At 45.0% G+C, this 57,586-nt stretch carries 60 protein-coding genes and 1 pseudogene; 23 read left to right on the top strand and 38 right to left on the bottom strand.

Features of this window, described 5'->3' with window-relative positions; translation table 11 throughout:
• A pseudogene (locus tag H5073_RS11780) lies at positions 1-258 on the top strand (porin family protein); the annotation flags it as partial.
• 249 nt (positions 259-507) lie between these two features.
• Here the strand turns inward: H5073_RS11780 and H5073_RS11775 are convergent.
• A complete protein-coding gene (locus H5073_RS11775) occupies positions 508-996 on the bottom strand; it encodes a TIGR00645 family protein (protein WP_182679768.1) in 489 nt (162 codons plus the stop codon).
• Positions 997-1,228: 232 nt separating this feature from the next.
• Here H5073_RS11775 and H5073_RS11770 point away from each other — a divergent pair, with 232 nt between their 5' ends.
• Positions 1,229-1,741 carry a hypothetical protein gene (locus H5073_RS11770; protein WP_182679767.1) on the top strand — a complete coding sequence of 171 codons (513 nt, stop codon included), beginning with the start codon at positions 1,229-1,231 and terminating at the stop codon, positions 1,739-1,741.
• Positions 1,742-1,921: 180 nt separating this feature from the next.
• On the opposite strand, the gene H5073_RS11765 is transcribed toward H5073_RS11770, so the two are convergent.
• From H5073_RS11765 to prmA, 5 genes are all read right to left on the bottom strand, one after another.
• Positions 1,922-2,200, bottom strand: a complete 279-nt coding sequence (locus H5073_RS11765) for a DNA polymerase III subunit epsilon (protein ID WP_182679766.1) — start codon at positions 2,198-2,200, stop codon at positions 1,922-1,924.
• A 174-nt stretch (positions 2,201-2,374) separates the two neighbouring features.
• Complete coding sequence (locus H5073_RS11760) at positions 2,375-3,076, bottom strand: excalibur calcium-binding domain-containing protein (RefSeq protein ID WP_310734249.1); 702 nt, start codon at positions 3,074-3,076, stop codon at positions 2,375-2,377.
• Positions 3,077-3,356: 280 nt separating this feature from the next.
• Positions 3,357-3,662, bottom strand: a complete 306-nt coding sequence (gene fis, locus H5073_RS11755; protein WP_011494902.1) for a DNA-binding transcriptional regulator Fis — start codon at positions 3,660-3,662, stop codon at positions 3,357-3,359.
• 16 nt (positions 3,663-3,678) lie between these two features.
• Entirely contained in the window at positions 3,679-4,647 is a 969-nt protein-coding gene (gene dusB / locus H5073_RS11750; RefSeq protein WP_182679773.1) for a tRNA dihydrouridine synthase DusB, read from the bottom strand.
• Between the two features lie 258 nt (positions 4,648-4,905).
• Complete coding sequence (gene prmA / locus H5073_RS11745; protein WP_182679765.1) at positions 4,906-5,790, bottom strand: 50S ribosomal protein L11 methyltransferase; 885 nt, start codon at positions 5,788-5,790, stop codon at positions 4,906-4,908.
• Between the two features lie 289 nt (positions 5,791-6,079).
• Between prmA and H5073_RS11740 the strand changes: the two genes are divergently transcribed.
• The 3 genes from H5073_RS11740 to H5073_RS11730 all read left to right on the top strand — a co-directional run bounded on the left by H5073_RS11740 (position 6,080) and on the right by H5073_RS11730 (position 9,595).
• The gene (locus H5073_RS11740; RefSeq protein WP_182679764.1) at positions 6,080-6,751 is read left to right on the top strand and encodes a fumarate reductase cytochrome b subunit; all 672 of its coding nucleotides are present in this window, start codon (positions 6,080-6,082) and stop codon (positions 6,749-6,751) included.
• A 25-nt stretch (positions 6,752-6,776) separates the two neighbouring features.
• Positions 6,777-8,780: a fumarate reductase flavoprotein subunit gene (locus H5073_RS11735; RefSeq protein ID WP_182679763.1), complete on the top strand. Its 2,004-nt coding sequence runs from the start codon at positions 6,777-6,779 to the stop codon at positions 8,778-8,780.
• A 65-nt stretch (positions 8,781-8,845) separates the two neighbouring features.
• A complete protein-coding gene (locus H5073_RS11730) occupies positions 8,846-9,595 on the top strand; it encodes a fumarate reductase iron-sulfur subunit (RefSeq protein WP_182679772.1) in 750 nt (249 codons plus the stop codon).
• A gap of 214 nt (positions 9,596-9,809) precedes the next feature.
• Here H5073_RS11730 and rho read toward each other — a convergent pair whose 3' ends face one another.
• A complete protein-coding gene (gene rho / locus H5073_RS11725) occupies positions 9,810-11,075 on the bottom strand; it encodes a transcription termination factor Rho (protein ID WP_182679762.1) in 1,266 nt (421 codons plus the stop codon).
• Positions 11,076-11,286: 211 nt separating this feature from the next.
• Positions 11,287-11,613, bottom strand: coding sequence for a thioredoxin TrxA (trxA, locus tag H5073_RS11720; protein ID WP_182679761.1), 327 nt, complete (start codon positions 11,611-11,613; stop codon positions 11,287-11,289).
• A gap of 152 nt (positions 11,614-11,765) precedes the next feature.
• Here trxA and rhlB point away from each other — a divergent pair, with 152 nt between their 5' ends.
• Both rhlB and H5073_RS11710 read left to right on the top strand, forming a co-directional pair.
• On the top strand, positions 11,766-13,064 hold the full coding sequence (gene rhlB / locus H5073_RS11715) for an ATP-dependent RNA helicase RhlB (RefSeq protein ID WP_182679760.1): 1,299 nt from the start codon (positions 11,766-11,768) through the stop codon (positions 13,062-13,064).
• A complete protein-coding gene (locus tag H5073_RS11710; protein WP_182679759.1) occupies positions 13,065-13,997 on the top strand; it encodes an exopolyphosphatase in 933 nt (310 codons plus the stop codon).
• A gap of 128 nt (positions 13,998-14,125) precedes the next feature.
• Here the strand turns inward: H5073_RS11710 and H5073_RS11705 are convergent, their stop codons facing one another.
• The 13 genes from H5073_RS11705 to rraA form a co-directional block, all read right to left on the bottom strand.
• The gene (locus H5073_RS11705; RefSeq protein ID WP_182679758.1) at positions 14,126-14,533 is read right to left on the bottom strand and encodes a thioredoxin family protein; all 408 of its coding nucleotides are present in this window, start codon (positions 14,531-14,533) and stop codon (positions 14,126-14,128) included.
• Positions 14,533-15,543, bottom strand: coding sequence for a porphobilinogen synthase (gene hemB, locus H5073_RS11700; RefSeq protein WP_182679757.1), 1,011 nt, complete (start codon positions 15,541-15,543; stop codon positions 14,533-14,535). Before hemB ends, H5073_RS11705 begins: the two co-directional genes overlap by 1 nt.
• An 18-nt stretch (positions 15,544-15,561) precedes the next feature.
• On the bottom strand, positions 15,562-17,493 hold the full coding sequence (locus H5073_RS11695) for a diguanylate cyclase (protein WP_182679756.1): 1,932 nt from the start codon (positions 17,491-17,493) through the stop codon (positions 15,562-15,564).
• Complete coding sequence (locus H5073_RS11690; protein WP_182679755.1) at positions 17,490-18,290, bottom strand: TatD family hydrolase; 801 nt, start codon at positions 18,288-18,290, stop codon at positions 17,490-17,492. Before H5073_RS11690 ends, H5073_RS11695 begins: the two co-directional genes overlap by 4 nt.
• On the bottom strand, positions 18,291-18,803 hold the full coding sequence (locus H5073_RS11685) for a hypothetical protein (protein ID WP_182679754.1): 513 nt from the start codon (positions 18,801-18,803) through the stop codon (positions 18,291-18,293).
• A gap of 114 nt (positions 18,804-18,917) precedes the next feature.
• Complete coding sequence (tatC, locus tag H5073_RS11680; protein ID WP_182679753.1) at positions 18,918-19,673, bottom strand: twin-arginine translocase subunit TatC; 756 nt, start codon at positions 19,671-19,673, stop codon at positions 18,918-18,920.
• Between the two features lie 3 nt (positions 19,674-19,676).
• Entirely contained in the window at positions 19,677-20,081 is a 405-nt protein-coding gene (gene tatB, locus H5073_RS11675; protein WP_182679752.1) for a Sec-independent protein translocase protein TatB, read from the bottom strand.
• Between the two features lie 6 nt (positions 20,082-20,087).
• Positions 20,088-20,327, bottom strand: a complete 240-nt coding sequence (tatA, locus tag H5073_RS11670) for a Sec-independent protein translocase subunit TatA (protein WP_182679751.1) — start codon at positions 20,325-20,327, stop codon at positions 20,088-20,090.
• A 103-nt stretch (positions 20,328-20,430) separates the two neighbouring features.
• Positions 20,431-22,080, bottom strand: coding sequence for a ubiquinone biosynthesis regulatory protein kinase UbiB (ubiB, locus tag H5073_RS11665; RefSeq protein WP_182679750.1), 1,650 nt, complete (start codon positions 22,078-22,080; stop codon positions 20,431-20,433).
• Complete coding sequence (locus H5073_RS11660) at positions 22,077-22,697, bottom strand: SCP2 domain-containing protein (protein WP_182679749.1); 621 nt, start codon at positions 22,695-22,697, stop codon at positions 22,077-22,079. Before H5073_RS11660 ends, ubiB begins: the two co-directional genes overlap by 4 nt.
• A complete protein-coding gene (ubiE, locus tag H5073_RS11655) occupies positions 22,697-23,452 on the bottom strand; it encodes a bifunctional demethylmenaquinone methyltransferase/2-methoxy-6-polyprenyl-1,4-benzoquinol methylase UbiE (RefSeq protein ID WP_011494919.1) in 756 nt (251 codons plus the stop codon). Before ubiE ends, H5073_RS11660 begins: the two co-directional genes overlap by 1 nt.
• Positions 23,453-23,554: 102 nt before the next feature.
• Positions 23,555-24,571, bottom strand: coding sequence for a formimidoylglutamase (locus tag H5073_RS11650; RefSeq protein WP_182679748.1), 1,017 nt, complete (start codon positions 24,569-24,571; stop codon positions 23,555-23,557).
• 144 nt (positions 24,572-24,715) lie between these two features.
• Positions 24,716-25,201, bottom strand: coding sequence for a ribonuclease E activity regulator RraA (gene rraA / locus H5073_RS11645; RefSeq protein WP_182679747.1), 486 nt, complete (start codon positions 25,199-25,201; stop codon positions 24,716-24,718).
• Positions 25,202-25,575: 374 nt separating this feature from the next.
• On the opposite strand from rraA, the gene H5073_RS11640 reads away from it, so the two are divergent.
• From H5073_RS11640 to H5073_RS11630, 3 genes are all read left to right on the top strand, one after another.
• On the top strand, positions 25,576-25,836 hold the full coding sequence (locus H5073_RS11640; RefSeq protein WP_182679746.1) for a YgjV family protein: 261 nt from the start codon (positions 25,576-25,578) through the stop codon (positions 25,834-25,836).
• 309 nt (positions 25,837-26,145) lie between these two features.
• The gene (locus tag H5073_RS11635) at positions 26,146-26,655 is read left to right on the top strand and encodes a phosphatase PAP2 family protein (protein ID WP_182679745.1); all 510 of its coding nucleotides are present in this window, start codon (positions 26,146-26,148) and stop codon (positions 26,653-26,655) included.
• 23 nt (positions 26,656-26,678) lie between these two features.
• On the top strand, positions 26,679-27,719 hold the full coding sequence (locus tag H5073_RS11630) for an MJ1255/VC2487 family glycosyltransferase (protein ID WP_182679744.1): 1,041 nt from the start codon (positions 26,679-26,681) through the stop codon (positions 27,717-27,719).
• Positions 27,720-27,803: 84 nt separating this feature from the next.
• On the opposite strand, the gene rsd is transcribed toward H5073_RS11630, so the two are convergent.
• Positions 27,804-28,271 (bottom strand): sigma D regulator, encoded by a 468-nt coding sequence (gene rsd / locus H5073_RS11625; protein ID WP_182679743.1) that lies wholly within the window; start codon positions 28,269-28,271, stop codon positions 27,804-27,806.
• A 544-nt stretch (positions 28,272-28,815) separates the two neighbouring features.
• Between rsd and hemE the strand changes: the two genes are divergently transcribed.
• From hemE to H5073_RS11610, 3 genes are all read left to right on the top strand, one after another.
• Complete coding sequence (gene hemE, locus H5073_RS11620; protein WP_182679742.1) at positions 28,816-29,880, top strand: uroporphyrinogen decarboxylase; 1,065 nt, start codon at positions 28,816-28,818, stop codon at positions 29,878-29,880.
• A 199-nt stretch (positions 29,881-30,079) separates the two neighbouring features.
• Positions 30,080-31,444: a glycerophosphodiester phosphodiesterase family protein gene (locus tag H5073_RS11615; protein ID WP_259394884.1), complete on the top strand. Its 1,365-nt coding sequence runs from the start codon at positions 30,080-30,082 to the stop codon at positions 31,442-31,444.
• Between the two features lie 342 nt (positions 31,445-31,786).
• The gene (locus H5073_RS11610; RefSeq protein ID WP_182679741.1) at positions 31,787-33,778 is read left to right on the top strand and encodes a TonB-dependent copper receptor; all 1,992 of its coding nucleotides are present in this window, start codon (positions 31,787-31,789) and stop codon (positions 33,776-33,778) included.
• 404 nt (positions 33,779-34,182) lie between these two features.
• On the opposite strand, the gene H5073_RS11605 is transcribed toward H5073_RS11610, so the two are convergent.
• From H5073_RS11605 to H5073_RS11595, 3 genes are all read right to left on the bottom strand, one after another.
• On the bottom strand, positions 34,183-35,103 hold the full coding sequence (locus tag H5073_RS11605) for a manganese-dependent inorganic pyrophosphatase (RefSeq protein WP_182679740.1): 921 nt from the start codon (positions 35,101-35,103) through the stop codon (positions 34,183-34,185).
• Positions 35,104-35,233: 130 nt separating this feature from the next.
• Positions 35,234-35,698 carry a YhcH/YjgK/YiaL family protein gene (locus H5073_RS11600; RefSeq protein WP_182679739.1) on the bottom strand — a complete coding sequence of 155 codons (465 nt, stop codon included), beginning with the start codon at positions 35,696-35,698 and terminating at the stop codon, positions 35,234-35,236.
• Between the two features lie 116 nt (positions 35,699-35,814).
• Positions 35,815-38,184: a TonB-dependent siderophore receptor gene (locus H5073_RS11595; protein WP_182679738.1), complete on the bottom strand. Its 2,370-nt coding sequence runs from the start codon at positions 38,182-38,184 to the stop codon at positions 35,815-35,817.
• Positions 38,185-38,473: 289 nt separating this feature from the next.
• On the opposite strand from H5073_RS11595, the gene H5073_RS11590 reads away from it, so the two are divergent.
• The 3 genes from H5073_RS11590 (at position 38,474) to H5073_RS11580 (ending at position 41,371) form a co-directional block, all read left to right on the top strand.
• The gene (locus H5073_RS11590) at positions 38,474-39,523 is read left to right on the top strand and encodes a patatin-like phospholipase family protein (RefSeq protein ID WP_182679737.1); all 1,050 of its coding nucleotides are present in this window, start codon (positions 38,474-38,476) and stop codon (positions 39,521-39,523) included.
• Between the two features lie 160 nt (positions 39,524-39,683).
• Positions 39,684-40,262, top strand: a complete 579-nt coding sequence (locus H5073_RS11585) for an LON peptidase substrate-binding domain-containing protein (RefSeq protein WP_182679736.1) — start codon at positions 39,684-39,686, stop codon at positions 40,260-40,262.
• A 185-nt stretch (positions 40,263-40,447) separates the two neighbouring features.
• Complete coding sequence (locus H5073_RS11580; protein WP_182679735.1) at positions 40,448-41,371, top strand: RluA family pseudouridine synthase; 924 nt, start codon at positions 40,448-40,450, stop codon at positions 41,369-41,371.
• On the opposite strand, the gene ubiA is transcribed toward H5073_RS11580, so the two are convergent.
• From ubiA to H5073_RS11515, 13 genes are all read right to left on the bottom strand, one after another.
• Complete coding sequence (gene ubiA, locus H5073_RS11575) at positions 41,368-42,258, bottom strand: 4-hydroxybenzoate octaprenyltransferase (protein ID WP_182679734.1); 891 nt, start codon at positions 42,256-42,258, stop codon at positions 41,368-41,370. The genes H5073_RS11580 and ubiA overlap by 4 nt on opposite strands.
• Positions 42,259-42,353: 95 nt before the next feature.
• On the bottom strand, positions 42,354-44,522 hold the full coding sequence (uvrD, locus tag H5073_RS11570; RefSeq protein WP_182679733.1) for a DNA helicase II: 2,169 nt from the start codon (positions 44,520-44,522) through the stop codon (positions 42,354-42,356).
• 57 nt (positions 44,523-44,579) lie between these two features.
• Entirely contained in the window at positions 44,580-44,855 is a 276-nt protein-coding gene (locus H5073_RS11565; protein ID WP_011494943.1) for an HPr family phosphocarrier protein, read from the bottom strand.
• A gap of 21 nt (positions 44,856-44,876) precedes the next feature.
• On the bottom strand, positions 44,877-45,731 hold the full coding sequence (gene rapZ, locus H5073_RS11560; protein ID WP_182679732.1) for an RNase adapter RapZ: 855 nt from the start codon (positions 45,729-45,731) through the stop codon (positions 44,877-44,879).
• On the bottom strand, positions 45,731-46,171 hold the full coding sequence (ptsN, locus tag H5073_RS11555) for a PTS IIA-like nitrogen regulatory protein PtsN (RefSeq protein ID WP_182679731.1): 441 nt from the start codon (positions 46,169-46,171) through the stop codon (positions 45,731-45,733). Before ptsN ends, rapZ begins: the two co-directional genes overlap by 1 nt.
• A 2-nt stretch (positions 46,172-46,173) precedes the next feature.
• On the bottom strand, positions 46,174-46,461 hold the full coding sequence (gene hpf, locus H5073_RS11550; protein ID WP_182679730.1) for a ribosome hibernation promoting factor: 288 nt from the start codon (positions 46,459-46,461) through the stop codon (positions 46,174-46,176).
• Positions 46,462-46,486: 25 nt separating this feature from the next.
• Positions 46,487-47,968: an RNA polymerase factor sigma-54 gene (locus H5073_RS11545; protein ID WP_182679729.1), complete on the bottom strand. Its 1,482-nt coding sequence runs from the start codon at positions 47,966-47,968 to the stop codon at positions 46,487-46,489.
• Between the two features lie 86 nt (positions 47,969-48,054).
• The gene (gene lptB / locus H5073_RS11540) at positions 48,055-48,786 is read right to left on the bottom strand and encodes an LPS export ABC transporter ATP-binding protein (protein WP_182679728.1); all 732 of its coding nucleotides are present in this window, start codon (positions 48,784-48,786) and stop codon (positions 48,055-48,057) included.
• Complete coding sequence (gene lptA / locus H5073_RS11535; protein ID WP_182679727.1) at positions 48,783-49,337, bottom strand: lipopolysaccharide transport periplasmic protein LptA; 555 nt, start codon at positions 49,335-49,337, stop codon at positions 48,783-48,785. Before lptA ends, lptB begins: the two co-directional genes overlap by 4 nt.
• Complete coding sequence (gene lptC / locus H5073_RS11530) at positions 49,324-49,884, bottom strand: LPS export ABC transporter periplasmic protein LptC (protein WP_182679726.1); 561 nt, start codon at positions 49,882-49,884, stop codon at positions 49,324-49,326. Before lptC ends, lptA begins: the two co-directional genes overlap by 14 nt.
• Complete coding sequence (gene kdsC / locus H5073_RS11525; RefSeq protein ID WP_182679725.1) at positions 49,881-50,432, bottom strand: 3-deoxy-manno-octulosonate-8-phosphatase KdsC; 552 nt, start codon at positions 50,430-50,432, stop codon at positions 49,881-49,883. The genes lptC and kdsC overlap by 4 nt, the downstream gene beginning before the upstream one ends.
• A gap of 1 nt (position 50,433) precedes the next feature.
• A complete protein-coding gene (locus H5073_RS11520; protein WP_182679724.1) occupies positions 50,434-51,411 on the bottom strand; it encodes a KpsF/GutQ family sugar-phosphate isomerase in 978 nt (325 codons plus the stop codon).
• A 61-nt stretch (positions 51,412-51,472) separates the two neighbouring features.
• Complete coding sequence (locus H5073_RS11515; protein ID WP_182679723.1) at positions 51,473-52,435, bottom strand: calcium/sodium antiporter; 963 nt, start codon at positions 52,433-52,435, stop codon at positions 51,473-51,475.
• Between the two features lie 198 nt (positions 52,436-52,633).
• On the opposite strand from H5073_RS11515, the gene mlaF reads away from it, so the two are divergent.
• From mlaF to murA, 7 genes are all read left to right on the top strand, one after another.
• Positions 52,634-53,440, top strand: a complete 807-nt coding sequence (gene mlaF / locus H5073_RS11510; protein ID WP_404948393.1) for a phospholipid ABC transporter ATP-binding protein MlaF — start codon at positions 52,634-52,636, stop codon at positions 53,438-53,440.
• Between the two features lies 1 nt (position 53,441).
• Positions 53,442-54,230 carry a lipid asymmetry maintenance ABC transporter permease subunit MlaE gene (gene mlaE, locus H5073_RS11505; RefSeq protein ID WP_182679770.1) on the top strand — a complete coding sequence of 263 codons (789 nt, stop codon included), beginning with the start codon at positions 53,442-53,444 and terminating at the stop codon, positions 54,228-54,230.
• 87 nt (positions 54,231-54,317) lie between these two features.
• Positions 54,318-54,791: an outer membrane lipid asymmetry maintenance protein MlaD gene (gene mlaD, locus H5073_RS11500; RefSeq protein ID WP_182679721.1), complete on the top strand. Its 474-nt coding sequence runs from the start codon at positions 54,318-54,320 to the stop codon at positions 54,789-54,791.
• A gap of 14 nt (positions 54,792-54,805) precedes the next feature.
• Positions 54,806-55,459 (top strand): phospholipid-binding protein MlaC, encoded by a 654-nt coding sequence (locus tag H5073_RS11495; protein WP_182679720.1) that lies wholly within the window; start codon positions 54,806-54,808, stop codon positions 55,457-55,459.
• Positions 55,456-55,749, top strand: coding sequence for an STAS domain-containing protein (locus H5073_RS11490; protein WP_182679719.1), 294 nt, complete (start codon positions 55,456-55,458; stop codon positions 55,747-55,749). Before H5073_RS11495 ends, H5073_RS11490 begins: the two co-directional genes overlap by 4 nt.
• A gap of 65 nt (positions 55,750-55,814) precedes the next feature.
• Positions 55,815-56,066 (top strand): BolA family protein, encoded by a 252-nt coding sequence (locus tag H5073_RS11485; RefSeq protein WP_182679718.1) that lies wholly within the window; start codon positions 55,815-55,817, stop codon positions 56,064-56,066.
• Between the two features lie 15 nt (positions 56,067-56,081).
• Positions 56,082-57,341: a UDP-N-acetylglucosamine 1-carboxyvinyltransferase gene (gene murA, locus H5073_RS11480; protein ID WP_182679717.1), complete on the top strand. Its 1,260-nt coding sequence runs from the start codon at positions 56,082-56,084 to the stop codon at positions 57,339-57,341.
• Positions 57,342-57,586 lie beyond the last annotated feature (245 nt).

Here is a 57,586-nt window from a genome sequence, read left to right as displayed (position 1 = left end):
GCTAGGTTTACCTTAATGGAACATCAAGGCTGGCGCTTCTCAGTGCCGGTTGGAGTGTTGATTTGGGAGTCAGAGCTACACAGCGACTCGCAGGGTCAGCGCCTGACCACTACACTTGATGACACAGATTGGTATGCAGGTATGGCCTTTGATTATCAATTTGCAAATCATTGGTCAGCAGGACTGGGGATTAACTACTATGCCTTGGCCCCTAATGATGTATTAAGTTATCAGCTTAGTGTGCGTTATCGGTTCTAATTCATCTGATTGAAACGCATGTGGATGATAAATATAAAAAAGGGCGTAAGCCCTTTTTTGTTCAATAAGTGATTGTTGATCTGACGGCTAAAACTTGTGCTGCGGCGTCACGCCATAAAACAATTCTGGCCTTTGTGAGATGGTCTGCTGCTATTAGCAAGCATTTCTTGTAAAGAAGCCCCGAGACTTAATGGTGTCGGGGCTTTTTCAATGTCTGCTTTACTCTTACTAACCAATACTTATGGGGAGCTATTTTCGGGTGATTTTGTCCAAATACCCCATGGCGAAGGCGGATAGCACAAAGGTGATATGTATGAGCAGATACCACATGATTTTGTCGTTCTCGATGTTTTCGGCATTCATAAATACTTTAAGTAAGTGAATGGATGAAATCGCCACGATAGAGGCGGCCACCTTGTTTTTAAGGGAGCCGGCGTCCATCTTGCCCAGCCAGTTGAGCTTTTCACTGCTTTCGCCCACATCGAGCTGTGAGACGAAGTTTTCATAGCCCGAAAACATCACCATGATGAGCAGACCTCCGACTAAGGTGATATCGATAAGTGACAAGGTGATCAACACCAAATCAACTTCAGCTATATCGAAGATATTGGGCAGGATATGAAAGATCTCTTGAAAGAACTTTATGCCTAAGGCGAATAAAACTAGGCTTAAGCCTAAGTAAATAGGCGCCATGATCCAGCGTGATGCATACATCAACTTCTCAAACACTTTTTCCATAAAAAGTTAACCCTTAGCTAAAATATCGTAGTAATTAAGCGAGTGATTTACGTTAAACCAGATTATGGGCAACTTTAACCGTGCTGATCTGCAGTAGCAAGCATGATCTGTTATCGGGCCCTTGTTATGCGCTTTAATGATCTAAAATTGGCTATTTAATTATCATCACGAGTAATCTTTTTATTGTTTGGCTGCGTATAAAGAGTCTAAGTATTTATCAAAAGGACTAGCTATGCGTTATTTAATGATTATTGCAAGTTTACTGCTCACGGCTTGTAGCAGCAGTTACCCCAATCAAGCGATTAAGGGGCAAGTGTTTCCTTCGGTTGAGGGGCAAACTCTTGAGAAGCAGGCGATGATATTACCCGATGATTTAAAAGGGCAAGTAACACTGTTGCTGGTTGGCTATAAGCAAGATTCTCAGTTTGATATCGACAGGTGGTTAATTGGGCTGGACATGACCCAAACAAGAGTACCGGTATTTGAGGTGCCGACAATACAGGGACTGTTTCCTAGAATGTTCAGCACCTTGATTGATAATGGCATGCGCTCAGGCATACCTAAGCCGCTGTGGAAAGGGGTGGTCACAGTCTACCAAGGTGGTGAACGCGTGCAAGCCTTTACTGGGAATGAGCAACCCAATAATGCCCGAGTGGTGCTGTTAAATTCCCAAGGCACAGTGATCTACTTTCATGACCAAGGCTTCTCTGTCGATGCGCTCAATCAGTTAAAATCTCAGCTTTAACGACTTTAGTCAGTGTCATTAACTGAGTATTTACTGTGCCAGAAGTATTAAGTTTTGTGGTGATTTTTCATGACTGTAGAACAGAGTGCTAGCTGCAGGTGAATGAGCTAGCCATTGGCGTAGTATGAGGGTATTCACAATGGCTATTCATCGGTGACTATTGCTGTTTATTAAGTGGTATTAAGTATTTTGTGGCTCTTCGTCTTCGAAAAAGCCTTCTTCAATTTTTGCTAATTCCTGCTGGTGCTTCAGTTGGCTGTTTTGCTGGGCAGCTTCACCAAGGGCGGCTTGTCTTTCTTTAAAGCTGTATTTTTCAGATTTAGTTAGAAATTTATAAGCTTTATCATTGGCAAGTGCATAGGCCACCACATCTTCGCCTTTGACTCTGCGCTCATCGACTCGCTGTGAAAAACGCTCATTATCTCGGGCTTTGCGCTGTTCGGCATTTAACTTGCTCATAATCTTAATCCTCATGGTCTATTTAATCACGGTAGGGTTTCACTACGCTCAGTTAAACAAATGAGAGCTATTGCACATTCATAAAGCTGGTGGCGGATCCTAGCACAAGTCGCAGTTGTAGTCTTAACTGAAAACCGCCGTACCACAGTAAGCGGCGGCTTTATTTATGCAGGGCTACCAGCTGCAGTGCTGACGCTCGCAGGGGATGCCATCACCATCGCCATCCATTTGAGTCGTTGGGCAATTTTTGAGATAAAAAGTGGCTTCTTCGCAGGTGCGCATATGGCTGCAGTGAGTTTTACCCGCTTCACATTGAAACCGAGGTTGAGGGGCTATTACTGCGTTGTTGCTGTGGCTATTGGCATTCGATTGCCACTCTATTTGAGCGGGTACAGGCTCGCTGATATCAGTGTCGTTGTTGCGGGTGTGGTTGAACTTACTGTAGCCATAAATTCCCAAGGTGATGAGTAATAGCACTGTAATAATGTTGCCGCTAAGCTTACTCTTAGGCGGAGTATAGCGGCCACCTCTGGCGACACTAAAAGCTTCCTTACTATTATGAGAGCTGCGATGAGAATTGAAATGATGACTCATTTGACTATCATGCTGGGAGCTTGAATGATTTTGATGATTGAGCTTTGAAGCGGTTGCCATGATGGCGACGCCAGTAATGTGAGCGCGGCGGGCTTTGAGTTTTCCATCAGCTTGCTGTTCACGCTGAAATTCTATGTTATCGCCCACTTGAGGCTTGCGCGCCATGTGTTTTAGGGTCGAGATATGAATAAACACATCAATAACTGGTTCAGTGTCTGGTTGAATAAAACCAAAGCCTTTGTCTTCATTCCAACGCACTAACGTGCCACTTTCCATGTTCATAGAGCCTCATTCCTTTGGTTATAGACTACTGATTGCCGACGATTGTTCGCTAAAGCTTTGATTTTTATTGAGTACAATACAGGGGGTCGCGTTTAGATAGGCGGCTAAATTAATCGTATTCGTTATATTCTACACAGTCTGAGTTGACTGGTGCACTGGAACATTCATTTAGGGAGTATAAATTCGGGGAACATGAATTAGAAGGAGGAGCATGAAAAGTGAAAAGGGGCTAACCGTTGCCAGTTAACCCCTCTTCTAACAATCACTTAATCCTTTCGGATTAGTTCATGCCGTACTTTTTCAATTTTTTACGCAATGTGCCACGGTTAATACCTAGCATGTTTGCTGCACGTGTTTGGTTGCCACGTGTGTGTTGCATTATGATGTCTAGTAAAGGCGCTTCGACTTCGCTTAATACCATTTCATATACTTCAGAGGCTTCTTGACCGTCCAACTGAGAGAAGAAGTTAGTTACGGCACGTTTTACTGCATCACGTAATAACTGTGGCTTGATAGTGCCATTTGCAGTTTCGATTTTGCCTACGGTAAGCTGGTGAACTTCAGTGTTAGTTGTCTGATCAAACATTCTATTCTGCTCTTTATTAATTTTTTACTAATTCATCAAAATAACATTCCACTAGGGAATATTGCTGGTCAGCGCTTTCGAGCCGATTGAAGTCAGCACGAAATTGGCGCTGTTCCTCTTGGTTTAAATACCATCCAATATGCTTTCTGGCGAAGCGGACACCTTTATATTCGCCATATAATTCATACAGTTTGGTTAGATGTTCAAGCATGACTAGTCGCTGCTCGCTCATCTCAATGGGCGCTAATTTTTTACCTGTTTCCAAGTAATGCTGGATTTCTCTAAAAATCCATGGCCGTCCTTGGGCACCTCGTCCTATCATCAGAGCATCAACACCAGTGTAATCAAGCACAAATCGTGCTTTTTCTGGACTGTCTATGTCTCCGTTTGCGACAACAGGAATAGAGATATTCTGTTTTATTGCTTTAATAGTGTCGTATTCGGCAAAACCTTTATACATGCACTGCCGCGTTCTGCCGTGAACGGCGAGGGAGGCAATGCCACAATCTTGGGCAATCTGGGCGATTTGAACACCATTCTTGTGTTCAGGCTCCCAACCTGTGCGAATTTTTAATGTAACGGGCACATCTACTGCGGCAACCACGGCTTGTAAAATATCTTTCACTAGCGCGGGATCTTGCATCAATGCAGAGCCTGCCAATTTCTTATTCACTTTTTTCGCTGGACAACCCATGTTGATATCAATGATATGCGCGCCTTGTTCAACATTGAACTGAGCGGCATTGGCCATTAAATCGGGATCGGCGCCGGCAATTTGTACTGAGCGTAAACCTTCTTCACCAGAGTGTGTCATGCGCTGGCGGCTCTTATCTGTATCCCAAACCTCTGGATTAGAAGAGAGCATCTCTGAAACGGCTAAGGCTGCGCCATAGCGTAAGCAAAGATTGCGAAAGGCTTGATCTGTGACACCTGCCATTGGTGCCACGATCAGCTGATTCTTCAGTTGATAGGGGCCAATTTGCATCACGATATTTACCTTGCTCGTCAAAGGGGCGCTATAGTAGCCCTTTTTTGCGGTGATGAAAAGGTCAATAAATGACCTGAGCAAAACTTTTTTTCTTGACATTTGTTTGCCAAGAAGCGTGTGCCATTTTTGACGAGTTTCAAGCCCAGTGGGCGTTGCAAAGGGTTAACATCCGCTCTACATTCACTGAAAAAAATACCGCCAAGTAAAAACTTGGCGGTATTTGCTGATAATTCAGCCGTTCACAGGCTTGAGAGCCTAGGACTTACGTATGCCTGTTAGGCGGCTCCAGTCATCTTTATAAGCTGGAGGGTCCATTTTGAACCACTGGCTATAAAATTCGGCTAGCTCTTCGGCTTGTTCTTGTAATAGACCTGAAAGTGCAAGCTTGCCTCCAGGTTTTACTTTTTCAGCTATCAGTGGTGCAAGCTCACGTAGCGGGCCTGCTAATATGTTGGCAACCAACACATCGGCGATTAAACCTTCTGGCTGATCTTCTGGTAAATAAAGTGCTAATTGATCTTGAACATCATTACGCAGCGCGTTGGCTTTTGAGGCGTCAATGGCTTGATAGTCAATATCAACACCTGTGACTTTTTTAGCGCCAAGTTTTAAGGCGGCAATGGCAAGAATGCCTGAGCCACAGCCAAAATCTATTACTTCTTCATCGGCTAACTCTAAGCTGTCTAACCACTCTAGACACAGGGCTGTAGTGGGGTGAGTACCAGTACCGAACGCCAGACCTGGATCTAAAATTACGTTGACAGCATCAGGATGGGGAATTTCACGCCAGCTGGGGCAAATCCACAAACGGGTACCAAATTGGATTGGGTGGAAGCTGTCCATCCATTCGCGTACCCAATCTTTATCTTCGATTTGCTCAATCTTGTGAGGGAAGTTCTCCCCTAGCATGGGCGAGGTGGCTAATAGGGCAACGGTTGGTGCTAAATCTGTGCCTGCATCAAATAAGGCCACCACAACAGTGTCTTGCCACAGTGGAGTTTCACCTAATTTAGGTTCAAAAATGGGAGTGTCTTTACCGTCTTCATAGGTAATAGACACAGCGCCTTGCTCCATAAGGATATCGCCAATGGCGTCAGCGTGGTCACTGTTGGTGTTAATTCTGAGTTGGATCCAAGGCATGGGATGTTCCTGTGGCATAAAAATAAGGCCGCATTATAACCAGCTCATCATAAAACGATACTGTTAGATTAAGCTTAGGGCTGTTTTGGTGCTATTGGTGACTGTTTTTCAGTCGGTTAATCGTTACTTTTTATTGTCATCTTGGCATGGGTGATGAGTTTTTTAGCCCATTTTCTAATTGCTTAGTGATATTGAGTGAGCCAGTTCACAGTTTAGCCTAGGTAAGTAGACTAAAAAAATGGGCGTGAGATAGTAAATTGTGATTACTTTATCGGCACAAGGAGCTTGAGTGGTTAATTTCAATAGGGACAAATGGGCTGCATGGTTAGATCAAGCTCAGAGTGTATCTGGGTTGTTTTTGGCTTTATTTTTGTGGACTCACCTTTTATTAGTGTCATCAATTTTGTTAGGCCCTAAAGCCATGACTTGGGTTGCCAGCACTATGGAACTGAGTTTTCTAACTGATGATGGCCATGGTTACCCTTGGGTGGTGACTGTGATTGCCTTTGCCGTGGGCACACTAGTTGTTATTCATGTGTGGGTCGCGATGCAAAAAATTCCTATCAATCTCGCCCAGCAAAAAGCTTTGGCACAGTCACTCAAGCACATAGATCATGGTGACACTCGCCTATGGCGCTGGCAGGTAATAACTGGACTTGTTGTGTTGTTACTTGTGCCCATTCATCTTTGGCTAATTGGCGCAGCCCCTGAAACCATAGGCCCTGAAGGCTCTGCATACCGAATTTGGGGCCAAGGTGTATGGCTGTTATACCTACCGTTGTTATTTGCAGCTGAGCTTCATGGTGCTATTGGCTTGTATCGCTTAGCCCTTAAGTGGGGGCTTGTGCACAGCCAGCAACAAAGAGCGCGTCTTAGAAAGGTAAAAACACTGCTGAGTGTGGCGTTTGTCGGTGTGGGTTTGCTGACGTTAGTGGCCTTTAGCCAATATTATCCGAGCTAAGTTGGCGTATCTCAAAGGAGTGACAGTGAAGATTATTTATACAGATGCCTTAGTAGTGGGAGCAGGTCTTGCGGGGTTAAGAGTCGCGATTGCAGCAAAAGAGCGGGGCCTTGATACGCTAGTGTTATCCCTTATTCCTGCAAAACGTTCTCATTCATGTGCTGCACAAGGCGGCATGCAGGCAAGCCTTGGCAATGCGGTTAAGGGGATGGGGGATGATGAAGATGTGCATTTTCAAGACACAGTCAAAGGCTCTGATTGGGGCTGCGATCAGCAAGTGGTGCGAATGTTTACCCATTGCGCGCCTAAGGCGGTGCGAGAATTAGCCAACTGGGGCGTGCCTTGGAGCCGAATACAAAAAGGCGAGCGTGAGGTGATAGTCAATGCCCAAAAAGTCACCTTAACTGAAGCTGAAGCCGCCCACGGGCTTATTAATGCCAGAGATTTTGGCGGCACTAAAAAGTGGCGCACTTGTTATACCTCTGATGGTACCGGGCATTCACTGCTTTATGCGGTCGATAATAAAGCCATTTCCATGGATATTGCGGTGCATGAAAGGGTTGAGGCATTGTCGATTATTCATGACGGCAAACGCTGCCATGGGGTGGTGGCGCGCTGTTTAATTACTGGGGAATTAAGGGCGTATTTAGGTAAATCTACCACAATTGCCACCGGCGGTTACGGCAGGCTTTATGCTGTGTCTACCAATGCGGTGATTTGTGAGGGCATAGGCCAGGCCATCGCGTTGGAAACCGGTGTTGCCAGCCTAGGTAATATGGAAGCGGTACAGTTTCATCCTACAGCAATCGTCCCTGTGGGGATTTTAACCACTGAAGGTTGTCGCGGTGATGGTGGATTGCTCAGGGATAAAGACGGCCACAGATTTATGCCAGATTACGAGCCTGAGAAAAAAGAGCTCGCGTCCAGAGATGTCGTCTCAAGGCGCATGACGGAGCATATGCGCAAAGGTAAAGGGGTCGATAGCCCTTATGGGCCACATTTATGGTTAGATATAACCTTGCTTGGCCGCCATCACATTGAAACTAACCTAAGGGAAGTTAAAGAAATTTGTGAATACTTTTTAGGCATAGATCCTGTAAAAGAGTGGATCCCGGTGCGGCCAACTCAGCATTATTCTATGGGCGGGATACGCACCAAGGCTAACGGTGAAAGCCCACAGTTAGCAGGACTATTTAGTGTCGGTGAGGCAGCATGTTGGGATATGCATGGTTTTAATCGCCTCGGGGGCAACTCCCTTGCCGAAACCATAGTGGCTGGCATGATAGTCGGCAAACATGTGGCGGACTTTTGCGAGCAGCAAAGCTTAGTGGTTGACAGTGAGCTGGTGGCCAAACAGGTAAAAGATGTAGAGCAAGAAATCACAGCATTAATTGAGTCAGATAAGAGTGAGTCAGTGTTTGAGATTAAAAAAGCCATGGAAAGCATAATGATGGATTATGTAGGCATCTTTAGAAATGGCCCCGAGCTTGAAAAAGCGGTGGCGCAATTGCAGGCCTTACTATTAAGGGCTGGCAATATTGGCCTTAGCTGTAAAAAGCGTCACGCAAATCCTGAATTAGTTGAAGCGTTAAGGGTTAAGCGCATGCTCAAAGTCGCCTTGACTGTGGCTTGTGGCGCGCTAGCTCGGACAGAGAGTCGCGGCGCCCATGCTCGCGAAGACTTCCCGCAGCGTAATGATAAAGACTGGCTAAATCGCACGTTAAGCACTTGGCCTGATATTGATGCACTTGCCCCGACACTCACTTATGAAGCGATAGATGTGATGACCATGGAGTTACCACCAGGTTACCGAGGTTATGGTGCAGATAATGCGGTTGCTCATCCTGATACTGCTGTGCGTGAGGCGCAAATTGCCCTGCTTATGACAGAGCTTAGCGCTGAATACGGTGACAATATTCCCAAGCATATTAAACAAGCCGCGTTGATGGCCTTTAGTGTCCCCAGCGCTTACCAAGGGGATAATCAACGACTGCGAATGGGTCCTGAAGCTTGGGAGTATAAGTCATGAAGACAGAGCAAATTATTGCCACAACAACCATTGCAACTGAGCCTCAGCCACAGCAGCAAACTGCAATGTCCAGCTCAAGGGGGGGCTCTGAAAGTAGAAGCCTAGTGCTGTCAATTTTTAGGTACGATCCGCTAACGCCAGAGATCGCCGCCAAAATGGTGGATTACACTATTACAGAAACCCCTGGAATGACCTTGTTTATTGCGCTAAACCAGCTTAGGCAAACTCAAGATGCCTCTTTACAGTTTGATTTTGTGTGTCGAGCTGGAATTTGTGGTAGCTGCGCTATGGTTATCAACGGTAAGCCGACCTTGGCATGTCGCACCTTAACCAGCCAATATTCTAGCGGTAAAATTACCTTGATGCCTTTACCTGGTTTTGAGCTAATAGGTGATTTATCGGTTAATACCGGTAAGTTTATGCGAGAACTTGCCGAGCGCTTGCAACTGTGGCTTGAGCCTAAATCCACCGAGCACAGTATTGATGCCGTTGAGCTACCTATGGAGCCTGCGCTTGCAGAAAAAATCTATGAATTAGAGCGCTGCGTGGAATGCGGCGTCTGCGTGTCGGCATGTGCGACTAAGCAAATGCGCGACAGTTTTATTGGCGCTGTGGGTATGATGAAAATTGCCCGTTTTGCTTTAGATAGTCGTGATAGCCGTAATCCTGAAGACTTTTATCATGTGTTGGGCACTCAAGATGGGGTATTTGGTTGTATGACTTTACTAGGCTGCCAAGATAATTGCCCTAAGGATTTACCTCATATGGAGCAGATTGCCTATTTAAGACGTAAAATGGTGATGACGGTGTATTAGTGCTAATACCAATCACATTAATTATGTGCTCCTGCTGAATGACCAGATAATGAATACGATTGGTATAACATGGCGATACAGTGTTACTGCAATGCTTAGGTGAAATACGCAGATACAAAAATGCCGCGACTGAATTGACAGTGAGCGGCATTTTTTAACTAACTCGAAAGTTGATTAAGACTTACGCTTAAAGATTAAGGCTTATTCTTAAAAATTAAGATTTTGCGCGTTTCATCGCAGTAAAGAATTCATCGTTAGTCTTAGTCATTGCTAGCTTATCGATAAGGAATTCCATTGCGGCAACTTCATCCATTGGGTGAAGAATTTTACGCAAAATCCACATTTTCTGAAGTTCTTCAGGTGTGGTGAGTTTCTCTTCGCGACGAGTACCAGAGCGGTTAAAGTCGATTGCAGGGAAAACGCGTTTTTCAGCGGCTTTACGAGAAAGGTGTAACTCTTGGTTACCAGTACCTTTAAATTCTTCGTAAATCACTTCGTCCATCTTAGAGCCAGTATCAACCAAAGCGGTTGCGATAATGGTTAAACTACCACCGTGTTCTATGTTACGTGCTGCACCAAAGAAACGCTTAGGTCTGTGTAGCGCATTGGCGTCCACACCACCAGTTAACACTTTACCCGATGAAGGAATAACTGTGTTATAGGCACGGGCAAGGCGAGTGATAGAGTCAAGTAAGATAACCACGTCTTTCTTGTGCTCAACCAAGCGTTTAGCTTTTTCAATAACCATTTCAGCTACTTGAACGTGACGGCTTGCTGGTTCATCGAAGGTAGAAGCAATAACTTCACCTTTAACCATACGCTGCATTTCGGTCACTTCTTCAGGGCGCTCATCGATAAGCAATACCATCAACACCACATCTGGGTTGTTGTAAGTAATGCTTTGGGCGATGTTTTGCAGTAATAGAGTTTTACCCGCTTTTGGCGGTGCAACAATCAAACCACGCTGGCCTTTACCTATAGGTGAACATAGATCAAGAATACGAGATGTGATGTCTTCTGTTGAACCATTACCTCTTTCCATGCGTAGACGTTCTTCAGCATGAAGTGGGGTTAAGTTTTCAAACAGGATTTTATTTTTAGAGCTTTCTGGCTTGTCGAAGTTTACTTCGTTGACTTTAAGCAGCGCGAAGTATCTCTCGCCTTCTTTAGGCGGACGGATCTTACCGAAAATGCTATCGCCGGTACGCATGTTGAAACGGCGAATTTGGCTTGGTGAGACATAAATGTCATCAGGGCCGGCTAGGTATGAGCCATCAGAGCTACGTAAGAAACCAAAGCCGTCTTGAAGGATTTCAAGTACACCGCCACCGAAGATATCTTCACCGCTTTTGGCGTGGGCTTTTAGAATTGAGAAAATAATGTCCTGTTTACGAGTACGGGCCATATTTTCTAATTTCATTGTTTCGGCTAAGGAAACTAAGTCAGAAATAGGGGTGTCTTTTAATTCAGTTAAATTCATTTTGGGGGTCTTGTGGTTCGCGACAAAGCTTACCGCGATCAATCAGTAGAGTTTGTGGTAGTAAATAATGATTGATAAGCGAGAAGAGGATTAATTGAAAAATCTGATGAATAAATTAGCACTTAACTGCGGGGACGTCCAGAATTTTAGTAATAAAGAGGCACAAATTGTTCACAACTTGTGCCTTTGGTCACCGAAATCTACATAAGCGTTAGATTTGTGCGTCCATAAATTCTTTTAATTGGGTTTTTGATAGTGCGCCAACCTTAGTTGCCACTAACTCACCGCCTTTGAACATTAGCAATGTTGGGATGCCACGAACGCCGTACTTAGCTGGAGAAACGTTGTTTTGATCAACGTTCAATTTAGCTACCGTTACTCGGCCTGCATACTCTTGAGCAACATCATCTAAGATTGGCGCGATCATTTTACAAGGGCCACACCACTCAGCCCAAAAATCTACCAATACTGGTAAGTCTGACTTTAGTACGTCATTTTCAAAGCTGTCATCGCTTAGGTATACAATTTTATCACTCATGTTATTCTCCAGTTTGGTACCATTGCTAGTTTATTAATGGCTTACCATGTATATTGGGTTGGTTAAATAGCTTTTCAAGCCTTGGTTTACTAAATGTAGCTATTTCAAACCATCGAGTCCTTTATTGCAACCCCAACAGGTATGCTTGCGCTATGAGCGAAACACATTTATCTACACAAAGATTTGCCGATCTTCCTCTACATGCTGAGGTAATTCAGGCACTAAACGAAAATGGCTTTGAGTTTTGTACGCCAATTCAGGCGTTATCCTTACCTGTTTTATTAAAAGCAAAAGATATAGCAGGGCAAGCTCAAACCGGTACTGGGAAAACCATGGCCTTCTTAGTGGCCACTTTTAATCATCTATTAACCACGCCAGCACCCCAGGCTCGTGAGTTGAATCAACCTAGGGCCATAATCATGGCGCCTACCCGCGAATTGGCTATCCAAATCGCTAAAGATGCTAGCTTACTTGCTAAGCACACTAGCCTTAAAGTCGGCATAGTGTACGGCGGCGAAAGTTACGAAATACAAAGAGAAGTATTGGATAAAGGCGTGGATATCTTAATTGGTACCACAGGACGTATTATTGATTATGTACGTCAAGGTGTTATCAGCCTGAATTCTATCCAAGCTGTGGTGTTGGATGAAGCCGATCGCATGTTCGATCTTGGTTTTATCAAAGACATTCGCTTCTTATTCCGTCGTATGCCAGATGCCTCTTCACGTCTAAACATGCTGTTCTCTGCCACCTTGTCGATGAAAGTCCAGGAACTGGCTTACGATCACATGAACGATCCTGAAAAAGTAGAAGTCACCCCAGAAGAAAAAACTTCTAAGAACATTAAAGAAGAGATTTTTTACCCTTCTAGTGAAGACAAGATGCGCTTATTACTGAGCTTAATAGAAGAAGATTGGCCTGAAAAAGCCATAGTATTTTCTAATACTAAGCATAGTTGCGAAAATCTTTGGTCTTGGCTTGAGGGCGACGGTCACAGGGTTGGTTTACTTACCGGTGATGTACCGCAAAAGAAGCGTATTCGCATTCTTGAGCAGTTCACCAGTGGTGCGTTAGATGTACTGGTTGCTACCGATGTGGCCGCGCGCGGATTGCACATTTCTGATGTATCTCACGTGTACAACTATGATTTACCTGATGATTGTGAAGATTACGTTCACCGTATTGGCCGTACTGGCCGCGCGGGTAATAAAGGGGTATCAGTGAGTTTTGCCTGCGAAACTTACGCCTTGAATTTACCAGCAATTGAGCAATACATTGGTCATTCTGTTCCCGTTAGTCGTTATGACAGGGACTCTTTACTAGATGATATTCCGACACCGGTTAAAATTCATCGTAAACACCCAAGCAGTCGCACTCGCGATGGTGCTAAAGGTGCTCAACGAAGTGGCGGTGCACGTCCTCCACGTCACAGGACCCGCAGACCGAACTAGATGCCGACACCAGCCTATGCAGCCATTACCTTAGGCTCAAATAGTTTTAACATGTTGGTGGCCAGAACCATTGGTCATCAACCAGTGATTATTGCTAAATACAAGCGTAAGGTGCGTTTGGCCGAAGGGATCACCAAGGATGGCGTGTTAAATGAAGCTGTAATGGCAAGGGGGCTCGACTGCCTTGCCATGTTTGCTACTATGCTGAAAAAGCATAATATCGATGCTGAACACTTGGCTGTACTTGCGACCGCAACCCTTAGAATGATAGCCAATGCCGATGAGTTTCATCGCCGTGCATTACCTATACTTGGGCATCCTATAGAGGTGATTTCTGGGATGCGTGAAGCTGAGCTTATCTACCAAGGGATGGTGGCGACCACCACAGGGCAGGGGCGACGCTTAGTGATTGATATTGGCGGCGCTAGCACTGAATTTATTGTTGGCGATGGCAATAGCGTACTATTTAAAACTAGCGTACCTATCGGAAGCGTACTGTTTAATAAACAGTTTTTTAATACCGCTCCCTTTCAGCAATTAGATTTTGATGATGTGTATCATCATATTTTTACTGTTATAGAGCCCCATGTCGAAAAACTTAGGAATTTAGGCTGGCATAGTGTCCTTGGCGCCTCTGGTGCGGTGCAGTCTGTGGTGTCAGTGCTCGCCCATCGGGAAGTCTCTGAAGTGATTACCTTAGAGGTACTGATTGGGCTTAAGGATGAGATTTTAGCGCAGCCGGATGCTAAATTAGCTCACATTGATGGTTTGCGATCAGACAGACGACCGACATTTGTTTCAGGTGTTGCTATTTTGCTGGCGCTGTTTGAGCACCTCTCTATTGATGCCTTGCATCTTTCGGGTGGCGCGCTCAGAGAAGGAGTTATCCATATGTTGGCGCAAAGACTCGCTTTGCCGCCAACACTTGTATAGGACAGGTCCAAAACTGTGATTTATGGGGGCTATCACTCGATGTAAGAGGGCATCACTATGTCCTCAATCCTCAACTTTGCCCTAAAATTTTTTAATTCTTGCTGTATAGCCAGATTTTCCCATCTAATTTAAAACAAAATATCCAGCAGTGCTTGCTCTAGGCTGGTGGCTGGCCGCTCAATAATGCGGCCAACTTCTTGGTTGTTTTGTTTAATAATAATGGTGGGAATGCGGCTAAATTCAAATTTAGCCGCTAAACCTTGCTCATCCAATTTGGCACGGTCAACGCCTATGTAACGTGCCGTGATATGCGGGCTATTTAGGCAGGCTAAAACCTTGATAAGTCGCGGCACTTCACGGTAACAATCTGGGCACCAGGTACCTACAATCGTCACAATCTCAGTATCTTGGGTTAATTCATTTAAGTCGGTTAGTTTGTCTGCATCAAGTTGGTAATCTTGGTAACTGTCAGAAAATACTGGCAGTTTTAGCATCATTTCAGGAGTTAGTTCACCGATTAACATTTCATTCGTCATTACTTATCTTCCTTGAGCCAGCTTGCTACTCGCTTGGCAAAATAAGTTAAGATCCCATCGGCACCAGCACGTTTGAAGCAAAGCAGTGACTCCATCACCACAGGCTTTTCGGCTAGCCAACCATTTTCGATGGCGGCCATGTGCATGGCATATTCGCCACTGACTTGGTAGGCAAATGTGGGCACAGCAAGCTCAGTTTTTACCCGACGCACTATATCTAGGTAAGGCATACCTGGTTTAACCATCACCATGTCGGCGCCTTCCTGAATATCCAGTGCGACTTCATGAAGGGCTTCGTCTGTATTGGCAGGATCCATTTGATAGCTGTGCTTATTACCACCTTTAAGATTGCCGGCTGAGCCGACAGCATCGCGAAATGGACCGTAGTAACTTGAAGAGTATTTAGCCGAGTACGCCATGATCTGAGTATTAACGTGACCCGCAGCTTCTAATGCTTGGCGAATTGCGCCAATGCGACCATCCATCATATCTGATGGGGCGACAATATCGGCACCAGCATCAGCGTGAGATAGGGCCTGCTTGACCAATATCTCTGTGGTGATGTCATTATCGATGTAGCCCGTATCATCGATAATGCCGTCTTGGCCATGGGTTGTGAATGGATCTAGGGCAATATCGGTCATGACGCCAAGCTCGGGGAAAGCTTGTTTAAGCTCTTTGACTGCCCGCTGTACTAAGCCATCTGAGTTGTAAGACTCTTCTGCTAACAAGGATTTCTTGTCGCTAGGGGTCACAGGAAAAAGGGCAATAAGCGGGATCCCTAGTGCAACTAATTCGGCGGCTTCTTTCAGTAATAAATCTATTGAGTAACGCTCTATTCCTGGCATAGAGGCAATTTTTTCGCTGCGATTAACCCCTTCAAGCACAAACATAGGGTATATAAGGTCATCGACTGTTAGTTTGTTTTCGGCCATCAAGCGGCGGCTGAAATCATGCTTACGCATGCGACGCATTCTGCGTACTGGAAAGGCACTGGTAATTATATTCACTGGGGGCTCCTGAAAATACTAAACGATTTCGGTTTCGGCTGCAGATTGTTCAACACGATTACGGCCATTACGCTTAGCTTGATATAATGCTTTATCGGCTAATTCGAGTAGTTCTGTGGGGTGGTCATCACTTTCAATAATGGCGGCGCTAACACCTAAACTGGCGCTAATTTTCATGAGCTTACTATCCCACTTAAGTTCTAGCTCATCTATGCCTGCTCTGACAGTTTCAGCAACGACCATAGCACCTTCAATATCGGTATTAGGTAAAATGATGGCAAATTCTTCACCACCAAATCGAGACACTAGATCTGTGGGGCGCTTGAGTTGTTCGCTTAGTACTTTAGCAATGCTTTGAATGCAATAATCACCACCTAGATGACCAAATTCATCATTTATCGCTTTGAACTTATCGATATCTAACATCAGAATCGCCATAGGTGTCTGTTGTCTGCGACTAATGCGTCCTTCAGCCACTAAGCGTTTATCGAACGCATTGCGGTTTTTAACCCCAGTAAGACTGTCTAAAGTGGTTTGCTCAAGCAGTTTTTGATTAACTTCGTTAAGTTCCCGTAAGGTTATCTCTAATTCTAGGGTGCGCTCTTGCACCATTTGTTCAAGTTTTTCATTGGCTTCGGCTTCCGCTCTAAGAGCTTCCTCGCGGGTTTCACGAATACGCTCCGCCTGCTCTATGGCTTCTTGTTGAATTTTTTGTTTGGCTTTACGCTCTTCGCTGTAACGTATGGCCAGCACTGAGGCCATGACTACAACCTCGAAGGTCAGCCCTATCATCACGGGCGTTTGCGGCATGATATTAAGATTAATGAGCCCTAAATAGATAAGTCCACTAAGAATGGTGCCAACTAAGAGACCAAAGCGAGCCAAGGTATAAAGGCGGGCATTTTTTTGCCCTCTTATGGCTTGTATCGCAGAGAATGCCAGTAATATGAGTGAAATTAAAAAGACTGACAACACTAGTAAATACAATAAAACATCGTAGGGGATCAGCGGCACCAAAAAGCACAGCACGAAAGAGTAACTGACCAGAACGCGGCAGCAGCGTAGCATAGATAAACTGTGGTATTTAAGCTGCAAAACCTTCTCGGTGAATAATAACGAAAAAGCCAAGATAATGGGTATAGTTAATGGAATTACATACTGTTGCACGCTAGGGAATTGGGGCCAAAGATAGCGAAAGGCCACCCCGTGTACGCTGGCAACCAACAAGGTGAGTGCGATAACATAAATGCTGTAATAGCTGTAACTAAAAGAGCCTGAGGCAAGAGCGATAAATAAACTGAATAAACCAATGGCTACGAGCATGCCTATTTGCAAGCCGTGGGTAAGGCCTTGGGCTTCGGTTTCTTGGGCTAAATCGTTGGCAGACCAAAGTACTAAGGGTAAGTTAATACTGCCTTTGGTATTCACTTTTAAATAAAAGGTGTGCAGTTCGTTAGGGGCCAACTCTATGGGATAGAGGAAAATATTACTCAGTAAGGGGCGCTGGTAAAAGGGCAGGCTATCTCCCATATGAGTCACGCTTTGGAGCCGATTGTCGATAAGCTGAAACAGCTCAACACTGTCCAATAGCGGATTATCTAGCGCAATAATTCGTGACAAATTATCCGTCGGATTATAAATACTGAAGCTTAACCAGACATTTTTAGCTCCGATATAGCGTAGATCAGTGGGTTTATATTTACGCCACTGATCGGTAGCTGAGTCTCTAATTTGCCCGAGTTGCTCCGCTTGAGTTGCCGTATTGATGTACAGCCAGTCGGTGAGATCTATTTTTGTTATTGAGGTTGCGGTGATCCTAAGTGGCGTTGGTCTATGTTCTGCGGCAGAAGAGATGCCTACTATCAATAAATTAAGTAAAAGCAATAATGCTAATAATGGCACAAGCTTTATGTTTCGACTACTCACTTTGATGCCATGTTTCAGCTTCATGTCACAGGCTCCAACCCAAATACAGTGCAGCTATTTAGGTAGCAAATTCTGGCTAACTCAGTGGCATCCTGTTCCCTGATTTCTGCGATGTAATCTAAAATATAGGGTAAGTACTGTGGCAGGTTTTTACTGGATTTAGGTTTAGGTCGCATGCTTCTAGGCAGTAGATAGGGGCTATCTGTTTCTATCAATAAGCGTGAATCGGGAATGCTTGGCACTAATTGAGCCAGCTCTTTTCCACGTCTTTCGTCACAGACCCAGCCGGTAATGCCAATGTGCAGATCTAATGCAAGACATTGGGTTAAATCATCTTGATTACCAGTAAAGCAGTGTAATACCGCATAGGGGATCGCCGAGCGATAGTGGCTAAGGATAGCAATGAAATCACCAAAGGCTTCACGGCAATGCATTAGCACTGGCATGTTTAACTCTGCGGCTAAAGCTAGCTGAGCTTCAAAGGCGGCTCTTTGCTGATCTCTGGGGGAAAAGTCCCGATTATAATCTAGACCGCACTCACCTATCGCAACGACTGAACTCAAGCTTGCCAGCCTTTTAAGATCAGATATGCTGTGTTCATCCCAGAGGTTGGCTTGATGGGGGTGCACCCCTGCAGTGGTTTTTAGTTGTCGTGGATATTGTAGCGCTAATTCATGGGCTGCTAAGCTTTCGTTTAGATCACTGCCAATAACAATTAGCGGAGAGACATTGAGTCGCTCCGCATCGTTAATTATGTTATCGGCATGTTCAATTAAGCTTGGGCTTAATAAATTCACCGCAATATCGATATAGCGTGACATTTATTTTAGGCGCTTAACTCTTGTTGTAGAATTACGATCATCTGTGCCGAGTAAAAAAGAGCCTAATGCAGCACGTTCTATAAAGATCTTTTGGCCAGTTTTAAGCTTAAATCTTTGTGAACCGCTTTGCTTCCACACTTGGCCGTTATCTAAGGTGATGGTGAGTGTGCCATAGGCATCTTTGTCAAGTTTAGCGACAGTAAAATAGAGCTTTTCAATTTCTTCAACATCCGCTTTTTTTATTAGCCCAAAATCTTCTTTTTTAACCGCAGCTTTTTTAAGGCCAAAAGTGCCATTTTTTTGGGGCGCGGCCACTGCTGGGGCAACAGCCATGCTAGCCGAAGCGCTTACACTTGAACTGGCTGAAGTCACATTGGCGGCTAAGTTGTCATAACACACCAGCCGTTCTAGTTTGTCGCTTACTGCTGCGCAGTTCGCTAGTTGCGTGTCTGTGTTGGCAAATGCCGGAGCCGATAATAGTATTAGAGTGGCGGCTGCCCAAGTTAAGCGCATGGTATTATCCTTTTTATTATTAATACTCGCCTGATGGCTAAGTTGTCTATTAGCGCTCGTTATCTGGCGCATTATTTAGTGGATTCATTGTTACTATTATTTTCATGGTCCGCACTATTTAGTCGCGCTATCGTCTATATTGTTTTCGCTTTCATCGGCATCATTACGATAAAATTTAGCCGCAAATAAACCCGCTTCAAACAATAACAGCATTGGCACCGCAAGCATAGTCTGAGAGATGATATCCGGTGGGGTTAATAGCATGCCGATAACAAAGGCGCCAACAACTATGTAAGGACGTTTCGCCTGCAAATCTTCGGGAGTGGTGACGCCAGCCCAGCACAGTAATACCACGGCAACTGGGATTTCAAATGCAAGTCCAAAGGCGAAGAATAGCTTTAGGATAAAGTCTAAATAGCTGCTGATGTCAGTGGCAACTTGCACCCCTTCAGGTGCTGCACTGGCAAAAAAACCAAACACTACTGGGAAGACAATGTAATAAGCGAACGCAATGCCAGCATAAAATAACAAGGTGCTGCTTAATAATAGCGGCATGACCAAGCGTTTTTCATGCTTATACAGTCCTGGTGCCACGAAAGACCAGATTTGGTACAGCACGTAGGGGATCGCAGCAAAAAAGGATAAAATTAGCGTCAATTTAAAGGGCGCAAAAAATGGCGCTGCTACATCTGTGGCTATCATGCTGCCATTTTCAGGCAGAGATTCCATTAAGGGAATTGCGACATAATGATAGATATCATTAGCCCAATAAACGCTGGCAATAAACACCAGCAATACACTGGCGATAGCTTTGAGTAGTTTGGTGCGCAGCTCAAGTAAATGGCTGATGAGTGGCAGCTGTTGCGACATGGCTTATCCGTTGTTTTTCGAGTGAGTCTCACCGGATTGCGTGGGTTCCTGGGGCATGTTTGCCTGAGGAGGAGCAATCTTAGGTTCATTCTCTTGGGCACTTAATTCATCCACTTGATAGGGACGATTAACTGACTGAGCCGCCTGCTTAAGTTGATCAATCGACTCTTGAAGCTCAGGGGATAAGTTGGCTAAGCCTTTGCTTTCGGCTTTCTTTAAATCCGCATGTAACTGTTCAATTTTCAGCTCTTGTTCAAGCTCATCTTTTACCGAGTTAGCCATGCGCTTTAAGGCGCGGATCCAACCTGTAACACTACGAACTGCAACCGGCAGTCTTTCGGGGCCCAGCACCACAAGCCCCAAAATACCAATCAGCAGCAACTCCATAAAGCCGATACCGTCAAACATAATGAGTTACGCCTGTTCTTTGTCCTTAGACTCAGGCTTTGCTTCAGCCTGCTGCGAGGTTTGTGCTGTTTGATTGTTTTCTAAGGTTTTCTTCTCTTCCTCAGATGTTTCAGATGTCATGGCATTCTTAAAGCCTTTCACTGCACCACCTAAATCACCGCCTAAAGAGCGTAATTTTTTAGTGCCAAATAGTAAAATTACGATCAGCGCTATAATGAGAAGTTGCCAAATACTGATGCCGCCCATGAATATATCCTCTTAATAAATCAACAATAATACGTTTAATTGTAAACTTAAGTGTAACTGTGAATTCTTTAACTATTATGAACCTCTGATAAATTAGTGCTAGCTAAAGTTTTCGATTCTTTGGTCTCGCCTGCCATCCAAGCAACCACAACCCAGCACCAACCCCTAAGCAAAGGAGCGAGGGCCATAGTGTAACGGCTTGGTTAAAAAGTATTGCGGCGCAGATCACTAAAACAGCAGAAGTGATAAGCAAGTAATTACTTTTATGAGCTTTATGTTGATATTTTAAGTATTTATCTAACATTTGCTGTTGAGTGCCAAGTAGTTTTCGGCCCATTTTTAAATTGTCATAAACAAGCTCAGGCAGTTCGGGCAATTTTTCCGCCCAAAAAGGGGCATTTGATTTAACTTTGTCAAATAATGCCTTAGGCCCGACTTGTTTAGCCATCCACTGCTCGAGAAATGGTTTGGCTGTTTGCCATAAATCCAACTGTGGATACAGCTGCCGACCTAAGCCTTCGATATAGAGTAAGGTCTTTTGCAGTAGCACTAACTGTGGCTGAACCACCATATTAAACTGCCGTGCGGTCTTAAACAGAGCTAACAGCACATGACCGAAAGATATTTCATCTAATGGTTTGTTGAACATGGGCTCACAGACGATTTTGATGGCTTGCTCAAAGGCCAAGATATCTGTGTGCTCACTGACCCAACCAGACTCAAGATGCAACTGAGCAATTCTGTGATAATCGCGATTGAAAAAAGCTAAAAAATTCTCCGCTAAATAACGCTTATCTACATCGGTGAGCGTGCCCATAATGCCGCAGTCTAAACCTATGTAATAAGGGTTGTCTGGATGATCTCGGCTGATAAAAATATTGCCCGGGTGCATATCGGCGTGGAAAAAGTTATCTCTAAATACTTGGGTGAAAAAGAGCTCAACACCGCGCTCGGCTAACAGCTTTAAATTGGTATCTTGGGCTTTTAAGGCGTTTAAGTCAGATACGGGAATACCATAGATACGCTCCATGACAATTAAACGTTTGAAGCTTAACTCTTCATAAATATAGGGTACGTATAAGGCGTCTGAGTCTAAGAAATTGTTTCTCAGTTTAATGGCGTTTAGTGCTTCAAGCTTCAGATTTAACTCACCTAATATAGTCATTTTGTAATCTTCAATCACTTCAGCAGGACGCAGGCGGTTACCTTCACCAAGCAAGCGCTCAAGGAGCGCTGCACTTTGGCTCATTAGCTGTAAGTCTGCCAAGATCAAGGCTTCGACATTGGGCCTGAGTACTTTAAGCACCACGGCCTTACCATTGGATTTCAGTGTCGCGCTGTGAACTTGAGCGATAGAGGCTGAGGCCAAAGGCACATCGTCGAAATCATCGAACAAGCTATCGATACTGGCATTGAGTTCAGTTTCTATGGCTTGTTTTGCTAAGTTAGCATCAAAAGGCGGCACTCTGTCTTGCAGCATCGCCAGTTGATAGGCCCACTCATCATCGAGAAGATCTTTGCGGGTTGACAGCATCTGGCCTAATTTGATGTACACAGGACCTAGCTCTTGCATCGCAAGCTTTAAACGCTCGGCGGTGGACTTATCCTGGTGCTGGTTTCTAATCCAGAAAAAAAACCAACGCAATAGGATGAATAACTTGGGGCGCTTATGGTTAGCTAAAAGCTCATCAAGACCATAATGCAGCAATGTGCGCAGGACTTGGTAACCTCGATGCAGGCTGGAAATGCTCATGGGGTAATTTTATCTCTTAGCTGGGCTATTTTTTGTTCGAGTTGCTGTGTCTGACGCTCGATATCATTCAAGTGAGCTTGGTAAGCACGATATTCACTCTGATGAGGCGTGAGGCCATATTCTTCGGTTGCCAGCTGGCTTAAATGCGAGGCGGTATCGTTGAGTATTTGCTTGGTGCTTAGGTGTAAAGATTTTGCTTTCGTTAAGATCTGGTGTGCGGGCGCATCACCTAAGTAGCGTGACAAAGGCTCGGCAAAGTCGAAGCGGATTTGTTTTAAAAATTGACTAAAATCCTGCAGCAGCTGGGTATCACCTTCAATCTGCAATTTGTCTTGCTTAATGAGTTCGGTAAGGCTAGCACCTTCACTGAGTTGGTACAAGGTGGCAAGATCAGCCCTTAGCTCTACCTGCACCTCACCTTGGTATTGGCTCAAGACTTGAATTTGTTTTGCCAATATCAAATGTAATGGGAAAGGCAATTGCCTTAGCTGCAATTTAAACACCTTGCCGTGAAGCGACTTTGCCTTGGCATAGTCAGCTTTGGCTTGAGGCGGCAGTTTGTCGAATCCAAGTTCGATAGCGGCGCAGGCCAGCAAGGCAAGGTGGTTGGGTTGCATTAGAATTTATATCCCTTATGCAGGGCGACAATACCATCGGTCATATTGGTGTAGTCGACTTGCTCAAAACCTGCAGTTTGCATCATTTCTTTGAGGGTATCTTGATCTGGGTGCATGCGAATTGACTCAGCAAGGTACTCATAGCTATCAGCATCTTTAGTAATGATTTCACCCATCTTAGGTAGGATTTTAAAGCTATAAAGATCATAAGCTTTGCGCATCATTTCATGTTGAGGCTTAGAAAACTCTAATACCAACAGTTTACCACCTGGTTTTAACACTCTGAGCATAGAACGCAGCGCCGCGTCTTTGTCGGTCACATTACGTAAACCAAAGGCGATGGTGATGATATCGAAATGATTATCTGGGAACGGCAGTGCTTCAGCGTTGGCTTGCACGTAGCTGACATTGTTGACTATGCCCTTGTCTCTGAGCTTAGTGCGGCCGACTTTTAGCATGGAATCATTAATATCGGCCAGTACCACTTGGCCACGCTCGCCCACTAAATGTGAAAACTTAGCGGTAAGATCCCCTGTACCACCTGCTAAATCAAGCACTTTCATGCCAGGGCGCGCGGCTGCTGTTTCTATGGTGAAGCGCTTCCAGAAACGATGGATGCCGAATGACATCACGTCATTCATTATGTCGTATTTAGCGGCAACTGAATGAAATACACTGGCGACGAGATCGGCTTTCTTATCGGCTTCAACAGTTTTATAGCCAAAATGTGTTTTATTAGAATCGCCTTCAGACATGTGTTTGTTCCTGTTCTCGTTGCGAAATTATCAATGGCGCATTAGAGCATATTATTGGCCGTTATTGAATAGACGAATCTACTCAAACCAAGGATCTAAACCCTATGTTCTGCGGCCTTGTATGTAAGCATAAATGAGTTCGCTAATACTTTGACCTACATCACGGTATCCAGCGCTGAGGTTCGCGCTATGGCAAACTGGCGCCGCCTCGGCAATGTGAAAATACGCCGTTGGGCAATGTTTAGCGATATAGTTAACATAGTGCAGTGCATCCATTAAAGGCACACCAGCAACGGTCGAGGCGCTACTTGGCATAGTGTTGATAGCATCAACGTCAAGTTCCAGTGCAACAGCAAGCTGAGTTTGATTAAGCTCTTTGGCTATCTGTTTTAACGCTTGGCTAAGGCTCAGCTCTCGTCTGACCCAAATCTGCTGATAGGTGTGCCAAGTACCGCCAAATAAGCTTAATTGTTCCAAAGTGGTTTCAGTGTTTTTAAGCTCGTGTAGGCCAAGTACATGATAGTGATCTAGAGCACCATTGGCGGCGGCATAACTGAAACCATTGCCACTGTGACGGCCTTCTTTTGGTCTGAAGTCACTGTGGGGATCAAGGTTCACAGCCGCTAGAGGCTCTCCTAGGCTATGTTTTGCTGCCATCAATAAGCCAAAAGCATTGTTATGACCGCCGCCGATAACAATAGGCTCAAGGCCGGCATCAAATACTTGGCTGACTAAGGCGATGACTTGCTCATCCAGCGCTTGGGTGGCTTGTCTCAATTGCTCAAGGCTTACATCTACGGCTAATGCAGGCGGGGCGATTTCGCCTAAGATAAGGCAGTTAGTACCGGTATAGAAACGGTTTGACTGCAAGTTCAGCCATTGGCTCATGGCTGCGCTGAAGGCATCATTGGCGCCGCCTCGGCCCAAGTTCGCCCTAGGACCTAAGTCTTCACTTATGCCTAAAATAGCAAAGCGAGCCCCTTGCTGCTTGGCGTAGAACAGTGCTTGTGCTAAGGGACGGTTGGTGTCTAACAGCATGATGGTTTGACCTAGTTTGGTCTCACCGCTTCGGGGGCTTAAGAGTGTCTCTAAGGTTTGTTGGTTGAAGGCGGTGAACATGGCATTCCTCACATAGACTCATATAATAAAAAGCGCTGATATAAACGTATTGCTATAAAAAAAGCCAGCATGGCTGGCTTTCTATATCTACCAGCGCCAGTCAATGCGCGTGGGTGGATGTTGGTTGGTTATCGGTAGAGTGGATTAATCAATATCCAATGGCTCTGGAGACAAAATGACGCCGGTATTGTCAGCATAGATATGATCGCCCGGTAAGAAAGTGACACCACCGAAGTTAACCGGCAGTTCAATTTCGCCCACGCCGTTACCTTCTGCGCCAACAGGAATAGATGCCAGCGCTTGGATACCTAAATCCAGCTCTTCTAATGCATCGACATCGCGAACTGAACCGTAGACTATGATGCCTTCCCAATTATTGTTCACGGCAATTTGGGCTATGCTGGCATCGATAAGTGCGCGACGTAAAGAGCCACCGCCATCAACCAGTAATACCTTGCCTTCACCATCTTCTTGCAGCGCATCTGCAATAAGACCATTGTCTTCAAAACACTTTATTGTGCTGATGGCGCCGCCAAAAGAGCTGCAACCACCGTAATTGCTGAACATAGGTTCGACGACATCGACAACATCTATGTACATGTCGCAAAGCTCTGAGGTGTTGTATTCCATGGTGACACTCCTATTGGGCAGTAACTGCTGAGTTAGGCAAAGTTTAGTGGATTATATGAGCTTTTCATGAAAATAAAAGCGTTATTAATCACAGGATTGATGTCTATGACTGAGGCATTAGCCTTGTTTAAGAACTTTTAAACGGCATAGATAGTGAATAATTGTTATTTTGTTGGTTAATTTCGTTCTTTTTTAGTCATTTAGGTGTTTTTGTTTGATGAAGGTCATTATATTACGTTTTTTAATTACATTTTTACGGCACTCTTTGCTAGCATATTAGCTTATGATTAACTGAATTAACTTAACATGTTTGCTTTAGAGGCACGGATCCCTCGTTACGCATACGGACGGCAGAGAGCCTTAAAGAGGTTCTTATGGAAAATGTAAATTGGATTGAAATCCTAGGCTATGTAGCCTCGGTAATGGTAGCCATTTCTTTGATGATGAAAGACATCATCTTACTAAGATGGATCAACTTCGTCGGTTGTGGATTATTTGCAGCTTACGGTTATGCCATCGATGCCTGGCCAGTGGCTGGGATGAATGCTTTCGTTGCAGGCATAAACATCTATCACTTAGTGAAAATTTATCGTACAGGTAAGCCTGTTGCTGATGATGCTGAAGTAAAAGCATAAGCTGACTCAGAATAATCCTCGTTCGGGTGAAGGCGCCCAACGCATTAGCTTTCGAGACCCAAAGGGCCATTCATTGGCCCTTTTTTATGCCTGATATTCTTGATAATTTGCCGTGCATAACGTCATAAAAACTTCCCTTTTTTGTCATGTTAGCGTCATTGCCAAAGCTTAGCTTGATCAGTAAAGCCTTAAGGCCTATTGATAGCTCGCTTATCTCTTGTGACTTATTAAGCCATTGTAATCTTGTTACTAATTCAAGGTTTTTGGGTCATAAATACAGTGCTAAGACAGGGGTATAAGGATGCATGTATGTTGACAAGCTTAGATAAACGGCTTTTTTGTCATGTGCTTAATTCGAGTCGTTATTATGGTTTAACGCCGTTGGCGAGAAGTATCAGCCGCAGTGGTGATGGTCCAATTTATTTATGTTTTAGTCTGATTATATTGTTGTTTCATCCTCTAGGAACGGTTTTTTTCAATCAATTACTGTGTGGATTTCTCATCGAATTGCCCTTGTATTTATGCCTTAAACACAGCTTGCGCCGTCCAAGGCCGTGTCACGCCTTAGTTGAGCTGGAGTTTAGCTTTGAGCCAGCAGATAAATTCAGCTTACCTTCCGGACACACTGCAGCAGCGTTTATGGTGGCAAGTTTCATTGCGGTTGCTTTTCCTTTTTTTAGCCCTTGGGTGTTTATTTGGGCGGCGGGTGTAGGCTGGTCTCGTGTGGCGTTAGGGGTACATTACCCGTTAGATATTTTAGCAGGTATGGGGTTAGGGCTTGGCAGTGCTAGCTTAGGGCTGCTTTGGTTACAAGTTTAATATGGCCAACTAAAGGAAGGACTATGCGTATTTTGTATGGGGTACAAGGGACGGGCAATGGTCATATTAGCCGTGCGCGGGTGATGGCCAAGTCGCTGAAGAAGGCTGGCGTCACAGTGGATTTCTTGTTTTCAGGTCGGGTGGCAGAGCAGTATACAGACATGAGTTGTTTTGCTGATTACCGCGTTAATGAGGGGCTAACTTTTGTGACTGAACAGGGTAAAGTTAATATCGCTAAAACCCTTAAGCAAAATCTTGCCAGTCCTATTTTACAGCAAGTCAATGCCCTCGATTTATCTGAATACGACTTAGTGCTTAATGATTTTGAACCTATCTCAGCTTGGGCCGCTAAGCGCCAGCAAGTGCCCTCTATCGGGATCAGTCATCAGGCTGCGCTGTGCCACAATGTGCCTAAACAAGGGCTTACTTGGCTAGATGAGCTGCTGCTGAATCATTTTGCGCCGGTGGATATCGCTTTGGGCTGCCATTGGCACCACTTTGCTTGTCCTATTATGCCGCCCTTTGTTGATGTACAGCCTGCAAAGCGTGAGCATGGGCATCAGATATTAGTGTATCTTCCCTTTGAAGATGCTGATGAAGTGGCAGATTTTTTCACGCCTTTTGATGATTATCAGTTTTTGGTTTATCACAGGGCTAAACCCATCAAGCCACTGCCTGCTCACATTCAATGGCATGGTTTTAGTCGTCTTGGGTTTAAAGCGCACTTAGCTGAATGTGGCGGTGTGGTGGCCAATGCAGGGTTTGAGCTTAGCAGTGAAGCATTGACCTTAGGCAAAAAGCTTATGGTCAAGCCTTTGCAAGGGCAGTTTGAACAAGGGGCGAATGTCGCAGCGCTGGAATTGTTAGCCGCAGGGCAATCTATGACGGTATTTGATAGCGATAAACTCAGGCGCTGGCTTAAAGCCCCTGCTCCAAGCCCGATTAATTACCCGCAAACCGCAGATGACTTTGTGACTTGGCTAGCACAAGGAGATTGGCAACAGCCACAAGCGCTTTGTGAGCATTTGTGGTCCAAGGTTAATTTGCCTGACAACTGGAATTAGCAGGCTGAGTTTGCTTGTGAATAGCGTGATTTTTTAGATTAAAAACAAAAGGTTAGCTATTTTCGCTAACCTTTGTAATTCAGTTTATGAGTGTCGGCTGTGAAGAATTTCCAAGAGTTCATCTTCAAGTTCAAAGCGTGTTTCCAAAGACTGGGCAAGCTTAGATAAGTCCTTATCCAATTGATACAGGACTTGCTCATCATCGGCTTCAGTGTATTTGTCGTTAAAGTCTAAGGCTATATCTGTGGTATCGCTGATTTTTGGCAGCAAAGACTGCGCGACTGCGCGGCTTGACTCACCAAATTTCTCACAGGCAATAACCACTTGGTCATAGACTTCAAAATGCCCTTCGGATACATAATCAACTAATTGAGCACAGAAATTCTTCACCGTTTGAAATTGTGGTAGCTTCTTATCCGCACGGGTGTAAGGCGCTAATCCTGCGATCTTAAAGTATTGGATAAGTAGCATCCTGCGATTGTTAAGCCATTGATCGATAAGCTTGTTAGCTCCACCCCATTTCTGTTCGGCATGTTCCAGTTTCGTTAACATTATTGTTCTACTCAGTCGGCAACCTATCCATAACAACTAATGTATGGGAGAAAGCCCTGAGGGATCAACTGTTTTGTGAATATTTACCACTGCACCAACCAGATAAGGTGAATGTCGCTGTTTGTCATATTAAGCAGTATATGAAATAGCACCAATAAAAAAACCAGCAATGGCAAGCCATTGCTGGTCGAATGTAGTTCCTAAAGGCTCAATGTGTAGAGCTTCTTGATTGTTCTTGCTAGCGCAAACTTTTTATATCAAAGGGCTACCAAAGTCGCAACACATTTATCGTCAAGTCGTAGGTTATTCACACAAAAGCATTCATTATGTGATAACTCCGTGAGGTTTTGCACATTTCATCAACAAGTTTATACCCAGGGTTTGCCAACCCAGAATCACGTCTTGATCATAGAATACAGCTTTGACTCTGTGGTCTAGATCACACTCTATCGCGGCAGATAAATTTTCCAATGCTGGTGAGACTAATCGACAAAGTGCTAAACTAGCGCCCTGCAGAATTCATACAGTCTAGGAAAATAGCCAAATGGCAGAATTAAAAAATGATCGTTACCTACGCGCCCTGTTAAAACAGCCTGTTGATGCAACTCCCGTATGGATGATGCGCCAAGCTGGACGCTACTTACCAGAGTATAAGGCAACGCGTGCCCAGGCCGGCGATTTTATGTCTCTATGTCGCAATGCCGAGCTGGCTTGTGAAGTGACGCTGCAGCCTTTACGTCGTTACAAGTTAGATGCTGCCATTTTGTTTTCCGATATCTTGACTGTGCCAGATGCTATGGGCTTAGGTTTGTACTTCGAAACTGGCGAAGGCCCACGTTTTGAGCGCCCAACTGACACTATCGACGCCATTAAAAAGCTGTGTATTCCAGATCCAGAAGATGAATTAGGCTATGTGATGCGCGCTGTAAGCACAATTCGTCGGGAGCTAAAAGGTGAAGTGCCTTTGATTGGTTTCTCTGGTTCGCCTTGGACATTAGCCACTTATATGGTGGAAGGTGGTTCAAGCAAGACCTTTGAGAAAATCAAGAAGATGGCCTACGCGGAGCCTGCAGCCCTGCACATGTTGCTTGATAAACTTGCCGATTCAGTGATTTTATATTTGAACGCACAAGTCGCCAATGGCGCGCAGTCGCTCATGATATTTGACTCTTGGGGCGGCGCATTATCTCACCATGCATACCGTGAGTTTTCACTGCGTTATATGCAAAAAATCGTTGATGGCTTAACCCGTTTTGCCGATGGTCGCCAGGTACCTGTGACGTTATTCACTAAAGGCGGCGGTTTATGGCTTGAGTCTATGGCGGAAACTGGCTGTGATGCTTTAGGTCTAGATTGGACTGTGGATATTGGCGATGCTCGTCGCCGTGTCGGCGATAAAGTGGCTCTGCAAGGCAACATGGATCCTTCTATGTTATATGCAAGCCCTGAGCGTATCCATCAAGAAGTGGGTCAAATCCTCTCAAGCTACGGCAAGGGTACTGGTCATGTGTTTAACTTAGGTCATGGTATCCATCAGCATGTTGATCCAGAGCATGCTGGCGCCTTTATCAATTCAGTACATGAGTTGTCGCCCCAATACCATAAGTAGCTAGAAGTACCATAAGTAAAAAGTTACATATAGCAGCACCTTATTTAGCGTAAAAGCGAGCCTAGAGCTCGCTTTTTTATGCCTTAAATTTGTCATCAAGAATTAGTAAAGGTGTCATTTGTCCTCATTAATCTATGGGTTATACCAATCGTATTAATTATCTCTGCAAGATTTATTAATCAATACCAAGGACGACAAGATGCCCGTTAGTAAAATCAAACGTTCGCTTAAACCCGCCTTAGGTGTGGCTACATTATTACTGCTTATGCCGTTCACCTCAGCTTGTAATAGCGATAGTAACGCTAAAACGTCCACCGCAGCGCCCATTACAACACCAATAACTGCACCAATAACAACACCAGTGCAAACTTCCTCACTGGCTAGCACTATGGCCATTAACTCAGAAAAACCTGCCAGTGTTGGCCCAAGGCCGGCTTTTTTAGTGAATCAAATGCAAGATAGTGAATTAAAAATTCGCTTAGCCCAGTGCATTGGTGATGAAACTTACCGCAGCGACTTTGCTATCGGTCATCGGGGTGCTGCCATGCAGTTCCCAGAGCATACTCGTGAAGCTTACCAAGCGGCCATAGATACTGGCGCGGGTGTTGTAGAGTGCGACGTGACCTTTACCTCAGATAAAGCCTTGGTCTGTCGTCACTCTCAATGTGATTTAGCTACCACCACTAATATTTTAGCCATTCCAGAATTAGCCAATAAATGCAGCGTGCCCTTTAGCCCCGCAGATACGGCTAACGGAGTACCTGCATCGGCGAAATGTTGCACCAGTGACATAACTTTGGCTGATTTTAAGCGCCTTAAGGGCAAGATGGATGGCGCCAACTCGCAAGCCACGACCGTTGAAGCTTACATGCAAGGTACGCCAGATTGGCGCACGAATTTGTATTCAGGCAGCGGCACCTTAATGACCCATGCTGAGAGCATCATTATGTTTAAAGCGGCGGGCATTAAGATGACGCCAGAGCTTAAGTCTGCGGAGGTGGTGATGCCTTTTGATGGTTTTAGTCAGCAGGATTATGCCCAAAAAATGCTAGACGAATACACAGAGGCTAGTGTTGCTGCGACTGAAGTCTTGCCGCAATCTTTTAATTTAGAGGATGTTAAATATTGGATTGCTAACGCACCAGAATTCGCCGCGCAAGCTGTGTACTTAGATGACAGATATGATTTGGCTGATTTTAATCCACAAGACAGCAGCACTTGGTCACCGAGTATGAGTGAGCTTAGCAATGCTGGAGTGAAGATTATTGCACCGCCTCTCTGGGTTTTAGTAACCTTAGATGAGAATAAAAAATTAGTCCCTTCTGAGTATGCTAAAGCGGCGAAAGCTGCGCAACTTGAGATTATCGCTTGGACCTTAGAGCGCTCAGGTTTATTGACCCAAGGTGGTGGTTGGTATTACCAAAGCGTCACAGAGGCCATCAATGATGAAGGTGATGCCCTTGAGTTATTGCATGTCCTCACCACTGACGTTGGCGTGAAAGCCGTGTTCTCTGATTGGCCTGCCACAGTGGCTTTCTATGCTAATTGCATGGCTAAAAGCTAGCGCGGTCTGAAGTCATAGGTTTAGATCATTAGGCTGTGAATGACGAGATCTGGGGGCTGGTGACAAAGTGATAGCTTGAAGATTAGCTCAATACAGAGCCTGCTTATCGCAGGCTTTTTTGTCAGTGTTACATCAATCATATTTAGCACAAAAGTTTTGTGATCATAGCCGATTTCAAAGTGAAAAATTATGGGGTTGGTCACATATTTAGCTATTTAATAACAATGGCTTAAGCTGGGTGCGACAAAGTGTCGCAAACCATAACATTCATATTGAATGCTGGTTATGAAAGTGAATAATCACCTCAAAATAAAGCAGTAATAAAAATACCGAGGTGATGTGATGGGAAAGACCAACTTCAAATTAAGCTTATTAGCGGGCGCGTTAGTGATGGCGATGCAACCTAATGTTCAGGCTCAAGAGCAGCATAATTGCAGCAAGGATGAAAAGTGTAATGAGTATCTTGTGGTTACAGGGGACGTGATGCGTGAGCCTGTTAACGTGGTGAGCGACCCCAAAAAGCCACGCCTGCCACTGCCTGCGTTTGAAGGTTCAGGTTTTTTGAAAACCATTCCCGGTTTTAGTGTGACTCGTAAAGGCGGCATGGGCGGCGACCCCTCATTTCGCGGTATGGGAGGCTCACGTGTTGCGATAGTCGATGATGGCCAGCACGTATATGGCGCCTGTGGTGGCCGTATGGACCCACCAACGAACTACATCTACCCAGAATCCTATGATGAAATTACTGTGATAAAAGGCCCGCAAACGGTGAAATATGGCCCCGTGGGCTCGGCAGGCACAGTATTGTTTGAAAAAAATCGCCACCGCTTTACCGAGCGCGGCATTATGGGCCGCGCCAGCATCACTGGCGGCAGTTTTGAACGGAAAGACAGCATCATAGAATTTGTGGCGGGTAATGCCGATTATTACGTCGATTTTGACATGGACAGCTCCAGCAGCGATCACTACAAAGACGGTAACGACAATCCAGTGCAATCAAGCTATGACAGGGACAATTTTAAGGTGGCCTTGGGCTGGACACCGTCTGAAAATACTGTGATTGAATTCGCTGTGGGTCAGTCAGAAGGTGAGGCTGAATATGCAGACCGCTTAAACAAGGCACGCCAAATAGATAATGAAAGTTATACCTTGTTAGTGCAACATGATTTCGATTCAGAGCTATTAAAAAATATTGATTTTCAAGCCTATAGTAATGAAAACGATCACATCATGGATCAGTTTGATCGCGGCGTAAACATGGGGATGGATGTGATGCGCAGCACCAGTGGCGGGCATTTCTGGTTAGGCTTAACCCCTATGTTGAACTGGGATCTCACCGTGGGTGTTGATCATATGCAAAGCGATCATCAAGGCCGCGGCATCAATATGATGCAAGATAAAGGTCTGGATGATTTACTGCGCAAGCCATTTATGAAGAATATAGAATACGCCAACTGGGGCTTATTTGTTGAGTCTGTCTATCATCTTGAGTACAGCAAGGTATTTGCCGGGGTTCGTTATGACAACTGGGATACCGATCTCTATGTGGGTCAACAAGGTAATCGTACTGACGATGTATTTAGCGGTTACGCCCGTTATGAGTACCGTGATGGTTTCAGTCAATACTACGCCGGTGTGGGGCACGCTGAGCGGGTGCCTGATTACTGGGAAATCATGAAAACCAGTGCCAGCAATCCAATGCAAAAAGCTTTTGATCTTGAGCCTGAAGAAACTAATCAGCTGGATATCGGCTGGATTTACGATAATGGCTTAGTGTTTTCAAGCTCATTATTTTACGGTCAGTTAGATAACTACATCTTAGTGGACTCAACCGGCCCAATGACAGTGGCCCGTAACATAGATGCCACCTTGTACGGCGGTGAAGCCAGCATAGATTATGACTTTAACGACAATTGGTCGGCGCAAGTGACCTTAAGCTACACCTTAGGTGATAACGATACTGACAATGTGGACTTAGGCCAAGTGTCACCGCTTGAGTCTAAATTATCACTTAATTATCAAAAAGATGCCTGGGCTGCAGGACTCTTGTGGCGAGTGGTTGATGCTCAAAATAGAGTCACAGTCGGTCATGGCAACATAGTTGGCCAGGATTTAGCCGAGTCTAGTGGTTTTGGCACTGTTGCCATCAATGCTTCGTGGAATTATGACGATCATTTACGGTTAATTTTAGGGGTAGAAAACCTGTTTGATATCGCTTACGCCGAGCACATCAGTAAAGCGGCGGGTGGCAATGACTTACCTGGCAGTGAGCCTATGTTCCAAGTGAACGAATCAGGGCGTAACTTCTGGGCCAAATTAACCTATGAGTTTTAAGCGGCAAATAATTTGTGCTTAGTATATTTGCAAGGACGCAAAGCTTGCTCCTAGCTGGTGGGATGGGGTATCACACTTAAGCTAACTTCAATGACACTGACAAGGATGCCAGTGTCATTTTTTTTATTGTTTTATGAACACGACTTAGAAGGTGAGTGGTGAAAATGGATGATTCTAACAGTCTTTTTAACGAGTGCTTTTTCTGTGGCAGGCATAATTTTACTGGGTTGACGTAAGTAAGGTTGAAAATAGCCCAATGGCCGAGTTCACTGCATATTGAGGTTGTAAATTTTTCGTTAACTTATTGAGCAATAAAAAACCGGCTCAAATGGCCGGTTTTTAAACGTACTAAGTATCAGCTGCTGGTGTTGCACTACAGCTGATACTTAGTGGAAAAATGATACTTAAGCGAAAGCTTGCTGGAGCTGAGGCACCACTTGTTTCTTGCGGCTAAGTACGCCATCTAACCAGACTTTGCCATCGATAGTGGCTTTGCCGTAGGCTTTTTGGGTTAGCTCGCTGTCATCACTGATGACTAACATTTCTGAGCCTTCTTTCATAATGTCTGTGAGTAATAACAAGACACTATGACGCTTACCTTCTTGTTTGAGGGCGCGGATATCGGCTTCTAAATCGGCTTTGATGGCGTCAAATACCGATAAGTCGATAACTTCTAACTGACCAATACCGACTAAGTTGCCATTCATGTTGAAGTCTTTAAAGTCGCGCATCACTAAGTCGCGTGCTGGCGTGCCTTCAACGGCAGATTTCACCTTAAACATTTCCATGCCAAGTGCTTTAAAGTCTTCAATGCCGGCGATTTCAGCTAGTGCTTCGACGCAGCGAATGTCAGCTGTGGTGCAAGTTGGTGATTTAAAAATCACAGTGTCACTTAAAATGGCGCACATCATGATGCCCGCGATATCTGCTGGAATGTCGACTTTGTAGAAGTCATACATCATTTTGATGACGGTGTTGCTGCAACCGACTGGGCGGATCCAGCATTCAAGCGGCGTGGATGTGGTTAAATCACCTAGCTTGTGGTGATCCACAATACCCACAATTGTCGCCTCTGCTATATCATCAGGGGCTTGGGTGAGTTCAGAGTGGTCAACAATATAGACTTCTTCACCCGCGTAGCTTTCTTTGAACAGCGGCGCTTCAAAGCCAAAACGCTCAAGAATAAAAGCGGTTTCTGGCGATAACTCACCAAGACGGGCAGCAATGGCGGGCTCGTCGATTTGGTTTTTTAAGTAAGCTAGGGCGATGGCGCCACAGATTGAATCGGAATCAGGGATCTTGTGACCCACAACATACATCGGCATTGTAAACTCTCTCCTATAGATTTGGCTCGATTTTACCAAGTATTAAGCGAATTCGGAAATACTCAAAAATAACAACCGAATTTATTTATTGCTACAGCATGGTTGCTAAATGGCTAGCGCTGGCTTTGCGTTAGTCAATCTTGACTTTTACGACTACTTTTCGCACCGCAACGGGGTCGCAGCTGGTGCCTGGCATGTGCATGTCACCTGGGAAAAACAGCGCAAACATGCCGGTTTTTAAAGGAATAAAGGCAGCGTCGGCTTTGTTGGACTCATAGTCAAACTCGGCATAATCGTGTTTTTCAAAATAGGGTTTTGAGGGTGTTTGGTCTGCTAATGGCAAGTAGCCAAACTCTTCTTCACCGCTGACCACAAATTGCACATCAATATATTTTTGATGCACTTCAAAGGGTTCAACTTCCCTTGGCTTAGTGTGGTAATCATTGACTATGACAAAGATATTTTCGCCATCGAGTGGGTAGTTACCTACGGGCAACGGGCTGAAGTCAGTATTGGCAATATGCTTTAGCGCCACACTCAGTCTTGGGTGCAGGGCATGGTACAAGTGATGATTGGCTAACGTATCTACTATCATGGGAGGCTCGTGCTGATGGTTTGTGCAGATCATAACCTGAACGAAAAAAACAGGCCATCGATGATGGCCTGTTTTGGGGAAATACTCGTTGTGCTTAGCGCTTAGGTTAGCGCAATTTAGTAGGTATATTTAGCTTCTAGGTAATAGTAGCCACCATTAAAACCAAAGGGCGTATTGGTCAGCGGGTAGACGAAAATACCATTGAAGTTATTATCATCTGGGCGTTTTTCAGGGTAAGTGTCGAATAAGTTCTGCACCCCAGCGGTTAAGCTTAAATTATCTGTGGCCGCATAGTTTACCGACATGTCCATCACCCATTTATCATCGTAGGTGACATTTTCTTTGGAGTAACCCACAGTATATTCGCCAAAGTAGCTTAAGCGCACTGTACTTGTGAAATCCCCAAGGCTGTGAGTTAAGCCTATGTTGCCGGTGTGATTTGGGTTCGCCTGAGTCATGCGAGTCTGTTCTATATTATCAAACAGCTCTTCTTCTAGGCCATTAAGTAGATTCGGTAGATGAATGCTTTCGATTTCAGTGTCGTTATAGGCATAAGCTAGGCTTGCTTTTAAATCGCCATAATTGCCAATATCAAACTCTTGAGTCACAACCAAGTCAACACCACGGGTGCGGCTATCCACAGCATTAATGAAAAAGCGCGCTGCTTCAGCATTGGTTTGCGCTAAGAGAGCGGCAACCACTGGCGAGTCGCTCGGGGTTAATGAGCTTGAGAGCACAATTCTGTCTTCAATGGAGATTTGGTAGGCATCAATGGTGACGGCTAAGCCATCGTGATCGTTATAGACCAGACCCATACTGTAAGATTGTGAGATTTCAGGCTGTAATTTACCCACTTCAAGCGCTTGAGTGATAGGCGAGAAGTTGTTAAAAGTGCCGGACTCAGTCGGGACTAATTGGCCAGTGTTAGGGTCTGGATTAAACAAGGTAGAGATGTTGGTGAAATACAATTGTTGTACGCTTGGCGCCCTAAAGCCCGTATTGGTTGAGGCGCGCAGGCCCCAGTTATCATCTAGATCATAGCGGGCGGCAAGTTTCCAGCTGTTGTTACTGCCAAAATCTGAGTAATCTTCATAGCGCGCCGCGGCCGACCAGAAAAAATCTTCCGTGAGTTGGTTTTCAACTTCAGCATAAAGCCCAAGGTTTGATCTGTCTTCGTTGACTTGTGATTCTGGCGTAAAGCCGCCAAAGCCTTGGCTACCGCTACCAAAATAAGAATTGGCTTCACCGGCTTCGATTTGATAACCGTTCTCACGCCAGGCAACCCCTGTAGCTAATAGGATTTCTGAATCATTGGTAAAATTAAAATAGCGAGAGGCATCCAAGTTAAGGTTGGTTTCGCTGGTGGATAAAGTTCCCGCATTAAATTCTGTTTGGCTACTTGGGCCGATACTGGCATTTAAGGTGTTGACCACTCGGTATTCAAATTCGTTGCTGCCATGGCCAACAGAGGAGTCTAAGCTCCATTCGCCTAAGTTAAATTTATAACCCACGACTAAAGAGCTATCTGTGATGTCTGGATTTATCTGCGGCAAAAAGCCGTCTGGGTAAATTTCTACTAGATTACGAGAATCTAAAGCACGGCGGTAAAATGCCCCAGATTTCGTTTCTCGTTGGCTTATGCCGCCAAAGGCATACAACTGGCTTTCGTTTTCAAAATCAAAGCCTGAATTAATAAATAAGCCTAGGTTGTCGTATTCGGCATCACCAACGTGATGATTTTTACGATTAAATGTGAGCTCTCTTGGGTCTTCAGCGCCATTGGGTAGTTCAGGGTATTGCTGACGTGGATCAAGGCCCGCGCGGTTAGTGCTGTCTTTATGGTGTGCTTCTAACGACAAGTTAATAAAACCTGTTTCTAAAAAGTTGATCCCATGATTTAGCCCAAGGCGCCATTGCTCACCATCGCCTTCATAGGTTTGCCCTGCTTGAGCAGAGACAGTGCCGCCTTCATCGTAGTCCTTAAGTACCACGTTAATGACCCCAGCTATGGCATCAGAGCCATACTGCGCCGATGCGCCATCGCGAAGAATTTCAATGCGTTTTATCGCCGTCATCGGGATAGCATTCAAATCGACGTTAGATGAACCTTTGCCAAACGTACCGCCAAGATGCACTAATGCTGAGCCATGACGACGCTTGCCATTAACCAGCACTAAGGTGTGATCAGGTGACAGGCCGCGTAAGCTTGCTGGACGCACGGCATCTGAGCCATCGGTTACCGATGAAAATGGAAAACTGTAGCTTGGTGCTGCAAATTGCAGTGCACGGGCCGTTTCGGACATGCCAGTTGCCTGTAATTGCTCAGCTGTGATGATATCAACAGGGACCACGCTGTCGGTTTCTGTACGTAGCGCCATGCGAGAGCCAATGACTTGAATTTTCTCTACTCTGGGGACTTCTTCAGCTTGTGCTGCTGGTAACATAAACTGGGATGCGACTGCTGCGGCTATCAATGCTAAACGCATAAGACCTCTCTTACATTTCAATTGGTTAATCCTAAATTAATGAGGATATTAACAGCATTAAAATCAGGGCTATTAGTCAAGTTAGTGCTAACTCAGTTCACAATGAACTAAAAACACTGACAGGTTTGTTTAAATTCACTCGATGGCTTCAGTTGTTATCAGGCCTGCCGATAACTTGGCTGCTTGAAAGTGTAGGTGCCAGATGTGTATCTGGCAATCTTGGTGGCACAGTAGTGCACTGATTACATACTATATTTACTCGTTATATCTTGATGTTAAGGAAAACTTCTTGTCAGCACTCAGATTTATAGCAGGTCCCACAGCCTTTAAGGCGATAAGTGAACATGGCTTGACTCCAGACCTTTTTAATCAACTGCTTGCCGCATCTGGTGGCCCGAAATGGCTAGGTATTGCAGGACTTGATAAGTATCTATTTAGCGAGTTTTTTAAGAATAGAAAACAGCCTTTATATACCTTAGGCGCTTCATCAGGAGCCTGGCGGCTGGCGTGTCTGGCCCAGCAAGACCCCTTAGCGGCGTACCAAAGATTAGAGAAGTTTTATATCGGCCAGCGTTATGAAAGTAAGCCATCCCCTAGGGTTGTCAGTGAGCAAGTTGAAGCGATCATTCAGCAGATTTTAGGGCCACAAGGTGGGCAAGATATTGTCGATAACAGCATTATTCGCTCGCATTTTGTGGTGTGCCGCGCCAAACACCTTAATCGCAGCAATCACAGATTAGGTTTAGCGGCAGGCCTTGCTACCACTGCCATGACGAATATCATTAGCCGCCGCAGCTTAGGTTGGCATTTTGAGCGAGTGGTAGTGAGCCATCAAGACAGCGACTCTCCTTTTACTGCGCTTGAGGATTTGCCCACAAAGCAAGCCCTGCTTAATAAGCATAATCTCAGCCAAACCTTGTTGGCCAGTGGCTCAATTCCTTTGTTACTTGCGCCAGTTAAACATATTTCAGGACTGGCAGCGGGGCATTATTATGATGGTGGTTTAACCGATTATCACTTTGACTTACCTTTGCCAAAGGGGCTGACACTGTATCCGCACTTTTATCCTCACATGAGCCCAGGTTGGTTTGATAAGTCCTTAAGCTGGCGTAGGGCGAAAAACAATTACCATAATGCGTTGATTTTAGCGCCATCGAGGGAGCATATTGCGAACTTGCCCTATGGAAAAATCCCAGATAGAGAAGATTTTAGCGCCTTAAGCAGTGCCAGCAGAATGGCATATTGGCGTGAATCGGTGAAGTGGAGTGAGTCTCTGGCCGATGAATTTGCCAAGCTGCTTGCCAGTGGCAATATCATGCAGAAATTAGAGCGACTGTAAAAACTGTAATTGCGCCTGTAATAAATACTGTTTTGCCACTGTCTAGTTTGTATAGTAATTAAGCATTATATTGTATAGGTTTTAGGTTCGATAAAAACCTAACTGCTACACTGATATGACGATGAGTACGGAGAATACCACCTGTAATTAGGAGGTTGTTATGCAAACTACAGAAATGGCACTACTGGTTCAAGACGCTGTCTTGCTGCCCGATGGCCGTATTGAAGTGCGTATTGTTTCTCCAAGTCAGCTCACCATGATAGCCAATGTGCTCAGGGGGCAATATTCTTTAGCCTTTGCAGCGGCTAAAGCACACAGCCCTTTACCTTGCTATGTTACTGCCACCCAGTGCGATATTATTGATTTTAATCAGCTTGAAGATAACTCCTTGAGTATAGTGCTTGAAGGTCGCCAGAGGGTGAAGATATTGTCAGCGGCTCAGCAGCGCGATCAAGTATGGATCGCCAGAACGCTACCTTGTGCAAATTGGCGTAATGAGCCCATAGCGGGTGAATTCGAGATTATCAGCGCCGCCCTTGAGCAGTTTTATGAGGTAAATCCCGACTTATTGGGCTTATACACCCAGACTCACTTAGAAGATGCTACTTGGGTGAGCCAACGTTGGTTAGAAGTTTTGCCTATGTACAATAAAGACAAGTTAGTGTTAGTTGAGCAGCCAAATTGCCATAAGACCATGGACTTTGTGCTGCAACTGCTTAAATCTCACGTTCAGACTTAACGTTTACTCAGTATTGGACTGAATACTCATCACATTAATGATCCGAAAAGTCAGAGTGTCTGAGCTTTTCAATTCAAAACTCAGAAATAAGCGTCTGTGGTCTGCGCCCTTACGGCTTGAGTCAAAATTATCAGCTTGGTATTATAGCGGCCTATTTTAGCCGTTTTAAAACGCCAACTCTTTCTATGACAATCAATACCGCTCGCGCCGCCCAGCCCTCTTATGTGGTACTCCCAAAAACTGATCCGCTCCCTGTGACAGTGGCTGAATTTCTATTGCAGCATTTTTCACAAATCACCCCAGAGGTTTGGATGCAGCGCTTGAGGAAAGGTAAAGTGCATTGGAAAAATGGCGAGCTTATTGATGAGCACACGCCTTACCGTCCATTAGCGCGAGCATATTATTATCGCGAGGTGGCGGTGGAAACCAAAGTGCCATTTGAAGAGGTCATCTTGCATCAAGATGATAACGCCATTATTGCCTATAAACCGCATTTCTTACCCGTGACCCCAAGTGGCAACTATGTTAACGAGTGCCTAGTTCATAGGTTAAGGATTAAAACGGGTATTGATACCATAGCGCCAGCGCATCGATTAGATAAACACACTGCAGGTATTGTCTTGCTGACGACAAACCCTGAGGTTCGACATCAGTATCATAATTTGTTTATTGAAGGGAAAATCCGTAAAGATTATCACGCCTTAGCTCAATTGACGCCAGAGCTTAGCGCAGCCCATCAAGCAGGAAACCTAAATCTGCCAATAAGCTGGACGGTGAAAAATCGCCTCGGACCTGCAAGCCCCAGTTTTTTAACTCAGCTGGTGGAGGGCGAGCCCAATAGCCATTCAGAAATTCAATTGATTGCCATAAAAGCGGATATGGGCCTGTTTGTTTTGAGCCCTATTACGGGTAAAACTCATCAGCTTAGGGTGCATATGCAAAGCTTAGGTATGCCGTTAGTGAACGACAGTTTTTATCCTGAATTACAACCCAAAGGCCCTGAGGACTTTACTAAGCCGTTAAAACTATTAGCACAACGGCTTAGATTTATAGATCCAATATCAGGCGTTGTCCGCGACATTCAATGCCAAGGATTTAGCTTGGATTAATGGGGTTGAAAAAGCAGGTAATCGGCGGCTAACGTGATAAACAGTAGCATTCCAACCCAGTTGTTATTGAGGAAGGCTTTAAAGCAGGCGGGGCGGTCACGACTGAAAATAAGCTTTTGCTGGTAGCAGCTAAAGGCGATAAACCCTATTAAACCCAAACCATAGATGAGGCCACGTTCGGCGTTAAGTCCTGCCATAAAAAAGCACCCTAAGGCGGCAAGTTGAAATAGCCCTATCCATTGTCTGTCGAAACGGCCAAATAGAATCGCGGTGGATTTAATCCCGACTTTTAAGTCGTCGTCCCTATCGACCATGGCATACATGGTGTCGTAAGCCACAGTCCAGCACCAATTGGCAGCAAATAACCACCAAGCTTCAATAGGGACTTCACCTAGTTGTGCGGCGTAGGCCATAGGGATTGACCAACTCCAGACTATGCCAAGAAACATCTGCGGCATATTGGTTACCCGTTTCATAAACGGATACATTATGGTCAGTATGATCCCAACTACTGAGAGTTTTACCACCAGTGGATTGAGCAATAGCACTAAGCCAAAGGCAAGTAAGCCTAATAGCGCAAATAGGCTCAAGGCTTCTTTGCTGCTAATGGCTCCAGAGGCCAATGGCCTTTGTTTGGTACGCTCGACATGGGCATCAAGGTTACGGTCGGCATAATCATTAATGATACAGCCGCAAGCACGCATGATGACCACACCTAAGATGAATATAAGCAACACTTTTACGTCGGGCATCCCTTTAGCGGCAAAGAGCAGCGCCATCAAGCAGGGCCACAATAGCAATAAGGTGCCAATGGGCCTGTCGATGCGAGACAACTGGGCATAAAGTGTTAATTTATATTTTATGCCTTGTTGAGTCAGTGCTGTCATATCACTCCTTGAAATCATGCTCATAGCTGCCAATGGGTAAGCGTAAAACGGTAACTTTATTGCAAATAAACAGATTACTGATGTTTGATTGCGGATTAGCAGGCTTCAAGTTTAGCCAGTGAGACTAGTAACCACTTACTGCCAAACTCTTTGAAGTCCACTTGGACTCTGGCCTTGTCACCCATGCCCTCGAAGCTTGTGATGGCGCCTGGGCCAAATTTAAAGTGAGTGACCATTTGGCCGATTTTAAAGCCAGTATCATTGGCCATGGTGGCCCTGGGTTTAACGATTTTTGCATTCATAGTAGGGGTTGATACCTTAGCTCGTAAGCGAATTTCCTCCACAAATTTAGCGGGGATTTCACCAATAAAGCGTGATGGGCTGGCGTAATCTTCACGGCCATAGATACGCCTTGATTCGGCGTAGCTGATGGTGAGCTTTTCCATAGCGCGAGTCATACCTACATAACAAAGACGGCGCTCTTCATCGAGTCTATCACCCTCGTCCAGCGCCATTTTACTTGGGAATATCCCCTCTTCGACGCCAGACATAAATACCATAGGGAACTCGAGTCCCTTGGCAGAATGAAGCGTCATTAATTGTACTGCATCTGTAAACGCATCGGCTTGACCTTCACCGGCTTCTAAGGCCGCGTGGGACAAGAAGGCATTGAGCTCGCCCATGTCTTCAAGTTCTTCTGGCATTTCAAAGCTGCGCGCCGCCGTCACGAGTTCGTTTAAGTTCTCGATCCTAGATTGGGCTTTCTCGCCTTTTTCGGCTTGATACATGCTTCTAAGGCCAGAAGTATTCACTACAGTATCGACCATAGTGAACAGCTGCATTGCTTCTGTGTCGACTTTAAGGTCAACGATTAAGTCCATAAAGCCGCGCACCGCATTGGCCGCACGACCCGCTAAGACTTTCTCTTCCAACAAACGTAAACTCGCTTGCCATAGGGTGAGCTGGTGTTGTCTGGCGGTGGTGCGCATAATATCTAAGGTGCGATCACCAATCCCGCGGGTGGGGGTGTTAACGATACGCTCAAAGGCTGCATCATCATTATGATTATTGATAAGACGCATGTAACCCATGGCGTCTTTGATTTCTTGGCGCTCGAAGAAGCGCAGACCACCATAAATACGGTAAGCCATGCCCTTGTGTAAGAAAGCTTCTTCCAATACCCGAGACTGGGCATTTGAACGGTAGAGAATAGCACAATCAGTTAAGGCGCCGCCTTTTTCTTGCCAGTCTTGGATACGGCTAACGATATAACGGGCCTCGTCCATTTCATTAAAGGCACAATAAATGGAAATGGGTTCGCCGTCTTTATCTTCGGTCCAGAGTTTTTTGCCTAACCTGTCTGGGTTATTGGCAATTAATTCGTTGGATGCATTAAGAATATTGGCGCTAGAACGGTAATTTTGTTCCAAGCGTATGGTGCTAGAACCTGGAAAGTCTTGTAGGAACTTGTGTAGATTTTCAACCTGAGCCCCGCGCCAGCCGTAGATGGACTGATCGTCATCACCCACTATCATCACATTGGCACTGTTACCGGCCAATACACGGATCCACGCGTACTGGATGGCGTTAGTGTCTTGGAATTCGTCCACTAAGATGTGTTTGAAGCGTTCTTGGTAGTGTGCCAGTAAATGGGGTTTATTGAGCCACAGCTCGTGGGCACGCAAGAGGATTTCAGCAAAGTCTACTAAGCCCGCGCGATCGCAAGATTCTTGGTAAACTTTATAGATATTTAGCAGGTTTTGCTCAATGGGGAAACCGCCAGCATCGATATGCTTAGGGCGCAGTCCTTGGTCTTTCTTGCCATTGATGTAGCCTTGGGCTTGACGAGGAGGATATTGTTTTTCGTCGAGGTTTAGGCTTTTTAAAATGCGCTTAAGTAAGCGAAGCTGATCGTCAGAGTCGATTATTTGAAAGCTTTGGGGCAGGTTAGCATCTTGGAAATGGGTCCGCAGTAGACGGTGGGCTAGGCCATGGAAGGTGCCTATCCACATGCGGCCCATGTTAGAGCCTGCCACTTTTTCAACGCGCTCGCGCATTTCTGCAGCGGCTTTATTGGTGAAGGTCACGGCTAAGATGGAGTAGGGGCTTTGCTGTTCAACCTGCATTAACCAAGCAATTCTATGGGTTAATACACGGGTTTTACCACTGCCTGCGCCAGCGAGCACTAACATGTTCGATAGTGGTGCGCCTACGGCTTCACGCTGTTTATCATTTAAGCCGTCTAGTAATCTTGATACGTCCATTAACCCTCCCAAAAATCAAGGGAGTATTATAGCAAGAGCTAGGGGAAAAAGAGAGGTTTAGCTGGCTTCATCAAATTTTGAATTGATAAGACTGCAGATGGCATCGAGTGCCGCCTGTGCATCTTTGCCTTGGGCGACGATAGTGATTTCCTTACCCATGGCGCTTTCGAGCATTAAAAGCCCAAGCACACTGGCGGCGCTGGCTTGCTTATCACCCTGAAACAAACTGATCTCAGCCTCAAATTCAGATGCTAAAACAGCAAGCTTAGTGGCCGCTCTGGCATGAAGACCTAGCTTGTTGACTATGGTTATCTTGCGTTCGAGTCTAGGCATAGCGTAATTTCCCTGCTGGCATTAGGCTTTGACGTCGCCTAATTCACGATGACGCGCGTTGACCACATGTTTGCCATTGGCAAAGCGTTTGGCGAGCTGATCGGCAATGTAGACGGATCTGTGCTGGCCCCCAGTGCAACCTATAGCTATGGTCAAGTAACTGCGATTATTGCGCTCAAGATGCGGCATCCAGGTTTCAAATAGGTTTTCAATCTGCCAAATTAATTTATGCACCAGCGGCTGGCGGGCTAAAAACTCTTGTACGGGGATATCGAGACCTGTTAGTGGGCGCAGCTCGGCTTCCCAATGAGGATTAGGTAAGAAGCGCACATCAAACATAAAGTCGGCTTCAGTGGGCATACCATGCTTAAAGCCGAAGGATTCAATATTGATCACTAATTCTTTATCGACACTGCCGAGCAATATTTGTCTGACTTGATCGCTAAGCTCATAGACATTAAGCATTGATGTATCTATATGATGGTCAACCATTTTAGCGATAGGCTCGAGTAGCCTGCCTTCGAGCTTAATGGCATCTTGCAGTGATGTTTGGCTTCGGGATAGTGGGTGCAGCCTACGGGTTTCACTGTAGCGTTTAAGCAACACCTTATCACTTGAATTTAAGAAGAAACTGGTGATTTCTGTTTCGGGAGGCAGTAGGGCCAATTGCTGTTCGAGTACCTTTCCTTGCTCAGCAATATTGCGCACATCGACACTAATGGCCACTAAGTCATTGCTGCTCTTTAGTTGTGCTAATAGGCTGCCAATTAATGCCAATGGTAGATTGTCGACACAATAATAACCTAGGTCTTCTAATACCCTAAGAGCGACGGATTTCCCTGAGCCTGAGCGCCCTGATACGATCACGAGTTTCATTAGGTTATCACCTGGTAAAGTTCGGCTGCATTTTGCGCTTTGCGCAGTTGTTTTAAAATTTGTTTGTCTGAAAGCTTTTCTGCCATAGCTGCTAAGGTGCTTAAATGCTGCTTGCATTGATCCTCTGGCACTAATAAAGCAAACAAGATATCCACCGGCTGTTTATCAATGGCATCGAATGCTATGGGGTCATCGCATTTGATAAATACACCGATAGGCTGGCTGATATTGTCTAAACGGCCATGGGGTATTGCAATGCCATTGCCAATTCCTGTACTGCCCATTTTTTCTCTGGCCACTAGACTTTCGAATACTGCTTGCGCAGAAAGGGTAGGGTACTGGGCAGCAACAAGCTCGCTGATGAGTTCCAGTACCTTTTTCTTACTGCCCGGTGTGGCACAGCTGGTGCATTCCTGCTGTAATATGCTACAAAGTTCCATTGTTAGTGTTTTATTAACTTCTCTTTGTGTTTAATGACTTGACGATCGAGCTTATCGATCAGTATGTCTATGGCTGCGTACATATCTGTGTGTTCTGATGTCGCGAACACTTCCGCTCCGCTTAAGCTAATTTTTGCTTCGACAATTTGTTGTAATTTCACAACATTTAGCACCACGTTGATATTATTGATCTGATCGTAATGGCGTTCAAGCTTTGAAAATTTGCTGGTAATGTACTCCCGCAGTGATTCAGTGATCTCCACATGGTGCCCTGTTAGGTTTATTTGCATAACACATCCTCCAATAGCCCGTAGGTTATAAACTCTTACGTTGGTTTGAGGGGGGAATGAGCATTGCTTCACGATATTTCGCTATCGTACGACGGGCTACATTGATCCCCTGTTCCGCCAGAAGTTGGGCCATTTTACTGTCGCTTAATGGTTTTTTCTGGTTTTCTGCGGCAACCAGCTTTTTAATGAAAGCGCGGATTGCGGTAGACGAGCACTCACCACCATCATCGGTACTTACGTGGCTTGAGAAGAAATATTTAAGCTCGAACAAGCCTTTGGGGGTGTGCATGTATTTTTGCGTTGTCACGCGAGAAATGGTCGATTCGTGCATTTCTACGGCTTCAGCTATGTCGTTGAGTACCATAGGTTTCATGGCTTCTTCACCGAACTCAAAAAAGCCTTGTTGGTATTGAACAATACAATTAGCCACTTTGAGTAGGGTATCGTTACGGCTCTCTAAGCTCTTAATAAACCATTTGGCTTCTTGTAAGTTACCACGAATAAATTGAGTGTCGACCTGGCTCTTGCTGCTGCGAGCCATGGCGGCATATTGCTGATTAACACTGATTTTTGGCATGCAATCAGGGTTGAGTTCTACCACCCAGCGACCACTTTTTTTGAATACAGTCACATCGGGGATCACGTATTCGTCTTCATTATGGGCAATGATAAGCCCAGGTCGTGGATTGAGTGATTGTATTAAGCTGATGGCGTCTCTGAGATCGTCTTCTTTAAGGCGTGTCTTACGCATTAATAGCCTGAAATCACGACCTGCAATTAAATCTAAATGCTCGTCTATTAACATACGTGCATTGTCTAAGTGGGGCACATCAGTGGCATATTGCGCCAGCTGGATCAATAAGCATTCCCGTAAATCCCTAGCGGCTATGCCCACAGGGTCAAAATGCTGTACCCGCTTGAGTACTGCTTCTACTTCATCAAGCTCAACATCGCTATTGCCCATGGCTTCGAGGATATCTTCGGTAGACTGAGTGAGATATCCACGTTCATCGATGGCATCGATAATCGCGGTGGCGATGGCGCGGTCAGTTTCTGAAAATGGGGTGAGGTTTTTTTGCCACTCAAGATGCTCGTATAAGCCCTCAGTGGTCTCGCCTTGAAAGGGCATATCATCGAAACCTCCACCACTTGCTGAGCCTGAGTTTGGCGCTGCAGTAAAGACCTCATCCCAGGTGGTGTCCATGGGTAATTCATCAGGCATGGACTCTTGTGTCAGGGATTCGGCGGTGTCAACGGATGAGGTATCCTTCTCGACACTAACTTGGCTGTTGTCGCTAAAGTCTGTGTCGCCTTGGATATCATCTTTTTTGGCTGGTTTTTCGAGGGAAAATTCGTCTTCTAGTTCCAATAATGGATTGGATTCAAGGGCTTGTTGAATTTCTTGCTGTAGCTCCAATGAAGAAAGTTGCAACAGACGAATAGCCTGTTGCAGCTGTGGGGTCATAGTTAGATGTTGACCCATTTTAAGTTGGAGTGACGCTTTCATTTACCGCTTATCCCTAGTGTCTATTCCATGAGTGTGACAGATTTTGCTGGAGCATTATCTGTGCCCCTGAAGGTTATTCTGATCAACTATAGCTTGAATTGTTCGCCTAAGTACACTGTCCGAACCTGCTGATTATTTAAGATTTCAGCTGGCGTGCCTTCGGCAATTAAATTGCCATGACTAACGATATAAGCTCGCTCACAAACGTCTAATGTTTCCCTGACGTTATGATCGGTAATTAATACCCCAAGACCGCGACTCTTGAGTTGTTGAATTATTTTTTTTATATCTATCACAGAGATAGGATCAACACCAGCAAAAGGCTCATCCAGAAGAATAAACTGAGGATCGGCGGCTAAGGCTCTGGCAATTTCAACGCGGCGGCGCTCACCACCAGATAATGACATGCCTTGGCTGTCACGAATATGGGTAATGTGAAATTCTTCTAACAAATGCTCGAGTTGCTCTTCACGCTCATCATTTGATAGCTTTTTGCGAGTTTGCAATACGGCCATAATGTTATCTCTGACCGTAAGTTTGCGAAAAATACTGGCTTCTTGTGGCAAGTAGCCAATACCTTTACGTGCCCGTAAATGCATAGGGTCAGCGGTGAGGTCGTCATCATCAATTAGAATGCGACCCTTGTCGCTCTTAACTAAACCTACCACCATATAAAAGGTGGTGGTTTTTCCAGCACCATTGGGGCCCAGTAGGCCAACAATTTGCCCAGTACTAACTGATAGACTGACGTCTTTAACGACTTGACGGTTCTTGTAACTTTTTGCAAGATTTTCAGCAGTTAACTTAGATTGGATCATTGCTCATCCTGCTTTTTAACTGGAATTTCAGGCAGGCTGGGTTTGACATTGCTGTCCTGATAATTTTCAGGCTGAATAATGGTGATAACCCTGTCTTGACCTTTACCTGTACTCTCAGCGAGTAGCTGCTGCTCTTTAATGTTATAGCGAATGCTGTTGCCTGTGACTTGGTTACCAGCTTGATCCAACTTAGCTTCGCCAGTCAGAGTCAAGGTGCGGGAGGCAAGATCGTAGCGAATTTCTTTGGCACTGGCGGTACCTATACTGCCATCATCGAGTTCTTGGCTAAAGGTGGCTGGATTACCTATGGCCAACATGACCTTGCTCGGGCTTTTACTAGTGCTGAATGCTCGCAGCTCATCGGCATGAATGTTAATTGTACCTTGGACCACTTTTACTGGGCCAAAGAAGATAATTTGGTTGTTCTTGATGTCGGCTTTTTGGCTCACAGCTTCAACTTTTAGCTCTTGCTGTAAATCGCCTTGCTTAGCGATAGCGCCATGGCTGGTTGCCAATAATAGGCCTATCAAGAATATGTTACTTTGCTTCATATGTTCCTTCTACCTGACTAAGTAAGGTCAATTCTTCTGCTTCTAGGTCAGCATAAAGGCCTAAGCCTTGAATAATAAAGTCTTTACCTTTGACATATAGCATGTCATCGGAAGTCATTATCATGGTATTCATGTCGAATGCCAATGATTGAGTTGAGATTGATTGTACTGGCTCTTCGATGTTAATAGCATCAATTATTACATTGTTCTCTAAAAGCATTTTGCCAGTTTGCTTGTTTAACTTGCCTTGACTGGCTTGTAACTGCCACTGAGCCTTGCCTGACTCTGGATAAATTAAATATACTGGCTCAGTGAAGTGGGTCACTTGAGTCGACTCATAGTGCTCCATGTGCCTAGCCATGACCTTGCTCACTAATAAGCCTTGTTTATCAAATTCGGCGCTGCGTAGTTCATCGGCGGTAAATGCCGGTCTTTCGATCACATCAACCTGAATTTGCTCCATCGCGCTGCGCTTTAGCTGTACTTGCCAGTACAAGAATAGTGAAGCACTGAAGAAGGCGATAATGGCTAAGGTGACGCGATTCATATACTCATACCGTGAGCTGTGTTGAACTTATCTTGGCTTACTAGTAGTAAATCCGCCAGTTCTCTAAGTGCGCCGTGCCCGCCATTAATTTGAGTCACCATGTGAGCGTGTTGCTTAACATAAGGGTGGCCATCGGCAACACAAACTGCAAGACCGACCGCCTTCATCACTGGCAAATCCACCATATCATCGCCTATGTAGGCAACTTCATCGGCACTGACGTTGTAATGTTTCATTAAGGCGTTAAATGGCACAAATTTATCGTCGATACCTTGATAAATCTCGCTGATCCCAAGGGCTGTCATGCGGTTTTCAACAATTTTAGATTTACGCCCGGTAATCACAGCGACCGCAAAGCCACTGGTTAAGAGTGAGCGCACGCCATAACCATCACGAGTATGAAAAGCTTTGAGTTCTTCGCCATCGTTGCCCATATAAATACGGCCATCGGAAAACACCCCATCTACATCACAGATGAGCAATTTAATTTTTTGCGCTTTTTGCCATACTAGATCTGAAACTGGACCGTATAAACCTGGCTGTGACATGTTAAATAACTCCTGCTTTTACCATATCGAGCATATTTAATGCGCCAATTGGCTGTTGCTGATTGTTGACCACAATAAGGCCATTAATATTCTTACTTTCCATCACTTGTAGCGCCTGAGCGGCCAATATACCTTCAGTGATGGTGACACAATTCTTGGTCATGACGTGTTCGATAGGCGTGGTGCGAAGGTTAACTTCGGCATCTATGACTCGGCGTAAATCGCCATCGGTAAAAATACCCACTAAGGCATTATTCTTATCAACCACAGCTGTCATGCCTAAGCCTTTTTTGGAGATTTCATACAAGGCTTCAGTGATGCAAATATCATGAGACACACAAGGTAGTCTGTCACCTTGGTGCATCACATCGCTGACTTTTAATAATAATTTACGCCCTAATGAACCGCCTGGGTGGGACAGCGCAAAATCGTCTTGAGTAAACCCTTTGGCTTGCAGTAATGCGACTGCTAGAGCATCGCCCATCACTAAGGTTGCTGTTGTGCTTGAGGTGGGGGCTAAGCCAAGAGGGCAGGCTTCTTCAGGCACTTCTATGCACAAATGTATCTTGGCAAACTTTGCCATGTTCGACTCAGGTTTGCCGGTGACAGCGATAACAGGCAAGCCCATGCGTTGAATAACCGGCAGTAATGTGAGAATTTCACTGGACTCACCTGAGTTTGAAATGGCGAGAATAATATCTTCTTTAGCAAGCGCACCTAGATCGCCATGACTGGCTTCACCTGGGTGGACGAAAAATGCTGGCGTTCCCGTACTGGCTAACGTTGCCGATATTTTATTACCTATATGACCGGACTTTCCCATCCCCATGACGATGACTTTACCTTTGCACTGCAAGATCAATTCACAAGCCTGACTAAATGCATCGGAATCAACAAACTGATAGAGGTGATCTAGGGCTGACTTCTCTATATCAATGACTTTACAGCCCCATTGGCGCCACTGGTTTTGATTGACCATATTGCTCTCTTCGTTTGCTAAAGGGTGAATAAACACATTGCAAATAATGGGTTTATTAAAATTAGTTCGCGCTAAAAATAACGACCTGGTAAACGATAAAGGTCAGTAGTAACACTGCCCCGTGCCAGCGTGTGAGTTGCTTCTTGGCGCCGCTAGATAATACTAATATGGCTAAGGCGCAGCTAGTGGCTAATACCATATAAAAATCTCGGCTGCTGGCCTGAGCATCGACTTCACCGGGTGCAATTAAGCCTGGCAGAGCCATAACCGCTAAAATATTAAAAATATTGGATCCAACGATATTACCTATGGCAAGGTCGTGTTCTTTCTTCATTACGCCCGCCACGCAGGCTGCCAACTCAGGCAGGCTAGTGCCCACAGCAATAATGGTTAACCCGATAACAAGATCAGATAAACCAAATGTTTTCGCAATGCCTACCGCGCCATCGACCATCCAATCGGCCGATAATGGCAAGAGTACCATGCCAACCAGTATCCAGAATATGGCGCGCCATGTGGGTACGCCGGTAGGTATTTCAGCTTCTGACTCATCGGTGAGTGCATCTGGCGTTTTATTGCTTAGAGCCTGATAAATTAAGTAGCCCATGAGCGCAAAAAATGCGCTGAGTAAAATCCAGCCATCTGTACGGCTAAGGATACCATCATGGAGTAAGTAGCCTGCTAATACTGTGGCGGCTATCATAAGTGGGATTTCGCGTTTAAGGGTCTCAGAGGTGACAGATAAAGCGCCTAATAAAGCAGTAATACCTAATATTAGGGTAATGTTGGCGACATTCGAGCCAAGCACATTGCCAATGGCCGTGTCACTCATGCCTTCCATTGATGCAGTGGCTGCGACAAACATTTCTGGTGCTGAGCTGCCCATGGCAACTATGGTTAAACCTATTAGCATAGGCGGCAAGCCAAGGTTGCGTGCAAAAGCTGCGGCCCCATAGACGAAGCGATCTGCGCTCCAGACTAAAACGGCTAAACCTATCACTAAAAATAAAATGTTAACTAGCATGGGATTCTCATTTGTCTACAGTCGGGAACATTTTCGCTGGATTTAACTCAAATTGAAAGTCTCCGGCTCAATTGATGTGAGATTCTACACTCCTCACGGGATTTGGTTGTAGCTTTAGCAACAATTACGTACAATTCCTTTCTTAAATTTATTGCTAGGAAGGCTATCATCACCTCACCCTTCATGTCTGAGATAACCATGTCTAACAACCCAACATCTTTGGTTGAAATTAAAAACCTCAGTTTTAGTCGCGGTTCTCGTGTGATATACGAGGACATTTCACTAAGCATACCTAAAGGTAAAGTCACTGCCATCATGGGTCCAAGTGGCATAGGTAAAACCACTTTATTGAAATTAATTGGTGGTCAGTTGACTCCTGACAGCGGCCAAGTGTTGTTTGATGGCCATGACGTGCACCAATTAGCGCGCGGTGAATTATTTAATTTACGTAAGCGCATGAGCATGTTGTTTCAAAGTGGTGCGCTGTTTACTGATATGAATGTCTTCGATAACGTAGCGTTTGCCCTGCGTGAACATTCGGGGTTACCTGAAGACATTATTCACAAAATAGTGATTATGAAGTTGCAAGCTGTGGGCCTTAGAGGCGCCGCTTACATGATGCCTAATGAGCTTTCTGGCGGTATGCAGCGTCGTGCAGCTCTGGCCCGGGCTATCGCGCTGGAACCTGAAATGGTGATGTACGATGAGCCTTTTGCCGGCCAAGATCCCATTTCCATGGGCATGCTGGTAAAACTTATCAGACAACTGTCAGATTCATTGAAATTGACCTCTATTGTGGTGTCTCATGATGTGGATGAAGTATTAGGTATTGCTGACTATGTGTATGTGGTTGCTGATAAGCGAGTGGTTGCTCATGGTACACCTGAGCAATTAAAGCAGTCTGATAATCCACAATTAGTGCAGTTTATTCAGGGAGCACCAGATGGGCCGGTTCCCTTCCATTATCCAGCGGGTAATTATCAACAGGAGCTGATGCGTGGATAAGATGAGTCAATTACTCAATCAAATCGCCTTAATCGGCCAAAGTGCAATCGCCTTTATGCGTGGCTTTGGTAAAGCGGGTTTGATGCTATGGGGGGCGCTGTTTCATCTCCCGAATGTGCGCAAAGGTGGGCCGTTACTGCTGAAGCAAATTTATGTGCTCGGCGTACGTTCGATGATCATTATCATAGTGTCGGGTTTATTTATCGGCATGGTGATGGCGCTGCAAGGTTACAATGTGTTAGTGGGATTTGGCACTGAAGAAAGCTTAGGCCCTATGGTGGCGCTGAGTTTGCTGCGGGAGCTTGGACCTGTGGTTACTGCCTTATTGTTTGCCGGTCGCGCAGGGTCTGCGTTAACCGCTGAAATAGGATTAATGAAGTCAACCGAGCAGTTATCTAGCCTTGAAATGATGGCAATTGACCCATTAAGGCAAGTGATAGCGCCGCGTTTTTGGGCGGGTGTCATTAGCATGCCGTTATTGGCTGTGATGTTTAGCCTAGTGGGCATTTATGGTGGTCATATAGTTGGGGTGGAATGGAAAGGCATTGATAGTGGCACTTTTTGGTCTATTCTGCAGGCTTCCATTGAATGGCGTCAGGATATCGTTAACTGTGTTATTAAAAGCACAGTATTTGCGGTAGTCGTCACTTGGATTGCCCTCTATCGAGGCTATGAAGTGAACCCAAATCCTGAAGGAATTAGCCGTGCTACCACTTCAACCGTGGTGCAGGCAAGCTTAGCGGTACTTGGATTGGACTTCTTGCTAACTGCGATTATGTTTGGCCAGTAAAGCGTTTGGTGTGTGAGTGAAGATATCGGTGTAGTTAAGCCGCAGAATTTTATAATAGATAACTTAATATATGAGTGGTTTTAAATTATGTTAACACGGAAAATCGAGCTATTAGTGGGTATGTTTTTGCTCTCTGGATTGGTAGCCTTCTGTTTGTTAGTCTTTAGCGTAGCGAATGTAAAAATTAACGCTGACGATAACAGCTACATCTTAGTTGCCGAGTTTAATAATATTGGTGGCTTAAAAGTACGCTCGCCAGTAAAAGTGGGGGGGGTTGTGGTTGGCCGAGTCACAGACATTAGTTTAGATTCAGATAAGTTGGTGCCAATCGTGACACTGGCCATGGATAAGCGTTTCAATCAGTTTCCTGAAACCAGTAGCTTATCGATTCAAACCGCAGGGTTATTAGGTGAGCAGTTTTTGGGCTTAACACCTGGGTTTGTTGATGATGATATTGCCATGCTTGGTGATGGTGATAAAATTCAAGACACACGTTCAGCTTTGATTTTAGAAGATTTAATCGGTCAGTTACTCTATAGCATGTCCTCAAAAGATAAATAATAGGAGCAGGTGCAATGAAAACTCGTTTAGGCGGTCTTTTTACTGGTTTAATCATGTTGTTAGGTGTGCAGTCATTGGCCATGGCCGATGAGGTTAATACTACAGATCCTTACCTCTTGATTGAGCAAGCCGCCAATATTACCTTTGCACGCTTTCGAGCAGATAAAGCCCTTATTGATGCTGATTTGAATCATTTAAAGGTTATAGTCAAAGAAGAGTTAATGCCCTACGTGGATTACAAATATGCCGCCTATAAAGTCATGGGTCAATATTTGCGAGACACTAGTGTTGATCAGCGTGAGCGTTTTGTTACGGCTTTTGAAGGCTATTTAGTCGCGACTTATGCTCAAGCATTCACCCAATATACAGATCAAAAAGTGGTTTACGATCCTGGTACTGATTTCAGCAAAGAAAAAATGGTTGAAGTGAATGTGCAAATTATTGAAGAAGGTCGTCCACCGATTAAAATTCTCTTTAAAGTACGCCGTCTTAAAGATAATTCTTGGAAGGCATTTGATTTAGTTGCTGAAGGCATAAGCTTATTGGCATCTAAACAGTCAGAGATTTCTAATTTGATCCGTAAAGACGGTATAGATGCCGTTATTGTGCTATTGAATGAGAAGACTCAAGAAAGAATTGATCGTAAAGCGGGAGCTGATGCCCCGTGATTGAATTTATTCAACAAGGTGAAGCCTGTGCTATCCAAGGGTCATTAAGTCAGCAGCAGGTGATTGAGCTCTGGTCTAAAAGGCGCAAATTATTTAGCCCAAGTACCCAAGTATTAGATTTGTCTGGCATCACCTATGTAGACAGTGCTGGAGTTGCGCTGTTGCTCGAATTAGCGCACTTGTCTCATAAAGGTTCGCCGAAGCGTCAATCGCCAAGGATGTTTATCAAGCCTAGCAAGCCGCTTAGTAAGATGATTGAGCTTTATGATTTAGAGGTTTTTGTGCAGTAGTGCTATTGGCTAGCGCTTGTAACTCAATGACCCCCTAGTGATTAGTATTAAAGGTAAAAGATTTTATGGATTGCAAACAGATAGAACAGATTTTAATTGACGCTTTAGGGCTTGAAGAAGCCCATGCCAGTTCAGATGGCAGCCATTACAAAGTGGTTGCTGTGGGTGAGTGCTTCGATGGCATGAGTAGAGTGAAGCAGCAGCAAGCGATTTATGGACCGTTAAACGAGTACATTGCCAGTGGTGCATTACACGCACTGACAATCAAAACATTTACGCCGACCCAGTGGAAGCGTGAAAAAATTTTTAACATGTAAGCCTAGAGAAACAGTGTGGATAAATTAACGATTCAAGCCAGCAAGCCTTTAACTGGCAGTGTAGTGATCTCTGGCGCTAAAAATGCCGCATTACCTATATTAATGGCCGGCGTACTCGCCGAAACAGACTTTGTATTATCTAACGTACCTGAGCTTAGGGATGTCAGCACCAGCTGTAAATTGCTACGCTGTTTAGGTGCAGAAGTTGATGAGCTAGGTGGTGGTCGCATTCGTATTTCAACCACTAATTTGAATGAGTTTTGCGCTCCATATGACTTAGTCAAAACCATGCGTGCTTCTATTTTGATCTTAGGGCCATTATTAGCCCGCTTTGGCACTGCAGATGTATCTTTGCCTGGTGGCTGTGCCATAGGTGCACGTCCGGTAAACCTGCATTTGCAAGGTTTGGAGCAAATGGGCGCTAAAATCGAAGTTAAAGAAGGTTATATCAAAGCCAGAGTCGATGGCCGCCTGAAAGGCGCGCACATCTTTATGGACATGATAAGCGTAGGTGCTACCGAAAACTTACTGATGGCCGCTGCACTAGCCGATGGCATAACGACTATTGAGAATGCTGCTCAAGAGCCTGAAGTCACAGATTTGGCTCATTGTCTTATTGCCATGGGGGCAAAAATCACTGGTGTGGGTACCGCGACCTTAAAGATTGAAGGTGTTGAGCGCTTACAAGGTTGTGAATACCGAGTGATGCCAGACCGTATTGAAACTGGTACCTTTTTAGTCGCGGCAGCTGTGACGCGGGGCAAAATTCGCTGTGAAAGTGCAGACCCTACTTCAATGGAAGCTGTGCTGGCTAAGCTTGAAGATGCTGGTGCAACCGTGACTAGCGGTGAAGATTGGATTGAGCTTGATATGCATGGCATGCAGCCTAAAGCGGTTAACATTAAAACTGCACCGTATCCTGGATTTCCAACAGATATGCAGGCTCAGTTTTGTGTACTTAATGCCTTAGCTCAAGGGACGGGTAGAGTCACTGAAACTATCTTTGAAAATCGCTTTATGCACGTGCCTGAGCTTATTCGTATGGGGGCCAACATGGAGCTTGAAGGTCATACTTGTATCATTCAAGGGATAGGAAAACTCAATGGCGCTCAAGTGATGGCAACTGATTTACGCGCATCGGCAAGTTTAGTCATCGCGGGTTTGATGGCTGAAGGTACCACTTTGGTTGATCGTATTTACCACCTTGATCGTGGTTACGAGCATATTGAATCTAAGTTTCAAGGTCTAGGCGCTGAAGTTATTCGCGTTAAGTAAGCTCATATTTTGTGACGAACTCCGTGACAAACAATAAAAAAGCCATTCATTGATGAATGGCTTTTTTATTGTTTGCAGATATGGCCTGAAAAGTCGCTGAGGCAAATCAGTCACGTACGATGTAACCGTCTAGCGAACCACACCTCGCATCATTGATCTGACTATTTGAAAATACCTGCTCAATGATAAATTTGGAGCAGGTGATGAAAACATACAGAACAGCGGCACAGTGGCTCGGTTTACTT

This window comes from Shewanella sp. SR44-3 (genome assembly GCF_014163735.1).
GTDB lineage: Bacteria > Pseudomonadota > Gammaproteobacteria > Enterobacterales > Shewanellaceae > Shewanella.
The sequence above is the reverse complement of the archived record's forward strand: the minus strand, read 5'-3'. Positions and strand labels throughout refer to the sequence as shown.

Coding starts and splice junctions, on each gene's coding strand:
- H5073_RS11710 (WP_182679759.1), top strand. CDS start 13,065: ATGCCGACACCAGCCTATGCAGCCATTACCTTAGGCTCAAATAGTTTT.
- H5073_RS11595 (WP_182679738.1), bottom strand. CDS start 38,184: ATGCGTTTAGCATTGATAGCCGCAGCAGTCGCATCCCAGTTTATGTTA.
- fis (WP_011494902.1), bottom strand. CDS start 3,662: ATGTTTGATCAGACAACTAACACTGAAGTTCACCAGCTTACCGTAGGC.
- H5073_RS11520 (WP_182679724.1), bottom strand. CDS start 51,411: ATGGTCAATCAAAACCAGTGGCGCCAATGGGGCTGTAAAGTCATTGAT.
- H5073_RS11760 (WP_310734249.1), bottom strand. CDS start 3,076: ATGAACATGGAAAGTGGCACGTTAGTGCGTTGGAATGAAGACAAAGGC.
- H5073_RS11765 (WP_182679766.1), bottom strand. CDS start 2,200: ATGAGCAAGTTAAATGCCGAACAGCGCAAAGCCCGAGATAATGAGCGT.
- kdsC (WP_182679725.1), bottom strand. CDS start 50,432: ATGTCACAGCCAGGTTTATACGGTCCAGTTTCAGATCTAGTATGGCAA.
- hpf (WP_182679730.1), bottom strand. CDS start 46,461: ATGCAAATAAACCTAACAGGGCACCATGTGGAGATCACTGAATCACTG.
- H5073_RS11615 (WP_259394884.1), top strand. CDS start 30,080: ATGCCCGTTAGTAAAATCAAACGTTCGCTTAAACCCGCCTTAGGTGTG.
- H5073_RS11685 (WP_182679754.1), bottom strand. CDS start 18,803: ATGCGCTTAACTTGGGCAGCCGCCACTCTAATACTATTATCGGCTCCG.
- rapZ (WP_182679732.1), bottom strand. CDS start 45,731: ATGAAACTCGTGATCGTATCAGGGCGCTCAGGCTCAGGGAAATCCGTC.
- ubiE (WP_011494919.1), bottom strand. CDS start 23,452: ATGTCTGAAGGCGATTCTAATAAAACACATTTTGGCTATAAAACTGTT.
- H5073_RS11660 (WP_182679749.1), bottom strand. CDS start 22,697: ATGCAACCCAACCACCTTGCCTTGCTGGCCTGCGCCGCTATCGAACTT.
- tatB (WP_182679752.1), bottom strand. CDS start 20,081: ATGTTTGACGGTATCGGCTTTATGGAGTTGCTGCTGATTGGTATTTTG.
- H5073_RS11690 (WP_182679755.1), bottom strand. CDS start 18,290: ATGTCACGCTATATCGATATTGCGGTGAATTTATTAAGCCCAAGCTTA.
- rraA (WP_182679747.1), bottom strand. CDS start 25,201: ATGGAATACAACACCTCAGAGCTTTGCGACATGTACATAGATGTTGTC.
- H5073_RS11695 (WP_182679756.1), bottom strand. CDS start 17,493: ATGAAGCTGAAACATGGCATCAAAGTGAGTAGTCGAAACATAAAGCTT.
- ptsN (WP_182679731.1), bottom strand. CDS start 46,171: ATGGAACTTTGTAGCATATTACAGCAGGAATGCACCAGCTGTGCCACA.
- H5073_RS11515 (WP_182679723.1), bottom strand. CDS start 52,435: ATGCTAGTTAACATTTTATTTTTAGTGATAGGTTTAGCCGTTTTAGTC.
- H5073_RS11650 (WP_182679748.1), bottom strand. CDS start 24,571: ATGTTCACCGCCTTCAACCAACAAACCTTAGAGACACTCTTAAGCCCC.
- H5073_RS11775 (WP_182679768.1), bottom strand. CDS start 996: ATGGAAAAAGTGTTTGAGAAGTTGATGTATGCATCACGCTGGATCATG.
- H5073_RS11610 (WP_182679741.1), top strand. CDS start 31,787: ATGGGAAAGACCAACTTCAAATTAAGCTTATTAGCGGGCGCGTTAGTG.
- lptB (WP_182679728.1), bottom strand. CDS start 48,786: ATGATCCAATCTAAGTTAACTGCTGAAAATCTTGCAAAAAGTTACAAG.
- prmA (WP_182679765.1), bottom strand. CDS start 5,790: ATGCCTTGGATCCAACTCAGAATTAACACCAACAGTGACCACGCTGAC.
- mlaD (WP_182679721.1), top strand. CDS start 54,318: ATGTTAACACGGAAAATCGAGCTATTAGTGGGTATGTTTTTGCTCTCT.
- rsd (WP_182679743.1), bottom strand. CDS start 28,271: ATGTTAACGAAACTGGAACATGCCGAACAGAAATGGGGTGGAGCTAAC.
- H5073_RS11770 (WP_182679767.1), top strand. CDS start 1,229: ATGCGTTATTTAATGATTATTGCAAGTTTACTGCTCACGGCTTGTAGC.
- H5073_RS11600 (WP_182679739.1), bottom strand. CDS start 35,698: ATGATAGTAGATACGTTAGCCAATCATCACTTGTACCATGCCCTGCAC.
- H5073_RS11545 (WP_182679729.1), bottom strand. CDS start 47,968: ATGAAAGCGTCACTCCAACTTAAAATGGGTCAACATCTAACTATGACC.
- tatC (WP_182679753.1), bottom strand. CDS start 19,673: ATGTCGCAACAGCTGCCACTCATCAGCCATTTACTTGAGCTGCGCACC.
- H5073_RS11495 (WP_182679720.1), top strand. CDS start 54,806: ATGAAAACTCGTTTAGGCGGTCTTTTTACTGGTTTAATCATGTTGTTA.
- dusB (WP_182679773.1), bottom strand. CDS start 4,647: ATGCAAATTGGCCCCTATCAACTGAAGAATCAGCTGATCGTGGCACCA.
- H5073_RS11640 (WP_182679746.1), top strand. CDS start 25,576: ATGGAAAATGTAAATTGGATTGAAATCCTAGGCTATGTAGCCTCGGTA.
- lptA (WP_182679727.1), bottom strand. CDS start 49,337: ATGAAGCAAAGTAACATATTCTTGATAGGCCTATTATTGGCAACCAGC.
- H5073_RS11485 (WP_182679718.1), top strand. CDS start 55,815: ATGGATTGCAAACAGATAGAACAGATTTTAATTGACGCTTTAGGGCTT.
- hemE (WP_182679742.1), top strand. CDS start 28,816: ATGGCAGAATTAAAAAATGATCGTTACCTACGCGCCCTGTTAAAACAG.
- tatA (WP_182679751.1), bottom strand. CDS start 20,327: ATGGGCGGCATCAGTATTTGGCAACTTCTCATTATAGCGCTGATCGTA.
- H5073_RS11705 (WP_182679758.1), bottom strand. CDS start 14,533: ATGACGAATGAAATGTTAATCGGTGAACTAACTCCTGAAATGATGCTA.
- ubiA (WP_182679734.1), bottom strand. CDS start 42,258: ATGACAGCACTGACTCAACAAGGCATAAAATATAAATTAACACTTTAT.
- mlaF (WP_404948393.1), top strand. CDS start 52,634: ATGTCTAACAACCCAACATCTTTGGTTGAAATTAAAAACCTCAGTTTT.
- ubiB (WP_182679750.1), bottom strand. CDS start 22,080: ATGAGCATTTCCAGCCTGCATCGAGGTTACCAAGTCCTGCGCACATTG.
- H5073_RS11635 (WP_182679745.1), top strand. CDS start 26,146: ATGTTGACAAGCTTAGATAAACGGCTTTTTTGTCATGTGCTTAATTCG.
- trxA (WP_182679761.1), bottom strand. CDS start 11,613: ATGAGTGATAAAATTGTATACCTAAGCGATGACAGCTTTGAAAATGAC.
- H5073_RS11585 (WP_182679736.1), top strand. CDS start 39,684: ATGCAAACTACAGAAATGGCACTACTGGTTCAAGACGCTGTCTTGCTG.
- H5073_RS11580 (WP_182679735.1), top strand. CDS start 40,448: ATGACAATCAATACCGCTCGCGCCGCCCAGCCCTCTTATGTGGTACTC.
- rhlB (WP_182679760.1), top strand. CDS start 11,766: ATGAGCGAAACACATTTATCTACACAAAGATTTGCCGATCTTCCTCTA.
- H5073_RS11605 (WP_182679740.1), bottom strand. CDS start 35,103: ATGCCGATGTATGTTGTGGGTCACAAGATCCCTGATTCCGATTCAATC.
- lptC (WP_182679726.1), bottom strand. CDS start 49,884: ATGAATCGCGTCACCTTAGCCATTATCGCCTTCTTCAGTGCTTCACTA.
- uvrD (WP_182679733.1), bottom strand. CDS start 44,522: ATGGACGTATCAAGATTACTAGACGGCTTAAATGATAAACAGCGTGAA.
- rho (WP_182679762.1), bottom strand. CDS start 11,075: ATGAATTTAACTGAATTAAAAGACACCCCTATTTCTGACTTAGTTTCC.
- H5073_RS11630 (WP_182679744.1), top strand. CDS start 26,679: ATGCGTATTTTGTATGGGGTACAAGGGACGGGCAATGGTCATATTAGC.
- H5073_RS11730 (WP_182679772.1), top strand. CDS start 8,846: ATGTCCAGCTCAAGGGGGGGCTCTGAAAGTAGAAGCCTAGTGCTGTCA.
- H5073_RS11565 (WP_011494943.1), bottom strand. CDS start 44,855: ATGCCTAGACTCGAACGCAAGATAACCATAGTCAACAAGCTAGGTCTT.
- mlaE (WP_182679770.1), top strand. CDS start 53,442: ATGAGTCAATTACTCAATCAAATCGCCTTAATCGGCCAAAGTGCAATC.